Raw genomic sequence first — 57,671 nt, 5'->3', positions numbered from 1 at the left:
AGCTAGCTGACGCATCCAACACTGCATCCGCTTCAGCCTTCATCTCTCGTACAAGTGACATGGCTATCTCTTGAAATAAAATTTCTTTATTTGCAAAGAATGTATAAATCGTTCCCTTACCAACATTAGCAATTTTCGCAACTTGCTCCATCGTTGTCGCCTTGTAACCAAACAATGTAAAGGATTTTGCAGCTGCTTCAAGAATTTCCTGCCTACGATCCATTAGTAACATCCTTTCCGTTATATTATGTACATGCTTTGTACACGAAAATGATAATGACCAGAAAACCATTTCGGTCATCTGGTCATTATCATATTCCTATTTTAAAAATAATGCAAGCATTTAATGATGATTTTTTTCATTTTTTTCTTGATCACCATTCTCAGTACCTTCTGATGTATCATTACTGTCATTCATCATGTTATTATTCATGCTGTCATCCGTTTTTTTATCTTCTGGTAAAACTTGCGTCATATCAGGTGTTCCGGCTGTAATTTGTTGCTTTGGCATATTATGAATACCATTAGCAGTTGTATGAGCATACATATAGTATACGCCATCATGGTCAAATGTAGTTGTCGCTTTATAAACGCCATCTTTCTCTAATTTACCATTAATCATTTGTCCCTCATCACGTTTACCAGATTCCCACACCTCAAATTCAACAACGGCATCATCAATGTTTTTGCCACCTTGGTCAACGTGTGCAGCAAGTTCAATCGTTTTATTAATGGCTACTTCTTTTGGGGTTAAAATTTCAACCTCTAACATTTGAGGCATTTCCGGTTCTTTCAACGTTACAGGTTCCTTTTTTTCGCCGCATCCCACTAATAATGCAGGTACTGCGATTAATGCCAATAACCATTTCTTCATTGTTTATTCCTCCATTAACGGCAGTGTGATTTTCACTATTGTGCCTTTTTTAACTTTACTGGCAATTTCAATTTTGCCATGTAATTGCTTTAATAATTGCTCGACAATTGACAACCCGAGTCCACTACCGCCATCTGCTCGACTTCGCGCTTTGTTTACACGATAAAAGCGCTCAGTTACATGCGATAAATCCTCTTGTGGAATCCCAATGCCATAATCCTTAATGGTTATTTGTGCACGACCATTATTTTCAATAGCTGTGATTTCAACCTTTGACTGCTCGTACGAGTAATTAATAGCATTTTCAATAATATTAATAAAGATTTGTTTCAGCTTTATTTCATCGGCTTTGATGATTAATGCATCATCAGCATCTAAATGCAATGTAATATTCTTCTTCACAGCCTGATGAGTTAATATTTTTTGAACTTCACGAAGTGTTTCGGCAAGAGGGATTGGATATAGCATAATTTCTGTTTGTTCATTTTCCATACGCGCAAGCTGAAGTAGCTCATTTGTTAAACGTTCCATACGATTCGCCTCACGTACAATTAGCTGAATGGTTTCTTCCTTTTGGGCTTCTGGAATAATGCCATTTTGCATCGCTTCACTATACCCTTTCACATAGCTAATCGGTGTCCGTAACTCATGTGAAACTGTTGCTAAAAAGGTTTTTTGAGCCTCATCCTCTTGCTGTATCGATTCCGCCATTTTATTAAAGGTGCTCGATAATCTCCCAATTTCATCTTTTGAATGAACTGGCACACGTGTCTCATAATTACCGTAGGACATTTGCTCCACAGCTCTCTGCAAATTGCTTAATGGTTGCATAATATGACGAATACCTTTATAAATTAAAAAACTAATGGCCAATAAAAATATCAAAGCGCTGACAAATAAAAAAATGACTTCATTATTTGCTAATTCACTAATCTTTGCTAAAGGGAAATAAATATAAATAATTCCTTCAAGCCTATTTTGATCAACTAGCGGAAGTACTACAGAAATAAGCTGTCTATCAAACCGAGGCTCATACCCTATTTTTTGCACATATTCGCCTGCTAATAATTGCTGTCGTTCCTCAGGACCAATTAATGTTTCAAAATCAATATCAAACGGCACACAGGCACTTAGTTCCCGTGGATTTCTTACTGCAAAAATATTTAAATTCGAATAATCATTATAATGTTCAATATCCGCAATAAATTCATCTGTTACCTTACCATTGGAATACATAGTTTGTAGCTTTGTCCCTACTTCTATCATCGTCGCTTCTGTGTCTTCTACATAAAGTCGTTCATATAAATAATCAGTCAGGACATACATAAAGACAACCGTAATGATTAAAAATGCAAAGATTAATAGCCAAATGCGTGTTGAAATCTTTTTCATTCGCCAGGATCAAAGCGATAGCCTACTCCCCAGACAGTTTGAATATGCCCTGCCGCTTCCTTTCCAAGCTTTAAACGTAAAGTTTTGATATGGGTGTCAACCGTTCTAGTTCCCCCAACATAATCAATATCCCAAATGCGTTCCAGTAATTGCTCCCTTGTATAAGCATTTCCAGGATTTTTCATAAATAGATGCAATAGTTCAAATTCCTTTAAAGTAAGCGGAATACTCTTTCCGTTTACTGATACCTTGCGCGCAATTTCGTCTATCTTAATAGATCCAATCAACATATACTTTTGTTGTAAATCTTCAATGTTAGAACCACTTCTTCTCAATACAGCATGAATTCGCGCAACAAGTTCATCGTTTGTAAACGGTTTTACGATATAATCATCTCCGCCAAGAGTAAGACCTTTAACTTTATCCTCATTTGCATCACGGGCTGTAAGGAAAATTATAGGTACATTCGACATCGCCCGAATACTTTGACAAACAACAAAGCCATTTTCATGTGGCATCATTACATCAAGTAAAACTAAATCGATTTTTTCACGCACAATAATATCGTATGCTTCAGTACCACTTGCGGCAGTAAAAGTTTCAAATTTTGAATTATTGAGCATCATTTCTATTAAATTACGCATATCTTGTTCATCATCAACAATTAATACAGTTGTCACAACTTTTCCTCCCTCACTAACAGTTGAAATGCGCCTTTCCCTACATCAACTGTTTTTTCCACCTGACCTTCTTTTATGAAATACAATGTATGGTCATCATAGCCTGCGACAACAATATATTCTTTAAACTGATTAACAACAAATGGATTAGCTCCTACCTCTTGTTGCCATTTCACCTTTCCATTAAAGTCAGCAACATATAATTCATTACGGCCATGACTAACAACAAGGACAGCATCCTCAGTCTTGGTTAATCCAACAGGCATTAAAGGCATTTCGATCTGCCCATGCTCCTTTCCTGTTGTAAGATCATATTTTTTAACAGAGCTATTCGGCTTACTTCCTTCTCCATGACCGCCTATCCATAGCTCGTTAGTTTCTTCAAGAATTGCTATGCCATGCGATGATTTTTGAATTGGCCACTCTTGCTCAACCTCTAGATTATCTATGTTCAATACCGATAATTTGGTGTCTTTATAATTAATCACATATAACTTATCTTTATAGGCTGCCATTGACATAGGATAATTACCGAGTTGCTGTGTTGCAAGGTCATTCCCCTTCACATCAAAGCTTGTCACTGTATTAGTTTTACTATTCGCAATAAAAAATTGTTTTCTATTTTCAGCATAATACGCATTAGTTGTACCGATTTCCACCTTTTTGGAGTATAGCTTTTTACCAGTGGATAACGTATATACGTCAAATTCATTTAATTGATGACCATACAATAACACACGATCCTCTCCGAGCAATATTGCCCCAGAGTAAGCTTTATCAAATAACCATGTTACCATCACATTACCTTGCTCATCTATAAAATCAAGCGATGGCTCTTGTATATTTAAGGACGCAATAAAATTTCGATCACGTTCAATAGGCTCAAACGATTTCTCCGTACATCCTGCGAGCCAAGCAATTTGTACTACAAGAAAAATGAAGAATGCCCATTTTTTCAACATCATCACCTCTGTTTCTTAACTATACTTCACAATTGTGAAATCCGCGTGAAACTTGAAAGGTAAATTTATGACAAACAAAACAAGCAAATTTCAAGATTATTTTGGTGTAATGTTACATCAACGAGCATTTCACTAACCAAAAATTATAGTAACACATATACTACATTGATTATGGCAAGGAGGAATCGATCCTATGGTATCCATTAGCTTATGTATGATTGTGAAAAATGAGGAAGATGTCATTGGTAGATGTCTAGCATCTGTAAAAGACTTAGTCGATGAAATTAATATTGTAGATACTGGCTCCACCGACAATACAAAGTTAATCACTAAACAATTTACAGATCGAATTTTTGATTTTGAATGGATTAATCATTTTGCAGCTGCACGGAATTTTTCTTTTCAACAAGCAACAAAGGAGTACATTTTATGGCTAGATGCAGACGATGTATTTTTGCAAGAGGATCAGGAAAAATTTAAAGCATTAAAAGAATCCTTAAGCTCTGATATAGATGCTGTTTCGATGAACTATAATTTGAGCTTTGATAATGAGGGAAATGTAAGCTCTCTGTTAAGGAGATATCGGTTAGTACGAAAGGATAAACAATTCCAATGGATAGGTGCTGTCCATGAATACTTAGAGGTAGGTGGGAAACTTTTGGATAGTGATGTCTCCGTCAGCCATTTACCACTCAGTCATGATCATACTCGAAATATTAATATCTATAAGCAACTCGTTGAATCAGGAGAATCACTCACTCCACGCGATACATTTTATTACGGGAATGAATTACTAGATCATGGACATTTTGAGGACGCAATATTTTACTATGAAACATTTTTAACCTCTAAATTGGGTTGGGTGGAAGATAATATTCGAGCCTGCTTCAAATTAGCAGATTGTTATTCCAATATAAATGATAAAGAAAATACTTTGAGCTCCATATTAAGAAGCTTTGAATATGCTATTCCTCGTCCAGAAGCATGTTGTAGACTTGGCTTTCATTTCATGGAACAATTCAAAAATTATGAAGCAGTATTTTGGTATAATCAAGCACTAGTCATTAAGCAAAATCCAAACACACCGTTCCAAAATAAAACATTTACCACTTGGTTGCCCCATTTACAACTTTGTGTCCTCTATGATCGGTTACAACAATTCGAACTAGCAAACACACATAATGAATTAGCCAGATCCTTCTTGCCAAATGATGAAAAAATTCTACACAACAAAAAGTATTTCGATCGTATTTTAAATAAAGGAAATGAAAAATTATAATTTTCTTCATTCCCCACTGAGTATTGTAGTGGAACACAAGCTAAGTACTCCTCATCCTGTGGAAACGCTTGTGTGACCAACATCGTGTGGCCACAATCTGGCTTTTACGGGCAGTTAATCTTCCACCTAACTGCCTTACTTTCGCTGAAAATTGAGGTAGGTCTTGTACCCAATGCTTCGCTTTTGGTACAGATTAATTACTGCTCGTAATTGCAAGATAAAAATGTAAAATGTATTTGATTCGCAAAAGACAATAAAAAAAGTAGTACAAACATTCATTCCTAGTCTGTACTACTCTTACTGCTAATTTTAGTTTTTTATAAATGACCAAACATGTCCCCTAATAATTCATCGGCAACTTTTTTACCTTGCTCGACACATTCAGGTATGGATATTCCTTCGAAAGAACTTCCCGAAAGCTTCACAGTTGGAAAATGTTCCTGCAATTCATGTTTTACACGTTCCACCTTTGCCTCATGTCCAACCGTATACTGTGGCATAGCATTTTTCCAACGCGTAACAACTGTCATTACGGGTACCCCATCTATACCAATTGTTTTCGTTAAATCCTGTAATACGGTCTTTTCAATTTCAGTGTCGGATAACGCAACAATCGCCTCGTCGCCAACGCGTCCAATATAACTGCGTAACAATACATAATCATCTGGCGTTGTGCCTGGCCATTTTCGATCAATCCAAGTACAAGAAGTTATTGAAAAATCACTATTTCGAGAGACATAAAATGATAATGCATCTAAATCACCCAGCTGGTCTTTTTTAAAGGCCATTGTTACAGTCGCAATAGTTGCTGCCTTCATCGTACTCAACTCAGTTAATAGCTGATATTTGCTGAACATTTTGGCTGCCACATTAAATGGTGTGGCAATAATGACAGCATCTGCTGTTATTTGTGAGAAATTATTTAACACAATTTGTACAGTACTATCCTTGCCATGCAAAATTTCTTCGACTTTAACACCCTTTATAACTGTCCCAGGAATTAGTGATTCTTCAAGTTTTTCAATAAGGGTTTCAAGACCGTTATTAAATGTTTGAAAAATCCCCTTATCTTTCGCAATGAGATTGCTACTCAAAAAATTTGTGCCAGACTTTTTCATACCGACAAGTAGGCTGCGATATTTTTGTTCTAATTCGTAGAGCTGTGGGAATGTCGAGCGCATACTAAGCTGCTCAATATCACCCGCAAATGTCCCTGCAAGTAATGGCTCTACTAAATTTTCAACAATTTCAGCACCAAATCTTCTTCTAAAAAACGCCCCTAATGGTTGATCATCATCCTGTGCAGAGCGGGAAATGAAAAAATCCCCCGCAGCACGGATTTTTCCGCTAAGTGAAAACAAACCTGATGTAATAAATGACGAGATATGCGGTGTTGCCCCAGACAAAAGATTACTTGGGATTGGATATAATTGACTACCTACAGCAACATAAGTCGGCCCAGCATTGCTTGTCATCAATTCCTGTTCAATTCCTAAATCCTTTGCCAAATGATATACATAGTTCTCACGATCAAAAAAAGATTCTGGCCCGCGCTCGATAATAAAGCCATCTTTTCTTAGTGTTTGGATTTTTCCGCCAAGACGTAATGACGACTCGACAAGTACGATATCTAACGGCAATTCTTTTGCGCTTGCTTCTTTTTGCATATAGAATGCAGCTGTGAGGCCAGTAATGCCACCGCCTACAACAACTACCTTTCGTCTTTTTTGAGTCACCAACATCATCACTTTCTTTTCGCTTAGCTTAATTTTTTATGAATGGCATCAACCATCGCATCAATAAATAATGGATGTGTATTTGGCATTGCTGGACGATAGTATTTTGCACCAAGTTCATCACAAACAACTTTACATTCAAAATCGTTGTCATATAAAACTTCTAAATGTTCTGTCACAAAACCAACTGGCGTGTAAACGAATGAGCGGAAGCCCTTTTGCTCGTAAAGTTCACGAGTTAAATCTTGAACATCTGGACCAATCCAAGGCTCTGGTGTTTGGCCTGCTGATTGCCAGCCTACTTCTACATTTTTTACGCCAGTTGCTTCTTGGATTAAACGAGCTGTCTCGATTAATTGATCTTCATATGGATCGCCCAACTCTTTTATTTTCTCTGGAAGTGAATGTGCAGACACGATTAAACATGCTTTTTCACGCTCATCTGCAGACATTGCATTAAACGTTTCATTCACTTTGATGTTCCAATACTCGATGAATTTTTGTTCATCATACCAAGATTCTACAGAAGTAATTGTTAAACGATCCCCAGCCGCTTCTACTGCTCGACCATTATAAGATTTAATAGAAAACGTTGAAAAATGTGGTGCTAATACAATAGAAACAGCTTCTTTAATGCCTTCTGCTACCATTCCTTCAACAGCATCTTCAATAAATGGGTGAATATGCTTTAATCCAATAAACAATTTGTATTCTACATCATCTTGAACTTCATTTAATCGTGCACATAAAGCTTCTGCCTGTGCTTTTGTAGCAGCAGCAAGTGGCGATAAACCACCAATTGCTTCATAACGACTGCGTAAATCTTCTAAGTGCTCTGCTGATGGTTTGCGACCGTGACGAATATGTGTATAGTAAGGTTCAATATCTTCTTCTTTATAGGGTGTTCCGTATGCCATTACTAATAAGCCTTTAACTTCTTTCATTAACCTTTTCACCTCTAAATAATAGTTAAATTATATCTTTCTCAGTACATAATGTGACAAAAAGAAGCTGTCCAATTCATCCAGTTGGACAGCTCCCTTTCTATGATGATAACGCAGTATCATTCACAGAAAAGGATATAAGATTTCTGCTAAGTTTAAAAACGTGCTTGGATTTGTTGTGCACTGTAGTCATGAATAAGAGCCGTTAAACGTTTCAATACTTCTGGGTCTACCTCTGGGAATACACCATGACCTAAGTTAAAGATATGTCCTGGCATTTCTAAGCCTTGATCGATAATATCCTTTGTACGTTTTTCAATAACCGACCAATCAGCAAGTAATAACGATGGATCTAAATTACCTTGTACTGGTTTAGTAATACCATTCGCACGTGCTTCTTTAATTGGTAAACGCCAATCTAAGCCAACAACATCAATCGGTAAATCATTCCACTCTTTTGCTAAATGACTTGCACCGACACCGAACTGAATAAGTGGCACATTTTCTTTTTTCAGCTCTGCAAAAATACGTGTCATAATTGGTTTAATGAACACACGATAGTCTTCAACATTTAAAGCACCAACCCAAGAATCAAATATTTGGATAGCTTTTGCTCCCGCTTCGACTTGGGCAGAGACATCAGAAATAATCATGTCAGCTAATTTATCCATTAATGCGAACCAAGCTTGAGGCTCTGATACCATAAATGATTTTGTTTTATTATAGTTTCTCGAAGGGCCACCTTCAATCATGTAGCTTGCAAGAGTGAATGGCGCGCCTGCAAAGCAGATTAAAGGGACATTCAGTTGTTCCTCTGTTAACATTTTTATCGTTTCTAAAACGTATGGTGTATGCTCTTTTGCATTGAATTCACCTAGTTTTTCTATATCAGCGACTGATCGGATAGGATTTGAAATTACAGGACCTACGCCTGCTTTGATTTTCACATCTATCCCAATACCAGGAAGAGGTGTTACTATATCTTTATATAAAATTGCTGCATCAACATTATAATTTTCTACTGGTAATCGCGTTACATATGCACAAAGTTCAGGTTGATGTGTAATTTCCTCTAAGGAATACTTTTCTTTAATTGCACGATATTCTGGCTGAGAGCGTCCTGCTTGTCGCATATACCATACTGGTGTATGTTCTGTTCTTTCTCCTCGTGCAGCACGTAGAAGTGTATCATTAAAAGTTGTCATGAATAATTCCTTCCCCTCGATAAAATTCATATCGTAAAATTCTGTTATTTCTTCTTTTATTATTGATATCCGTTTTCAATAGTAAACGCTTCCTCTGTTATTGTATAGTTTTACTCAAGAAATGTCATAAAATTGTTCTTTCTATGAGTGTTTCTTTTTTGACAAAGCTTAAGACTTACACTTAAATGGAGATAATCACGCTAAATCATCCATAAGGAGGGCAATTTTTTGTATATTTATTTAACTTCTGGCACAGGAGATTTTTTGGAACAGCTAAAAAATAAGTATTCAAACGAGGAGATGATTTTAATTCACGGAGAAGGAAACTCTGTGCTCATTCATGAAACAGAAGGGAAAACTGTATTTGCCACACCACGTAAGTTTGAGGTACTGGATTCAGTTCATGATTTAGAAGAACGTGGCTTCTTTGTCTTTAACAATATTCCTGTCACAGATGAAGGCCGACCTGTTTTTGAACATCGCTTTTTAAATCGAGCTCGTGCTATAGAAGATGAGCCAGGCTTTGTAGCATTTCGACTACTTCGCCCACTAAATAGTGAAACATACATTGTCATGACACAATGGAACGGTCCACATTCTTTCGAAGCGTGGAAAAGCTCAAAAGCCTTTAAATCTGCACATGTCGAACGAGAAGAACCAACAGGAGCACGTCAGCAAAACATATTCTCTGCCGCTTCCTATGTAACGACCTATAGCGTTGCCCCAAAAGAAGACAACGAAGCTTAGTTGAGGTGTGCAGGGATTCACTGCTTTCTGCTGGGATTCTTCGCGGGGCTCGGGTATTCGCTGCGCCGCGCGGGTATTTGCTGCGCTTTCCGCGGGGATTCTCCTCGGGCGCGCAGGTATTCGCTGTGCTTCCGCGGGGATTCTCCTCGGGCGCGCGAGTATTTGCTGCGCTTTCGCGGGGATTCTCCTCGGGCGCGCGGGTATTCGCTGCGCTTTCGCGGGGATTCTCCTCGGGCGCGCGAGTATTTGCTGAGCTTCCGCGGGTATTCTCCTCGGGCGCGCGGGTATTTGCTGCGCTTCCGCGGGTATTCTCTTCGGGTGCGCGGGTATTTGCTGCGCTTCCGCGGGTATATCGGGTCGCAAGGAGATTTATTACTCATCCCAAGAATATTCTTTTATGAGAAGTGCTGACCTGCTGTTTATCCAGTTAGTGAAACTATTATTAAGAAAATCTAGGATAATCTGTTTAAGGAGTATTTACGATGAATCAACCATTACTTGAAAAAATCGATGCTCATTTTGACGAAATGGTGGCTATCCGCCGCCATCTACATATGCATCCAGAGCTAAGCTTCCAAGAGCAAGAAACTGCAAACTATATTACTCAGTTTTATAAAAGGCTTGGTGTACCAGTCGAAGCAAACATTAGTGGCTACGGCCTTATTGCGCGTATTAAAGGAAGCAAACCTGGCAAAACGATTGCCTTACGAGCGGATTTTGACGCACTGCCAATACAAGATGAAAAAGAAGTATCATACAAATCAACTGTCCCTGGCGTAATGCATGCTTGTGGGCATGACGGACACACAGCTACTTTATTAATTGTTGGTAAGCTCTTATGGGAAATGCGCGATGAATTAGCAGGAGAATATGTGTTAATTCATCAACATGCTGAAGAGGCTGACCCGGGTGGCGCAATTGGTATGGTGCAGGCTGGAGCACTGAATAACGTCGATGCTATTTTTGGCACTCACCTATCCTCCAACCATCCAACAGGCATGATTGGTTACCGAGTAGGACCAATGATGGCTGCTGTTGATAGTTTTGAAATGAAAATTCAAGGGCAGGGTGGCCACGGCGCTCATCCGCATCAAACAAAGGACGCTATTGTTATTGGTGCTCAGCTTGTTATGAATTTACAGCAGCTTGTCGCGCGTCGAGTTGCACCAACTGAATCAGCTGTTTTGACAGTTGGCTCATTTGTAGCTTCTAATGCCGATAATATTATTGCAGATACAGCCTATTTAAATGGGACAATTCGTACATTTAATAAAGATGTACGTGAAACAATGGAGCATGAGTTCAAACGAGTTGTGGAAGGAACAGAAATTGCCCATGATTGTACAATTGAATTGGACTACCGACGTGGTTATCCAGCAATCGTCAATCATGAAAAAGAAACACTATTTATTCGTGATATTGCACAGGATATTTGTGATGTGGTTGAAATTGAAGCAACTATGGGTGGCGAAGATTTCTCTTATTACCTTGAAGAAAAACCAGGCACATTCTTCTTTACAGGAGCAGAACCAGCTGAATATGCACCTCATCATCATCCAAAATTCGATATAGACGAAAAGGGTATGCTTGTAGCGGCAAAGGTATTAATAACAGCAGCACTAGACTATCAATTAGTAGAATAAAAAATAAAATAAAGCTCATTTTTCCAATCAATCTTCATTCAGCCCACTGAATGAGATAAAAGAATTGGAGAAATGAGCTTTTACTATTTAATAGTATTACGCTTAACATTAAGATTTCGAAACTCTAGCAGTCAATTCACTTACAACTAACACGATAACCATGGTTACATAAAACATTGGCTGTATGACACCACATAGACCAACTATTATGGCTTGAGTTATCATCGCAAGTCGCACAATTTGTTTGACTGCTGTCTTGCGCGCTTCCTCTGGTAACGGATAGAGCATGTCCATACGGAATTCACCGCTTGATAATAATGCTTGCTTTAATTGAATTGTTGTAGCAAAGCTTAGTGCACCTGCAACAATCCATGTAACAACTGGGATATCTACAAAGGCTACAATAACTGCTGAAATAACTGTTAATCGAAGCCATAAATAAAAATGATCATCTGTTCGTATGAATGTACGGAACACTAAATACTTTTGAGCATTGTCCTTGTTATATGGTACAAATTTGTAAAGCCAATTAAGCCAGCCACGACGACGAATGCTGCCATGTAAATGCGGTACGTCTGTGAAATAATTAGCGAAACGGTAAAAGCTCATCATACGATTTTGTTCAAGCTTCACAAAATGTTCATATGGCACAGGCTCACCTGCACATTTTTTTCTAAATACCAAAATATACACAAAACCAATAATGGCAGCAAGTAGCGCTAAAATAAGCTGTGTATGAAGTCCCATGTAGACAGCAACAACAAAAATAACAGCTCGAATTAGCCTGTCCACCCAAATCATTTGCCCCCGTTCACTATAACGGTAGCTAAATTCACCCTGAACACTTAAATACTTCAATATAATAATAAGGAGGAACACTGCCCAAATCTCAAATGTTGTTAATTCAGTAACAGCCTTTAGTAAAGGGATACAAACGATATAAACAATTGCTACAATCCAAACCTGTGACCAAAACGTCCACGCTAACGCCTTTTTAAAATACTGGGACATTTTTGATTCTAAAGGTAATAAATACACTTGGTCAGGCTCTCTTAAGAGTGAAGTTGGACGACTAAATGCTAATAAAATCCCTACTATCACCGCAATTAATACCTCTGCTGGAAAATCAGGCTGTAAAATTTTCAGCCATTCACTATATTGATAGCCCCCTGCTCCAATAAGAAATACTAGTACAATCGCTATATGCCCCGTAAAAATGAATTGCATATATTTTTGCACTTCACCTATAAAGTGCATGAAGCGAGAGGACCATACATCACGCAAGTTCTTCATGGTCGCGCTCCTTTGTCATAGCAATATATAGGTCATCTAATGTCGCATGTGGCATCGCAAATGTCTTACGTAAATCCTCCATTGTTCCTTGTGCTCGCACACGTCCTTCATGCAATAAAATTATGCGGTCACAATGCTTTTCAGCGGTCGATAAAATGTGCGTGGACATTAATATAGAAGCGCCCTCTTTTTTCTTATCATCCATCTGATCAAGCAATGATTGAATTCCAAGTGGATCGAGCCCCACAAATGGCTCATCAATAATGTAAAGGCTTGGATTGATTAAAAAGGCACACATGATCATAACCTTTTGACGCATCCCTTTTGAAAAATGCGATGGGAACCAATTAAGTCGTTTTTCCATTCGAAACTCTTTTAATAGTAATTCCGAACGAGCCGCAAGTGTTGCCTCATCTAAACCGTAAGCCATCGCTGTTAATTCTAAATGTTCTCGTAATGTTAGCTCATCGTATAATACAGGTGTTTCAGGGATGTAGGAAAATGCTGTACGATACTTGTCTGTATTTTCCTTTAACGTCACACCATTTAAACGAATGTCTCCTTCTTTTGGAAGCATTGTTCCAATGATATGTTTAATAGTTGTACTTTTACCGGCACCATTCAAGCCGATTAAGCCAACAAGTTCCCCTTTTCCGATCGTAAATGATAAATCTTTAATAACCGGCTTCCTTGTATAACCACCTGTCACATGTTGTACCTCTAATACCGTCATGCCCTCACTCCTCTTCTTGTTTATATTTTATCAAAAATTAGCAAATGATACAGTTATGAGTATGATAGAATGTACTTACATATAAAATAAGGGGGAAATTTCGAATGAGCGATTGCCTATTTTGCAAAATCATTGATGGATCCATTCCAAGTACAAAAATTTATGAAGACGAACATGTCTATGCATTTACTGACATTTCACCTGTAGCAAAGGGGCATACCCTATTAATTCCAAAACACCATTGTAAGGATCTATTCGAAATGCCTGAGGATGTAGCTCGTAATTTATATGCAGTAGCACCAAAAATTGCGAATGCTATAAAAGCTACTTTTAATCCAATTGGACTTAATACAATTAATAATAATGGTGCTGCAGCTGGACAAACTGTTTTCCACTACCACTTACATTTTATTCCTCGCTATGATGAAAAAGAAGGTCTGGGCTTAATTTGGCAAACACAAAAATATACACCAGAGCAATTAGCTGAAATTGCGGAAAGTATTAAAGCTAATCTTTAATAAGTTTACAATTTTACCACTCAAATTGTCAGAAAAGTGTATTGCATTTTATAAATTTTTATCGTACAATCACAAATAAGTTTCGCTAACGGTCATGAGGACACGTTAGGAGACAAATAGAAAAGCTTAGTTGAGGAGAGATTAGAAATGAATACAAAGAATTTAGTTTTGATGGCACTTTTAGTTGGTGTCGGTGCTGCCCTTTATGTAGTTACACCAGGTATGGTAAACGGTATGAAGCCTGATTTTATGCTAACAATGATGTTTATTGGCATTTTACTATTCCCTACTATTAAAGAAACGTTCTTACTTTCTTTAGCAACAGGTGTACTTTCAGGATTGTTTACGACGTTTCCAGCGGGACTTGTTCCAAATATTATCGATAAAGCAGTTACTGGTTTTATTTTTTTAGCAGCCTTAATGGTACTGAAAAAATTGGCTAGCAACTTTGCAGTATCAGCTATTTTAGTGGGTTTAGGAACAATTTTATCGGGCACTGTCTTTTTAGCAGTAGCACTATTTGTGTTCAACGCAAATGTTGGCGCAACATTTGCAGTATTATTTATAGGCGTTGTATTACCTGCTGTGGCATTTAATGTCATTGCGTTTGTAATCATTTACCCTATAGTTGCAAAATTAGTGAAACGTTCTAAATTCACTACCACAATTTCAATTTAATAATAAGTGCTTACGTCTCCATTTTGAGGGATATGTACTTTTTACTAACAAAAGAAGCTAAACCGTGATTCAAAATCACTCGTTTTAGTTTCTTTTTTCTTTTGGTATATGTGCATTTCATGGTTTAATAGTAGATAACATGATCATTACAGAAATGAGGTATTCAATATGAAAGCAAAACCATTTTTAATCGGACTAACAACTGGAATTGTAGGCGGGGCAATCGCTGTACTTTTTTCAACACCTCAATCAGGACAACAATTGCGCGCTAATTTGCGGGCAAATGCTGAAATCACAAAGGACAAACTTTTAGATGTAAAACAACAAGTAGACACAGTAAAACAATCCGTTAGTTCACTAACAAATGAAGTAAAAAATAATATACCGCAAATAATAAATGATTTAAAACAAACAATTAGTACATTCACAGAAGAAATTGAACCTTCAAAAAATAATTTACAACAAGAAATAGAGGCATTACAGAATTCGATTAACGAAATCGAGAAAAACGTTGCACAATTCACAGAAAAAAAGGAAAAATCGCAAGAAATAATTAACGACTAAAGTCCTTTTTCAGTAATGAAAAAACTATATTTTTATTACTTTTAATTAATATATTATTATTTTTTAACCACTTTTCAATTTTTTCATTTTTCTAACTTTAAACTTTTTTTCTTTATTGCTATAATATTTTTAAAATGTTAAAGAAAGCAGTAGGTGATGGCTTTGTCAGAGGAATTATACACTCAAAAAGAAGCGATGCTTTATAGTCAAAGAATTGCACAATTATCAAAAGCCTTATGGAAAGCGGTTGAAAAAGATTGGCAACAATGGATCAAACCATATGATTTGAACATTAACGAGCATCATATTTTATGGATTTCGTATCATTTAAAAGGGGCTTCGATTTCCGATGTGGCAAAATTTGGTGTGATGCATGTTTCTACAGCATTTAACTTTTCTAAAAAATTAGAAGAGCGAGGGTTCCTTAAATTTTCAAAGCGGGATGATGACAAACGTAATACGTATGTTGAATTAACAGAAGCAGGTACAGATCTTATTGTTGAAATGAATAGTAATTATCATAATACGTATCATTCTGTCCTCGAGGGCTCATTAGCTTTAAAAGACTTATATGGTCGCTTCCCAGAATTTTTAGATGTTATGGCTGTTATTCGCAATATATATGGAGAGGACTTCATCGACATTTTCGAGCGCTCCTTCCAACACTTCCGTGATTCCTTTGACAAAATAGAAGAACGGCCTACAGTAAAAGGATAAAGTTAAACTAATCAGTGGGGTTTTCTTCATCCCCACTGATTTTTAGTTTTTTACCAATTGCGCTTTTCCAGCAGTAATGTAAATGCGGGAGTATATCATGCCAAAGGAGGTATCTTAGAAATATTTCTAAGATCCCCCCTTTTTCTTGCAATCTAACATAAATCAATTTACATTAAATAGGACCCTTCCTATAACGGAGTTGATAAACCATGCATTGTTGGAAAATTTTAAACCTTGAACATCACTACGGAACAACGCGTATTATTATAATGTCTGTATTTGTTTTTCTAACTGTCTTTTCTCTATCCTACGTGACATTTAATTTATTTAATGACGAACACTATACGGATTCTTTGTTGTGGTTATTTGCCATTGCTGTACTAGCACTTTATCCGATTCATAAATTCATACATTTTTTAGCACTGTATGATTTACGCCGGCATTTAAAATTACGTGTGCGTACCCAATTTTATGTTATTCCAATTCTACACATGCGTATTCGCGAACCTTTATCGAAAAATCGTTATATTTTAGCTTTACTCACGCCATTTATTGTTTTAAATACCGGTATTGTATTAGGTATAATACTATTTCCTGCATATACCCATTATGGCACATTGCTATTAGGCTATCATTGTAGTCTATGTTTAATTGATATTCTGTATGTGAAATATTTACTGAATTCACCTAAGAATTCCCAAATAGAAGAAACACCAAAGGGCTATGAAATTTTAGTACCGACTACTATTCACTAAAATGCTTGTACTTGTGTTTTATTGGCGTTTTTTGTTATGCTATTAATACTGAAAGAGGGGAGGAATAGACTTGCTATTAATGATCGTAGTTCTATTCTCGGTATTCTATTTATTTCAAATAAACCGCATGACATACGCACTGTGCATGCGACGTGAAATTCCCGAAGAAAACCAGCCAAAAATATTCCGAACTATAAATATACTTATTACAATTTTACTTGTCTCATTTTATATTGAAATTTTATATGCAGTATAGTTAAAAAAATTGCACCCGCGCCCATCCGCACGCACGAAGGTAAGTTTGACACCCATGTGACAACTCTTTCTGACCAACCTCATTGTTTGGGAAGTGACCTCAAGCGTGCGGCGCGAATGCTTTACATTGTTAAGAAAAGCTAAGGACATTACACCCTTAGCTTTTCGTCATTTTATTAATTAGTATAGGAACGCTGCACCAACGATAATTAATAAAATAAATAACACAACTAATAAAGCAAAGCCTGAGCCGTAGCCACCGCCACCGTATCCTCCGCCGCTCATAACTTCACCCCCTTTCTTTCTATATCCTATGCGCTTCAAAATTTGAAATATAGGCTATACTCAAGGGGGAACCATTTTGTTTTTAAAGCGTTTATGTTATAGTAAAAAATGGACGAAACCATGTTAGGAGAGAAAATTCAATATGAAAAAGACAGTTTTATCTTTAACATTAGCTGCTTCGGTATTAGCCCTTGGTGCTTGTAGCGGAGGAGATAGTAAAGCCATCGTTACTTCTAAAGTAGGCGACATTTCAGTTGAGCAATTTAATGAGACAGCTAAAACTTTAGCAGGCTCTGCTGTTCTTCAACAATTAGTAGCTGAGAAGGTTCTTGCTAGCAAATACGATGTAACTGATAAAGAGATTCAGGCAAGATACGATGACTATGCCTCACAATATGGGGATGGATTAAAAGACATGTTAGCACAAAGTGGCTTGAATGAAGAGTCATTTAAAAATAACTACTTACGACTAGAAGTTTTGCAAGATAAAGCTTTGAAAGACCAAGCCATTAAAGAAGAAGATGTAAAAAAACATTATGAACAAATGAAAACTGAATTAAATGGACGCCATATTTTAGTAGCAGATGAGAAAACAGCTAACGAAGTTATCGCTAAAATTAAAGGCGGAGCTTCTTTTGCAGATGTAGCAAAAGAATACTCAACTGATACTGGTTCTGCTGAAAAAGGTGGGGAGCTTGGCTGGTTCTCTGTTGGTGCAATGGTAGATGAATTTAATGATGCTGCTTATGCCCTTCCTTTAAATACTTTAAGTGAACCAGTACAATCAAGCTTCGGTTACCATGTTATCGAAATCACGGAAAAGCGTGATGTAAAAGATGTTGGTTCCTTTAAAGATGAAGAGGAAAACATCCGTACAACAATGCTAGCTAAATTAATGAATACAGGTGAAGGTCAGCAAATTCTTAAGGATATCGTTGCAAAAATGGCGAAAGATGCTGATATTAAAACGTCTGATAAAGATTTAAAACCAGCTATAGAGGCCATTACAACAACAAGTGAAGATCAGGCTAAGGCAGCTGAAGAAAAAGACCAGGATACTAAAAAATAAATCTAATATTACCAATTTAAATAGGTTACTTTGATGTCAACGTAACCTCAGTCTATCGAGAAAAGAGGCTGGGATAAAACCCATCTCTAAACTAAAAAGCCGGTGAAATTTTACTATCAGTAAAATTCCACCGGCTTTAAATTTTTTTCATAAAAAAATAAGGACCACTTCTGATAAAATTAAGTCACCACAACAAAATTATACAGAAAGAAGGATCCTTATGTTTAAAAGATTATAACATGAATCAATTGCGGTGACCATTATAAATCGCAACGGTACTTTTTCCTTTACTGACATCTAACGCAATGACATGTTTCATCTCATTCTTCTCCTTTTGACCAATCATAGAAGCCTTCACAGTACCTTATCGATTCCACTTTCTTATACACGATCTCTTAGGATCCAACATACTAAACTGATTCAAATAAGGGCATGAAGTTAGCCGGTTTTATATACGGACTCACAAATGGTCCCAGATGCTAGTTGGCTTTTCTTCACTTCTACTATAAAAAATAGTAGCACAAACCATTGCCTTGGTTTGCACTACTATTTTTAGTATATTTTGTCATTTTTTCTATCTTTTTTATGTTCAAGAAATATTAATCTCCTGTCAAAAAGAACATGCTCTTTGTGCATATTCTTATTATTAGCAACTTGCCTTGTCCAAGTAGAAAGCTTCTTCACACTCATGACAGCAAAAGTAATCACCGCCTGCATGGACAATTTTTTAAGGTCTTTTTAAGCTTTCTATCGCATTGTGTACTCTTTCTAGAAAGATGGTACTATATCCCCTATTACGCGATTGGAAAGGTCATTCAAATCAATGAAGGTGCCGAAACATCGGGACGGGATTTAGTAGGTGGTACGATTTATATATCAAATCTGCCTGAGTGGATTTTCACTTGTCAAACATTGAATTATTTTGCTTACACAGGAAAATTTTTCTTGATATATTTATAACTAATGCTATAATTTGTATTAGTTACAAATATATCTAAAATATTACAAAAATAGATTTATTTTTACATTATAAAATATTTTTTGTACACCTTATTTAGATATCTTTTAACTATCATTTAATATAAGGAGTTGTTTCATTTATGAAAAAAAGCAAATTACTAACTGGTATTCTAGCTACATCAGCACTACTATTTTCAGGAGCAGTTTTACCTTCCGCTCAAGCAAGTGAAGGTAATATTACACCTACGTCAAGCACTGTAGAAAACACAATTACACCATTTGGTTCGTTTATTTTTGAAACAACGATCGAAATTAAAGGAGCACAAACACCCGTTCCTACTTTCATCGATTACAACGGAAGTGAAGGCTGGGGGAGACTTACTCTACAATATTGGCATTATGACGCAAGCCGAAATGTGACAGTGGCATTTTACAAAGGACTTCTAACAACTAAGTAATAACTTGCCGAACTGTTATATTTAATAAAGGTCAACTCAAAAATTTATTTGAGTTGACCTTTTTATTTTAATAATGATTTATTTATAGTTATCACAGCGATAATATTGGAAATCCTTTCGAACATTTTTATGTAATTATCGTAATATAACAGCTTTATAGAAAATATTCACAACAAATTAAGTAGAGCTATTGGGAAAATTCCACTTTCCCGATAGCTCCCTTACATACTTAAATTATAGCTGGTTTATAAAACGATCGATTATCGAGTGGGAATAGTCTCTCCGTAAATTCACCTGGGGCTGTTTTACCAAGTGCTCTTGTTAGCATATTCATCTTAGCATCTATGTTATCAATGTAATGCAAGATTTCCGCTTCCTGAATCATCGGTTTTTTCGGGCTACCCCACTCTTCTTTACCATGGTGAGACAATACCATATGCTGTAATAGCATTACCTCCTCACCTTCGATTTCTAGCTCACTAGCAATCTTAGCAATTTCGTTAACCATAATAGTAATATGGCCAAGTAAGTTTCCTTCGACCGTATACATTGTTGCGACAGGCCCTGATAGCTCAACAACTTTTCCGATATCATGTAAAATAATCCCTGCATATAACAGATCTCGGTTTAGCGTAGGATATAAATCCGTAATAGCTTTCCCTAGTTTTAACATTGATACCATATGATCCAGTAAGCCTGACGCATAATCGTGGTGATTTTTTGTTGCAGCAGGATAAACTAAAATAGCATCCTGATGTTTTTTAATAGCAGCTCGCGTAATACGTGAAATACTTGGATTTTTAATATCAAAGAAAAATTGCATTAATTCTTCATATAATTGTTCTTTTGGAGTTGCTGAGGAAGGAACTAGATCATTTATAGCAATTCCCTCCTCTGGTTTTGCAACACGAATCGCTTTTATACGCAATTGATTTTTGCCACGGTAGTCATGAATTTCTCCACCTACACGGACAATTGCCTCGGCATGATACATTTTTTCGTGTTCCTCATTTGTATCCCATAGCTTAGCCTCAATATCTCCACTTTTATCTTGTAATAACAGTGACATAAATGGCTTTCCAACTGTTGTAACCCCTTTTGTCGCCTGTTTAATTAATAGAAATTGATCAACTGATTCTCCAACTTGGAGCGTCGTAATACCCTTCATGTTGACGCTACTCCCCTTTCATTTGCTAGTGCTCCTACATCGACAATTTGGTCCTTCTGCCAATATTCGAGCATCGCGTCATGGCAAGTAAAATATAGAATTTGACGTTCATACCCTACTTCTTTCATTAATTGTACCATTTTGTCTGTACGGTTTCGATCAAAATGGACAAAAGGATCGTCCATAATAAATGGGAATGGGGCAGAAGCCGTAAGTGTTTTTGCTAAAGCCATGCGTAGCGAAATATACGCTTGTTCCTTCGTTGCCTGAGATAATTCCGCCATTTGATAGCGTAAGCCAGAAACATCCTGTGCAACAAAATAGCCTTCGTCATTAATGATAAGCTTTTCGTAACGACCACTCGTTAACAAATTAAAGATGCCATTAACCTCTGTCAGAACATGAGGTAATTTTTCTTCTCTAAGACGGAACAATGTCTCATGTATCGCAGTAGCTAATGCTTTTTTTGTAGCCCATTGCCCAATAAGCTGTTGCAATGCTGATTTCTCTTGCTCAAACTGCTGAAGCAATTGACCATATTTCTCATCATTTAGAAGATGCTCCTTTTGAATCTGTAATGTAGCTCGTTGTTCTAGGCATTGATCTACTTCTAACTGCATTGCCCCCTGTTCTTCTTCTAAAGAAAGTAGTTTTTCACTAAGCTGCTCTTCGTTTATCAAAGACTCTTTATCGGACACATTCAGTGAAGCTAGCTGACTGTTAATTGCTTGAAGCTCTGTCTTTAGTTTTTGCTGTTGCTCAAATTGATGATGTGCCTCATAATAAGCCTGCTCTTTTTGAACATCAGCAACGCTAAATAGCTGAGCAATTTCTGATTCATAGCTTTCTATATGAGACTGCACTCCTTGGATATTGGTTTTAAGGACAGGCAATTGTTCTTTTAGTTGTTGAGACGTCTGCTGCTCCTGCTGTATAGTAAGGAACGCAGTGCGCAGGTGCATAAAGATTTCCTGTTCACTATATTCTGCCTTTAATACCCTCTGTATCTGTTCATATAATCCATGTTTTTCAGCTTGTATCGTTTGTAGAAGGTTAAATGCATTCTTCTGTTTTGCTGCTAGTTCTTGAACTCCCCGAATGCGCATAAACAGCTCTGGTAATAATGTTCTTGGTACATTCCCCTCTAAACGATAGCGGCTTAAAAATTGCTGAAGCGACTGAGTGGCCTCTTCACTCACTAACTCAGTCTGCTGAATTTTATATTCAAGTTGCACATATTGACGTTCTTTTTCTTGCTGCTGCTCATTTATATGTGACACACGATCCTCAAGCCTTTGTTTTTTTAGTAGTATGGCCTGAGCGATATTTTCCTCTTGTTCTAACTCTCTTATTAATTGACTTTGCTGTTTACTTGGGGCTTCATGTGTCTGTCTACCAAATTTCAAATATAAAATAATAAATAGCGTCATAATGGCTCCAAAGACGATTACAGCCATATTTTTTTCAAAAACACCGTAAATAAACGCAAGGATACATATGGCTAATACAATAAATATAAAAACACTTGGTTGCTGCTGTTTCGAGCGCTTTGACCTTACATTTCGCAATTGTTCAAGCTTGCGTTTACAATGGGGCCACTGTGCTAAAATATGTTCTTCCTCAGTAGATAATGCCTCTTGTTGAAGCTGCTGTTTTTGTTGAGCGACTGTATCAAGTTCTGCATGTATCTGCTCAAGTGAACGCAAATGAAACTTTAGCTCTTCTTCTGTCTCTTGTAACAAGCTTAACTGGCGTTGAAAGTGTTCTTCTTGCTGCAATGACACAGTTTCCTCAAGCAAAATATCTTGCGCTGCTTTTTCTTGTACGCCTAATAAGCGAAACTGTGCTTCTATTTCTTGTTCAAGTAAATACTGATCATCCATTAAGTTCTGTTCTTTCACAACTAATTGATTCCACGTTGCTTCTTTATTCATAAGCCGAGCCATATCATGAATATCTTGCTCGTCCACTGTTAACTGCAATTTATTTTGTAGCGTTTGATACTGTTCCATCAACTGCTCCAGTTGTAGTGTTTCATGCAAAAGCCGATCCTTTAATTGCTCATAACGTCTTATTCCCTCTGGTGGAAATTGCACGTGTTCATAGTTCTTTAATGTATGCTTAAGAGCGTTTTGCTGTTTCATAATTGGCATCGCCTGCTTGAGTATTGTTAGCTGCTGCCAATTTTGCTGCTGTGCTTTTTGCTGACTATATAGTTCTTCTAACCTTTGTTCGAGCTGTTGTAATTGCAATAACTTGTCCTCAAAGGTCTGAATATTACCTTGTTCTTGTTTAATTGTGCGCTCCAGCTTTTTCAAATGCTCCAATTTTTGATTAATAAATGGAACCTTTCCTGATTTTTTAAAAAGCTCGCTTGCATCTTTGTCCAATTTCTTTTCAATCACCGATAACTGTTGAATTCCTGTTGTCCCAGAGGCAAGTAATAACTGTGTCAGCTCTTCCTCAGACATTTTTTCAATGCCCTGTAGCTCGTGTAATGAAAAGGAAAAAACGGACTCAAAGGATGCCCTGGAGTAACCATATAATAGTTTTGCTAAAAGCTCCTCATGCCCCGTTGTACCGTCTTCCAAATAAACTGTAACATCTCCAGTTGCCTTTCCTTTCACACGCTCTATGGTGCATTGTCCGTACGTTGGATGCCAAATCGTAAGCTGACCACCAAATTTAGTCGAAACTTTTGGTTCATATTTTCTTTGTGTCTGCTGCCTTGTGGGAAAACCGAAGAGCATTTGTAGAATAAACTGTTGAATGGTTGTTTTTCCTGCTTCATTCATACCATAAAAAATGGTCACACCTTCATGTAAGGAGATTGTGATGTTTTCATGCTTGCCAAAGCCATAAATTTGGATTTTTTGTATCGTTAGCATGTTTTTCACGCCCTTTGAATTTCTTCCGCTAATAATTCCTGTGCGTTGTGCAGTAAATTCTTAATGTCTTGTTCAGTTAAAGGCTCGATCAATCTCGCACCTCCAGCATGTTGATACAGGTCCTTTAAAATATCCTTCCACTCAGAAACATCCCACTGCTCCATTAAATGCACCACAGATTCAGTAGCGGCAGTATGTTCATATAATGCTGACGAATTATGCAACACAAGCTTTTGTACCCAGCACATCGGTTCAATTCCGTCCTCTGCCTCTCGAATTGTTTCTAGCCATGCATCTACTGAGGCATGCTCAAATAAAGACTGTGCTTGTTCATCTAGATTTTTTAGGTGTAGCTCAACAACAGATGCCCCATATTCTAGACGATTGCGTGTTAATGCTTCTTCACATTTTTTTAGTAGTTCATTTGCATGAAAAACATTCGTACAATCCACCTCTACTGTGTTATAAACAACAGCGGATGTTGCTATAAATTCTAATTCAGTGGAAGTATGCGATAAAGTAACGTCATAAAAGCCTTTTACTCCCTGCTCTTTGCGATGTCGACTTTGAATATTGCCTGGATAAACAATTGGTGGATTTTGGTGTAAAAGCTGACGTTTATGGATATGGCCCAAAGCCCAGTAATGATAGTTTTTTTCAAGAAGCTGTTCTTTTACGAAAGGAGCATAAACAGCGTGTGTAGTATCGCTAGCCTCACTACCATGGAGCATACCAATATGAATGGCATGCTGGTCCTGTGCAGCAGGATAACTATCAATCATTGATTCCTTTATATGACGTTCGCTATAGCTGAAACCATAAATATTGACTTGCTGACCACGTATTTTTAACTGAACAACACTAGTCTCAGCTGGTAATTCATAGACGTTGCTTGGTAAAGCAAAACGAGTCCAAGAACCATTTAAGTGATCGTGATTCCCATAGCTTAAAATCACAGGGATATTATGTTGAAAGAGTTTTTCCATTGCATCCTGAAATCGCCGTTGTGCCTGTAAACTACGATTTTCACCATCATATATATCACCGACAATTAGTAAAAAATCTGGTTTCTCTTGAATGGCTTTGTGAATAATTTTATCAAAAGCCTCAAAAGTACTTGCTCGAATCTTTTTAAAATTATGTTCAGGTAAACCAAATAAGCCTTTAAATGGACTATCTAAATGTAAATCCGCCATATGGAAAAAACGAATTGCTGACATCCAATCACCTCAAGTTATAAATAATTTGCACCTTGGCGTCACAATGTCCAGATTCTTGCTGGTACATTCTTTTGTCACTCACAAAGCTGTAACATAATTCAGCACATCGGAGTTGCCACTAAATCATTTTACTAATCACTTTTTGTCGAATCACGCCAATACCGAATATTTGTTCTATTTTATCATACTTCTCATTAGATGAGAAATTTATTCATAGAATATTCCCCCTTAGTATTGACTTAAACTTTCCACAATTTTCGAAATTTATCAAAATATTCGCTAGTTTTACCGTGAAGTTTACAAATCTTCTATGTATAATAGAGATATATTTAAGTAAAGGGTGGGGTTTGTATGGAGAATTATCGTTTTACAGCTTTTGAAAAAACTGGGGAAACACTATTTGACGAAACATGGACATTTGAAAACGATGAGGCTGCAAAAATCAACGGTCAACAACAAATCACGGAAAAGGGTGTTGCCGACAAAACTCATCGCCTCGTTAACGCTTCAGGTAAATTAATCTTATTCCATGTTTAATAGTGGCTAGTAAAAGGCACGTAGTACATTTTACTACGCGCCTTTACTCTTTTTATAATTTATTTACCGGCAAAGACAGGTGTTCTTTTTTCAACAAATGCATGAATTCCTTCTAAATGATCAGTCGTTTTACGCATTGCCGATTGTCCCTCTGCTTCCATTGCCAAAATACTCTCTAATTGCGGTAAATTTTGAGCATGAAGAATTTTTTTAGTCGTAATCATTGATGCAATTGGAGAGGCTAGCATTTTCCCAACTAACTGGTCTGCTACCGCAAAAACAGTCCCGTCTGCTGCAACGTAATCAATTAACCCTGCATCATGTGCTTCGGCTGCAGATAATACCTTACCTTCCCAAATCATTTGCTTAGCTTTGACAGTACCCACACGTTCTTTCATAAAGAAATGTCCGCCACCATCAGGGATAAGGCCTATACCAATGAAATTCATGGCAAGCTTACTATTTTCACATGCAACTATGATATCAGCCCCTAAGGCAAGACTAAAGCCTAAGCCTGCAGATGCACCATGAACCGCCGCTATAACAATCATTGGTAGTTGGTAATATGCCTTAACAATGCGTGTTAAATAAACCATTGCCTCATTTATATTAAGTGGTTTATTTGGATCTAGCATCGCCTTAATATCACCACCCGCTGAAAAGACTTTTCCTTCTCCACGAATGACAAGTACCTGAATATCTTGTTCCTGCTGTAGTGCCTCAAAACATTCTGCCAATTCACGCATCATGACATCATCCATAGCATTCATTGCCTGTGGTCGATTCAATGTTAATGTAGCACGACGTTCAATTTTTTCTAATGTAATCGTTGAAAATTCCATCCTAACACCCCCAAATATGAATAGTCATTCACTATGTACTATTCGTGTTTTTTTAGAAAACTCCTTCTATCCTACGCAAAATGGCACTTGATATGCTATATTTAAGGACGAATATTGATGTAAAGGTGGTTACGTATTATGACACAGAAAAACTTCCGTGTATTACTTTATTATAAATATATTGCTATTGATGACCCTGTAGCATTTGCAGAGGAGCATTTAGCATTTTGTAAAGAAATTGGACTACTGGGTCGCATTTTAGTTGGATATGAGGGGATAAACGGAACCGTTTCGGGTACAGTCGAGCAAACAGAGGCTTACATGAATCATATGAAAGCGAACCCACATTTTAGTGATATTATGTGGAAAATTGATGAGGCTGAAGGGCATGCTTTTAAAAAAATGCATGTGCGTCCTCGCCGTGAAATTGTACACTTAGGCTTAGAAGATGATATTAATCCATTAGAAATAACAGGTGATTATTTATCCCCTAAGGAATTTATGGAACGTATGCAGGAGGATAATACGGTAGTTATTGATGCACGTAATGATTATGAATATGACCTTGGGCATTTCCGTGGGGCCGTGCGTCCAGATATTGAAAACTTCCGTGAGCTACCAGCTTGGATGGACGCTCATAAGGAAGAGTTTACTGGTAAGAAAATTTTAACGTACTGCACAGGTGGTATTCGCTGTGAAAAATTCTCTGGCTGGTTAAAACGTGAGGGCTATGGCGAAAGCGTTGGACAATTACACGGCGGTATCGCTACCTATGCTAAAGATCCGGAAGTAAAGGGCCAGCTTTGGGATGGTCAAATGTTTATCTTTGACCGCCGTCGTAGTGTACCGATTAATCAGGTGGAGCATGTTGTTGTCGGAAAGGACTTCTTCACTGGTGAACCATCTGAGCGCTATACAAACTGTGCAAATCCTGAATGCCATAAATTAATGCTTTGTGAGGAAAAGCATGAGGCATTTTATATGCGCAGCTGTTCAGACGATTGCCGTCGTGCAAAACGTAACTTCTTCGTTGAAGAAAATGGTTGGACAAAAGAGCAGGTAGAGGAACAAATCACTAAAATTGCTCAGGTTCAAGCATCTGCACTTTAATTTTCCACCTCACAATGAACATACACTATTAACTTCTATTGTGGATCAGTGAACCACCAAAAAGCATCTTCCAATTGAGAGATGCTTTTTTTAATATTATCCTTTTGATGCGTTGTCATCATTCTTAAAATTTGTTTCCCTTTTTCAAACGTCTACTCTCAGTCTATGATCATCAGTAATTGTAACCTTTACCAGAGTTCAGTGCTTTCACTTCTTACCATGGCATTTTTCCCTTGTACCAGAGCGGTCTTACTCCTTACCCGAGCGATTTTCCCTGTATCAGAGCGATTTCACTCCTTACCTGAGCGATTTTTCCTTGTATCAGAGCGGTTTCACTCCTTACCTGAGCAATTTTCCCTTGTACCAGAGCAGTTTCACTCCTTACCCGAGCAATTCTCCCCTGTACCAGAGCAGTTTCTCCTCTCAAAGAAGCTTTCTAAATTTTAATATTACCTTTTTGCTAAAAAACGCCCTACCTGTCGCCCACTAAATAAACAACCGCCAACAAATGTCCCCTCTAAAGCTCGGTATCCATGCACGCCGCCACCACCAAAGCCACTAACTTCGCCTGCTGCGTATAGACCTGGTACAGGCTTACCATCCATTCCTAGCACTGCACCATCTAAATTCGTCTGCAGGCCTCCTAGTGTTTTACGTGTTAAAATATTTAATCGAACCGCGATCAACGGCCAATTTTGTGTATCTAATATTTTGTGGGGTTTCGCAACACGCACAATTTTATCACCAATATAATTCCTTGCGCCATGAATTGCATTCACCTGCAAATCCTTTGTAAACTTATTATCCATTTCACGATCTCTTGCTAAAATTTGCTCTTTTATTTTCATGAAATCAAGAAGTTCGTTTCCAGCCAATTTGTTCATACCATTCACTAACTCCTTTAAATCATGCGCAATCACAAAATCCTCCCCATGATTTTTAAATGCTTGAATAGGGGCAGGTGGACCTGGTAAAACACGTTTCAGAACATCACTAATGCTTCTATTTGTTAAATCAGGGTTTTGTTCTGAGCCTGATAGGGCAAATTCCTTTTCAATAATCTTTTCAGTTAAAATAAACCACGAATAATCATAGCCCGTTTTTTGAATAGCTTCCAGTGTACTTAATGTATCAAAACCTGGGAAATTCGGTGCTCCAAATCGATTGCCCTCTGCATCAAACCATAATGAGGAAGGGCCAGGTAAAATTCGAATACCGTGATTTGGCCAAATTGGGTCCCAATTTTTCAAGCCCTCTGTATAGTGCCACATGCGATCTCGATTGACGATACGCCCCCCGGCATGTTCAGTAATTTCTAGCATTCTGCCATCTACATAGGCAGGCACACCGCAGACCATATTTTTTGGTGGTGTTCCGAGTCGTTCCGGCCAATTCTTCCTTACTAAATCAAAATTTGCGCCTATTCCACCACTAGCCACAATAACTGCTTCGGCTTCATAGGAAAATTCGCCAATGCCGATTCTTGAGCTTTTCTCACCGCGACTTGCATAGCTTTCAGCCAAAATTGTCCCACTAATTCCAACAATTTTTCCTTCTTGTTGTATAAATTCATCCACGCGATGTCTCGGTTTAAAATCTATCAGCCCGTCCTTTATAGCTTTTTTTACTTTATCAGCGAAAGGCTTTACAATGCCAGGTCCTGTTCCCCATACAATATGGAACCTAGGTACCGAATTCCCGTGTCCCCCTGCTAATGAGCCTCCACGTTCTGCCCAACCAACTATAGGAAAAAATTTAATACCTATTGACCTTAGCCATTCATATTTTTCGCCAGCCGCGAAATCAACATAAGCTCTCGCCCATTTATATGCCCACGAATCTTCATCTTCCAAGCGATCAAAGCCAGCCGCCCCTTGCCAATCCTGCCAGGCGAGCTCTTTACTATCTTTAATACCAAGCCTTCTTTGCTCAGGTGAATTTACTAAAAATAGACCACCAAAAGACCAAAATGCCTGCCCCCCCATTGAGTTTTCGGGTTCTTGGTCTACTAAAAGAATTCTTTTCTTTGCATCAATTAACTCACAGGCTGCGACTAAACCTGCCAGTCCAGCACCAACAATTGCTACATCATACATCTTTCTACACCCCCAAAAATCAATCTTACTTTACTTACATTCTTCTCTAATTGCGTGTTTACCTTCTACACTTCGCAATTTTGACGAAAATGTGACGAGAAAAAATTGTTCGCATTCCCCCTTAAAACAAAGAGAGTATTACTCAAAAAATCTATCTTATTCCAATTAATTCCCATATAATTTTCGACCGCTACTTTTCATTAAACGCCTATGTTATCTGACTTAGCACATTTCGTTAGCGCTTTCATTGTCCTTCCCAAGAATACGAACAATAAACAGGAGGAATTCCATGAATATTCGTAAATGGTTATTTTTCAGACTTTAGAAGTCAATATTTTTAATATTTTTTAGAATTATTGTTGACAAAGGTGAACAATAGGGATTATGATGTTAACAAATTTAATTACACAAAAATATAACGACGGAGACACACTAGTCGCAAGAAAATCCCAAGAGAGCTGATGGTCGGTGTAAATCAGTGATTTCTACGATAATAGTTCCACTCCTGAATAGATAAGCCGAACAATCCAAAGTAAGCTTATCCGTCACATGCACGTTACGCATATAGCTAAGACTGCAAGATATCTTTCAAGCAGTAATTAAGGGTGGTACCGCGAACCAATGTTTATTCAGCCTTTCGCCCCTTACAACACAATATCTGTGCTTGTAAGGCGGTGGAAGGCTTTTTTATCTTCATTCACATGGAAATAGAAAGGAGATTGTTTGCATGCTGTAAGATGTTTGAATTTTACAAATTCCAGACTGTCGTACTATAGAGGCCACTAACAACTTTAATTAAAAAGGAGCTAATTACAAATGACTACTGCAACAAAAACAATTAACGTATTTATCGCTGATCCACTAAGTGAAGATGGTATTTTCCCACTTCGACAAGAACAAGATTTAGACCTAAATATCATTGTAGATACTGGTCTTGCACCAGAAGAATTAATCGCAAAAATCGCGGATGTAGATGTATTACTAGTTCGTTCTCAAACAACTGTAACTCGCGAAGTAATCGAAGCAGCTAAAAACTTAAAACTTATTGGACGTGCTGGTGTAGGGGTCGACAACATTGATTTAGCAGCTGCAACTGAACATGGTATTATCGTTGTCAATGCACCAGACGGTAACACTAACTCTGCTGCTGAGCATACAATTGCCATGATGACTTCACTTGCTCGTCATATCCCACAAGCATTTAACACTTTAAAAAATGGTAAATGGGATCGTAAATCATATGTTGGGGTTGAGCTAAAAAATAAAACTTTAGGTGTTGTAGGCTTCGGTCGTATCGGTGTTGAAGTGGCTTATCGTGCAAAAGGTCAACGCATGAACGTTATGGCATACGATCCATTCCTAACTGATGAACGCGCTAAAGAGTTAGGGGTAACAAAATCGACAGTTGAAGAAATTTGTGCAAATGCAGATTTCATTACAGTACACACACCACTTCTTCCTGAAACACGTAACCTTATTAACAAAGAAAAATTCGCTATGATGAAAGACGGTGTACGTATTATTAACTGTGCACGTGGCGGCATTATCAATGAGGATGATTTATATGATGCCATCGTAGAAGGTAAAGTAGCTGGTGCTGCTCTTGACGTATTCGTATCTGAGCCTGCAACAGATCACAAGCTACTGACTTTACCACAAGTGATCGCAACACCTCACTTAGGTGCATCTACAATTGAAGCACAAGAGTCTGTAGCTGTTGACGTATCAAATGACATTATTAAATTTTATAAAACAGGTACTGTAACAAACCCAGTAAATATGCCATCTATTCCAAAAGAGCTACTTGCACAGGTTGAACCTTTCTTCGAATTAGCTGAAAAGCTTGGTTCATTCTTATCTCAAGTGACTACTGAACCTGTGAAAGAAATTAATTTATCTTATGCTGGTGAAGTGGCAAACTATGATGTACGTCCATTAACTTCAAATGCTTTAAAAGGACTATTATCTAAAAATCACGGTAATCATGTGAATGACGTAAATGCTCGCTACTTATCTGAACGCATAGGCATGAAAATTAATGAGCATAAAACAACAACTGCTAAAGGCTTCACTAGCTTAATTACAATTGAAATTAAAACAGCAAATGAAATACACACTGTAGCTGGTACATTATTAAACGGTCTAGGTGCACGTATTGTTAAAGTAGAAGATTATGTTGTAGACGTTATTCCACAAGGTCACCTTCTTTACATTAAAAATACTGATAAACCAGGTGCAATCGGCCGCGTAGCAACGAAGCTAGCAGAAAAAGATATCAACATCGCAACTATGCAGGTTGGTCGTGCACAAGTTGGCGGAACAGCTGTCATGATGTTAACAATCGACAATGTGGTAACAGAAGAAGATTTAACATTCGTAGCACAGCTTGAAAATATTGATGAAGTAAAAGCGATTAGCCTATAAAATATTGATTTATTAGCAGGGAGTATTTGTACTCTCTGCTTTTTATTTTTTTGTAAAATGATACTTTTTTGAAAATCGTTCGTCTTAGAAAGAAAGGAGGTGCACATTTTGACGTTTGAAGAGCTATTTTACTTACATAATCAAAGCATTTTTAAATACTTATATTACTTACTCAATGATGAAAAATTAGCGGAGGATTTCACGCAGGAGACATTTGTTCGATTTTTCAATTATCAGCAATCAATTAAAGAAGGGGCAGAGCTTGCCTGGCTTAGAAGCACTGCTCGTAATCTAGCCTACGATCATTACCGTCGAAAAAGGCTTATACAATTTGTACCGTTTTTAAACGATCATGAGGAACTTGAGCCGAACTTACCACACCAATGGCTCATCCAGCAGGAAGATGCAAAGATGCTTTATCTTGCCATTAGTAAACTTAAGCTTACTTATCGTGATGTCATTATTTTACGTAAAATCGAGGAACTATCCATTCAGGAGACATGTGATGTACTAGGTTGGAATGAAGGAAAGGTAAAAAACACTTTAAAACGTGCACTTGTAGCATTAAAAAAGCAGCTTGGAGGTGAATTCAATGAAGAACTATGAAAAAACCTGGCGTCATTTACGTGATCTAAAGTTAACAAAGCAGCAGCAGGACAAAATACTGCATAACATTACTACACCTACTCCAATAGAAAAACGAGCACTCAAAAAGGCATGGAAAATGCCTGCAGTGTCCTTGCTATTTATCACAGTTCTTTCTATTTTAATTTTGTCCTTTATCCAAAGGCCAGTTAGCTCTCCGCTCACAGCAGATACAAACAAAACAATTGCTAAAGTCTATGTACATACCAATGAAAACAATGAAACCTTTATAGCAAAAGCATCGTGCCTTTATGTACCTCAGCAATGCTATATTAATAAGCAATTTTTATTCCAGTTACAAAAACAAATGAAGCATGCACCTACAGTTTCAGTAACAGCTCAACAGTGGGAAGCAAATGGTTACTTTAAACCTCAAGATTTGTTGGTTGTCTATTCAGACGGTACTCAGGAAAAATGGAAGATACTAAACAATGACACCTTCTTTAATGTCCAAACTGAGCATGCCATTCAACCCGAAAAAGCGTTTGATTCACTAAAGTATTATTACTATGACGATAAACGTTCAATCAAAATGATTCTAGGAAATATCTTTATATTACTTACGCAATTCATACTTTGGCTAGCTAAAAAAAGAATGCCTCATACCGAACGACGCTTTTTTGCTGCTACAGTTGAACATGCCATCGCAAACGCTATTATGCTAGTATTGTTTGCAGGTATTTTATTTGCTATCTATTTACTGATGCATTCCATACACGCTACGATTATATACAGCTTATTTACGCTATACTCTATTATGCAAATATACTATCGTAAAAAAGCAGGTGAACCTCGAGGTTACCTAATAGCTAGCGCTGTGGTTCAACTATGTATTGCAATTGCCTTAACATGGCTATATCTTGCATTTAATGCACACTTTTAAGCGAAAGTTTCGATAAAGTTCGAGTTTGTTTCGATATTTTTCTAAAAAGTTTCGATAAAACCTCAATTTGTTTCGATAAAGTGCAATTTTAATCAGTGGAGGGCCTCTTCGTCCCCCACTGATTATTTTCACTTTAACGCAATACAAATATTTTTTGCTTCTGTGAAAAATTCCAAGCTATGGTGACCACCTTCTCGTCCTACGCCACTCTTTTTAAAGCCTCCAAACGGCGCACGTAAATCACGCACAAACCAGCAATTTACCCAAATCGTCCCTGCACGTACATCATGTGAAATACGATGTGCACGCTGTAGATTATCAGTCCAGACAACTGCATTTAAACCGTACTCTGTTCCATTCGCTATCGCAAGCGCCTCTTCCTCTGTATCAAACGGGATAATTGTCACGATAGGGCCAAATATTTCCTCTTGGCAAATACGTGCTTGTGGATTTTCTTGTAAATAGATAGTCGGTTGCAAATAATAGCCCGTACTTAAATACGATGGTAACTCAGGACGTTCACCGCCATAAATAAGCGTAGAATTTTCATATTCAGCGATACTTAAATAGCTTGTTACCTTGTTATAATGTGTTTCACTTACAACTGGCCCCATATTCGTTTTTGAATCTTGAGGATCACCAACAACTAATGCTGCAGCCGCTTCTTTAAAACGTGTTAGGAATTCATCCAAGATTGTACGTTGCACTAAAATCCGCGACCCTGCTAGACAAACTTGACCGGAATTCATAAACGCAGCTTGAATCGATACTGGGATGGCTTTGTCTAAGTTTGCATCTTCAAAAATAATATTTGCGGCCTTACCACCTAATTCAAAGGAAACTTTTTTCAATGAATCAGCACCGTTTTTCATGATGGCTTTCCCTGTCGTTGTTTCTCCAGTGAAGGAAATTAAATCGACTTCAGGATGAGTCGTCATAAATTCTCCTGCTGATTGTACACCAAAGCCATGGACAACGTTAACCACGCCGTCTGGAATGCCCGCCTGTTGTGCAATCTCACCAAGTAACGATACGGTTAATGGTGTAATTTCCGCTGGCTTTATGACCGCTGTATTCCCTGAAGCTAAACATGGACCAAGCTTCCACGTTGTTAGCATAAACGGTAAATTCCAAGGGGTAATTAACGCAGCAACTCCAACTGGTTCATAGCGCGTATAATTTAAATAAGCATCGTCCATCGGATATACTTCGCCGCCTTGCTGTTCCATAAAATCAGCAAAAAACTTTAAATTTTCTGCGGCACGAGGAATTTCACGTTCTAATGCTACTTGATAGGGCTTACCTACATCCAATGCCTCTAAGCGTGCTAATTCCTCTTTTCGTTCAAGAATAATCTCTGCCATCCGACGAATTTTCGCTAAACGTTCAGATAAAGGCATTGTACGCCATGGCCCTTCTTCAAAGGCTTGTCGTGCTGCTTCACACGCCCGATCCACATCCTCAAAGCTTGCTTCATGGACTTTTGCAATAATTTCCTGGGTCGCAGGATTTTTCACCTCAAACAATATTTGAGAAGAAGATTCTACGTATTCTCCATTTATAAATAGCTTGACTTCTTTCAATTTCGTTTCTGTATTCCCCATGCTAGACCACTCCTTATTCTTCATTTTGTCGACGTTGGATGGACTTCCCTGCAATTCCCCAATGAGAACTTGGAATCTCATTTAAGCACACACGAACCGTCTCAAGTGGTGCATCTAATACAGATGAAACAGTTTTACTCACTTCTTCAATTAACTGTTCCTTTTGCTCTGCTGTACGTCCTTCAATAAACGTTACTTGAATATATGGCATGTCACCCTCCTCCTTTTCTATTGGTCTACTCGAACTGTTAACGACTCTATTCCATCAAAGCTTACAGTAAAGCAGTCCCCTGCATGCATTGTTGCAGAGCCTGTTAATGCGCCACTTAGCACAACATCTCCTGCCAGAATGTGTTGTCCACGAGCGATTAGTTTATTTGCCATCCAAGCAATGGCACGCGCTGGATGCCCCATAATGGAGCCAGCTGTACTCGTTGCAAAAATTTCATTATTTTGTTTAAAGATACAGCCCATGTTCACAAGATCTACTTCATCTACCGCATATTTATGCGAACTCACTATGTAACGTGAGGAAGAAGAGTTATCAGCAATCACATCTGGTAACGTGAAATTGAAATTCAAATAACGACTATCGATAATTTCCATCGCAGGTACTATATAATCTGTTGCTTCTAATACTTGTGCAACAGTTATAACTGGACCGAGTAAATCCTGCTTAAATACGAAGGCAATCTCTGGCTCAATTTTTGGATGAATTAGAGACTTTAATGATATTGGCAGTTGTGCGTTTAATTCCATATTAGCTAACAGCACACCGTAAGAGGGCTCATGCACACCCATCATTTGCTGTTTAGCTTTACTTGTTAAGCCAAGCTTTCGTCCAGAAATGGTCGTTTGCTCATGCTGACACTTAAGTTCTATTAGTTTGTCTTGAATATCATAGGCAGTCTCCACCGTCAACTCTGGATATTGATCGACAAACTTTGTGACCTCATACACATTTTTCTCTGCTTTATACAACTCATATGCTATTTGGTCCAGTGTAGCGGTTTTCAACATCGATCATTCCTCCGTTTCTAATTTACTATCTGTTTAAGATTGGATATTTCACGAGCAATTTCTGCGATTAAATCCTCTTGCCCACCTACCACTTTCCTTTTGCCAAGCTCCACTAAAACTTCACGTTCATCTACGTTATATTTTTTTGCCGCTTCCTGCGTAAATAATAAAAAGCTAGAGTAGACACCAGCGTAGCCCATCATTAGACTAGAGCCTGTTATTTCTTGCGGCCGTGGCATAATTGGCGCAACTACTTCATTCGCAACATCTATTACACTATATAAATCAATGCCTGTTTCATAACCTAAACGATCAAGAACCGCAACCATTACTTCAGTTTGTGTATTACCACTACCAGCACCTAAACAGCGTAAACTACCGTCCACATACGTAGCACCTGCTTCAACAGCAGCTAGAGTATTTGCTAGAGCAAGGGATAAATTATTATGGGCATGGAAACCTATTTCGCAAGAAACATGCTCCTTCAATGCTGCTACTCGTTCCTTAACCTCATGAGGTAGCATGGCACCTGCTGAGTCAGTTACATAAATTATTTCAGCACCATAACTTTCAAATAACTTCGCTTGCTCTACTATTACAGATGTTGGAGCCATATGCGCCATCATTAAAAATCCAACTGTTTTCAAGCCTAACTCTCGACTTAAGTAAATATGTTGAGCAGCAACATTGGCTTCGGTTACATGTGTTGCAACACGCGCCATTTTAGCTCCAGCCTTCACTGCATTTTTTAAATCTTCCTTAATACCTATACCAGGTAATATCAAAACTGAAATAGCTGAGTCACCACATTCTTCTCTCGCTGCTTCGATCAACTTCAGTTCATCTACTTTTGAAAAACCATATTGTAAAGAAGAGCCCCCTAATCCATCTCCGTGTGATACTTCAAAATATTTCACTTTTGCTTTCCTTAAACCACGAGCTACATCTCTCACTTGCTGCTCTGTAAATGCATGGCGCATTGAATGACTACCATCACGCAATGTCACATCCAAAACTGTTAAATTTTTCATTTCACTCGCCTCCGCTTAGTTCGCCTTCACTGTTTCATGATGCTGTTTAGCGATTTCATTGCCCACTTGTACTGCTGCAGCCGTCATAATATCGAGATTCCCTGAATAGGTTGGGAAAAAGTCCCCTGCTCCTTCCACTTCTAAAAAGATTGATATTTGTTTACCATTAAAAATAGGAGCACTTGTCATGCGGTATCCTGGTACATATTGCTGAACAGCTTGCACTATTTCTTCTATGGCCTTGATAATTGCTTGCTCTTTATTATCATCATTCACTAGCACATGCACAGTATCACGCATGATAATTGGCGGATCAGCTGGATTTAAGATAATAATGGCTTTTCCCTTTTTCGCCCCGCCCACGTCCTCTATTGCTTTTGCTGTTGTCCGTGTAAATTCATCAATATTAGCACGTGTACCCGGTCCTGCACTTTTACTTGCTACCGTAGCAACGATTTCAGCATATTCCACATCTGCAACTTGGTTAATGGCATAGACAATTGGAATCGTCGCCTGCCCACCGCATGTCACCATATTGACATTATCAGCTGTAACAAATTCCCCTAAGTTTGCACAAGGTACAACAAATGGGCCAATAGCAGCTGGCGTTAAATCAATCATCTTTTTACCAAGCGCAAGTATCCTCTCACTGTGTAAAGGATGGGCCTTTGCAGTTGTAGCATCAAACACAATATCAAAGAGTTCTGGACATATAACTAAGCCCTCAATTCCATTAGTGATTGTATGATAGCCTCGTGCCTTTGCACGTTGAATCCCTTCAGAGGCAGGATCAATGCCTACCATGACACTCATTGTTAAGTAATTACTGCGTTCAATTTTGTACATTAAATCTGTACCAATATTACCGGAGCCTAAAATTGCAACTTTCAATTTTGCCATCTTCATTTCTCCTCCTCTAGCCTAAACGTAGCGGACACAGCACCTAGATGAGCAAACTCAGCCGTAAACGTATCTCCATCCTCAATGGTAACTGCCGCTGTTAATGCTCCTGCCAATACAAATTCGCCTGCTTGCAAACCGATATGATATTTACTTAGCTTATTGGCTAACCATGCAACAGCACGTAATGGATTACCCATTACAGCAGCAGCGGCGGCACTATCAAACAACTCACCATTACGATAAACGTTCATACCAATATGCGGTAAGTCCACATCTTTCAATTTTGTAGGCTTCCCACCAATGATCACCAAGGCAGAGGAGCCATTATCTGCGACGGTATCTTCAAAGCGAATTTTCCAATCAGCTATACGACTATCAATCACTTCAAGTGCTGGAACAATATAATCTGTCGCCTCAATAACATCCTCCACTGTAATATTGGGTCCATATAAGTCTTTCTTTAAAACAAACGCAATCTCAAATTCTAACTTTGCTTGAATGAAATGATTGAGTGAGATTATTGCGCCATCGATTTCCACCATATTCGATAAAATATGGCCATAGTCTGGCTCCGTAACATTAAATTGCTGCTGCATCGCCTTACTTGTTAAGCCAATTTTTTTACCAACAATTTTCTTACCTTCTTGTTGTTTTGTGGCAATCTGAAGTAATTGAATAGCATAGGCGTCATCTACAGTTATTTCTGGAAATGTTGATGTTAGTGGCTCGATAGGGTGCTTCGTTTCCTCAGCTTCCTGTAATTTCACTGCATATAGTTGTCTATCCATTGCCTACCTCCTAGACTTGCATAGTTGTTTCTATTGATAGTGCACCGTACTGGCCATTAAAGAATAGCAATGGCTCCCCGTCTTCTATATGGATGTTTTTCACTCTGCCGATAAATAACGTATGATCGCCTTCCATATATGTGCTTGCTACCTCACAACTAACTTGTGCAATAGCACCTTCAATCGTAGGTGCACCTTGTAAATCACCGAATTTTACATCACGCTTTTCTTTGATTTGTCCCGCAAATAGCATCGATAATTCTTGCTGCTGTGCCGATAAAATATTAATCGTAAATGTCCCACTTTGCTGAATATGCTTCAGCATAGAGGCTTTTTCTCCAATAGAGATGACAACTAATTTTGGATCAAGTGAAACAGACATGAATGCATTTGCAGTCATGCCATGTATATCGCCTTTTACATTTGTTGTAATCACCGTAACGCCTGTTGCAAATTTCCCCATCGCACTTCTAAATAGACGATCCTCCATTACATAACCTCCTTGAGATATAGAGCTGTCTCAAATACTTTAATATAGTATTTAAGACAGCCCTTCGGATTTTTCACTTATTAATTCATTGCTGTTGTATATAGTTATTTCACTGGAACCTTTACTGCTCGATTCGGTGTACCATATAAGAAATACTCATTCGGTAGTGGAGAGCCATACCAAATAATCGCTTCGTCTAACTCATTTTCACGCCATGTTATCGGCTTCCAGTCAGGATCAAAAATTAGGTAACCTGAGTCACCAAATAATTCCACTCGGTTGCCACCAGGCTCCATTACGTACATGAAGTACGCTTGACTCACACCATGTTTACCTGGCCCTGCTTCTATTTGAATACCGTTTTCTGCAAAAATATCTGCCGTATCCATGAGGTGCTGTGGATAGCCATACCAAAATGCAATATGATGGAAGCGTCCACTATTACCAGTTTGGTCGTTCATTAACGCTACCTCATGTACAAGTGGGCTTACACTCATCCATGCACCGATTTCTTCATTATTGTTCAAGACAATTTGTTCACGTAATTTGAAGCCTAAATGCTCAGACATAAACTCGCGATTTTTCGCTACATCTCCACACATTAAGTTGATATGATCCAAACGACGTGCTGGGATACCCGTTAATGGACGTTTTTGAGGACGACTTTTTAATAATGTTTTTTGATCTTCAGCTGGTTGAAAATAATCCACTTCCCATAAAATCTCTTGATTGTGTCCATCTGGAGTGACGAATTGGTAGGCACGACCATGACCTAAATCACCATCAATCCAGCCTTTACCGTAACCGCTTTTTTCTAAAGATGCGACACGACGTTCTAGCGCTTCTGGTGAACTTGCTCGCCAAGCAGAATGTCCGAGACCAGCTTCTTTTCCTTCAGTTAGTTTTAATGTGTGATGATAAAAATCCTCATAACCTCTTAAATAAACCGATTGCCCCTCGCGTGCTGTAATTTGTAATCCCATATAATCTGTGAAAAACTTTAAAGATTCCTCTGGCTTTGGTGTGTAAAGCTCCACATGCGCTAGTTGTGCTACATCAAAATTTGACATCAAACATTCCCCCTAAATTATTATCATTTTTTATTTGTAAAATAATTCACATCATCTGGATTAACCCAAGTTGGGTCTGTCCATCCCGTTAAGTCGTAATCTGCCATACATTGCTCAGCAAACGCTATGAACTCATCTGTTTTACCGCTACCTTGTGCACCAAACAATGTTTGTAATCGAATATCTTCGTGATTACCAGCGTAATTACGCTCATATAATTCACTACGACCACCAAATTCAGTACCAATTGCATCCCAAAGTAATTTAATTGTTTTTATTTTTTCAAGTGCCTCAATACCATTCGAACCTCTGTAGAGTTTATCTAATGTAGGACGGAATTCCTCGTTTAAAAAATCTCTTGCACTAGATGGCTGTACAATTAAGTTCCCTGCAACGAGTTGTTGGATAATACCTTTGATCTTCGGCCAGCCTTCCTGCAAGAATACGCGATATGCTAATCCACCACTTAAATTCGGAATAACAATGCCATTATCTTTTTTCTCAGGATTCAGAGCCATCGCATCACTTAATGACCAGAACATATGCCGCCAAGCTATAATTTCTCCAATATGCACCTGCACGCCACGGAATTGGTCAGTACCTGCTGTCTTTAATGCTTTCAACAATACACCAATAATAAAATCTAATTTTACAGCTAAACGTGTGACACCTTGGAAGGTGAAGCGATTAATGAAACCGCTTTCTACAAAAAATGAAGTTGTCTTTTGCATATCTTCATAAATTAATATATTTTCCCAAGGAATAAGCGCTTGCTCGAATACAAGTACTGCATCATTTTCATCGAAACGGCTACTTAGAGGATAATCAAATGGACTTCCCATAATGGCCGACGTCATTTCATAGGAAGCACGACTAATAAGTTTCACACCAGGTGCATCCATTGGTGCGATAAAGACAACAGCAAATTTTTTATCTTTAATCGGTAGACCATACGTACCGACAAAATTGTAATTCGTAATAGCAGAACCCGTAGCCACCATTTTCGAACCACTAACTATTAATCCTTCGTCCGTTTCACGTTCCACTTGAATAAAAACATCCCCAACCTCATGGACATCTTTATGTCGGTCTACAGGAGGATTCACAATTGCATGATTGAAGAACCAATTGCGCTCTTGTGCCTCTTTATACCAACGCTTTGCATTTTCCTGATAAGGTGAATAGTATTCAGGGTTCCCGCCAAGTGTTGCAAGGAATGAAGCTTTATAGTCTGGTGTCCGCCCCATTTGCCCATATGTTAGGCGTGCCCAAGCAACAATAGCATCTCGTCCTTGGATTAAATCATCCGCGCTACGTGCTGCACGGAAATACTTGTGTGTATAACCGCCACTACCTGTATCTGTTTCACAAGTTAAAATATCTTTGTATTGCGGGTCATGCATGGCATCATATAAACGTGAAATCGATCGCGCTGAATTCCGAAAAGCTGGATGGGTCGTGACATCCTTTACACGTTCACCATGTAACCAAATTTCACGACTATCCTTTAAACTTTCTAAATATTCCTGCCCTGTCAATGGCTTCGTACTTTGTTTTACAACCATTCCCTTCCCTCCTACAATTATTTTTTCTTGTTTGACATGTCTTTATAAATGTAATACTTTTTGAATTTTTAGATAATTTATAAAATGTATAGTATTCTCTATTTTTTCTTTAAATTTTGAAAGGAATTCGCGCACAAAATAGAAAAAAGCCAGCAAACTCGCTGACTTTTCTACTTTTTATCATTTAACGCTTTAATTACATAATAGATTTTCAAGGCTAACTGACAACGGAAACGTCCATCTCCTGTACGTAAATCTTCTTGCAATAAAGATTCGATTTTGTCCATTCGGTAACGGAAGCCAGGAATTGATAGATTCAGAGCCTTTGCTGTTTTATTTACATTTCCACTATGATTTAAAAAAACCTCTAACGTATGGACAAGCGTTGCATGATTTTGCTCATCATATTCCAATAACTGACCAAGCACCTCTCCATAAAACTGTAAAAGCTCCCTTGGGTTTGTCGTTTTTAAAAATAGCATAATATGTTGAAAATTTTCGTAAATAGCTGATTGTGTTCGTCCTGATGCTGTACTTTGAAGAAATCTACAAATTAATCTTGCCTCGTTATAACTATTCCCTATTTCTTCTAGCCTTAAGGCGTTCTTCCCTACACCAATTTGGAATATAGATTGTGTGAATTGCTCTTTTAATCGTTTCGATAATTTGCTAACAAAATCCGACATATATTCGATATTTCTCTCACAATCCTCTAAAATCAGTAGCACTTCCTGATTTTTAATAAAGCACTCAACATTTAAATACTCTGTCACTAAGAAGCTATGCAAGGTTTCCGATTCCTCTTGCTCGGATGTTATAACAATGACACGATTATTTTTACTCGGATCAAAATAAAAAATATTACGAGCTTTTTTGATGAGCGCCTCTGTGGAAGATTGCCTACTCATGATTTCATCTAAAAAATCAGACTTTCTTTTCCATTGTGATTCGGCAATTTGCATTTGTGTATATAAATAAACTGAAAAGACCGTCACAGCACGTTCAATGATCATTTCTTGCTCACGCGTTAAATCTTTATGACTGAGAATTACCAAGCTTCCCAGTTGTTTTTTCATGGTCAGAATCTCATATTCATGTCGAAACTCTTTTTTCTTACGACTTCCTTCTATATAATTTCGCTCATCATCGCTATGCATAAAATAATAACCAATTGGCTTCATTAAATATCTACGTTCAATTGTTACACTACATTGCAACGCATCGCTTAATAGATGTAAGAGTTGATTTAACGTATATCCTTCAAGCATTGCATGAGTCATTTGTTTGTGGATGGTATCAGAATGAATGATCGAATTATTGAGCGTTTTTAGCTCATTATACGTAGCATCTAATTCGTCAGCTAAGGAAGTTTCTTGGAAATATCGTAATAAATCCAATTGCTCTGGTGTGGCATGCTCCTTTGTTCGAACGACAAATTTACAATAATCATCGCATTTACCACGACACTTTTCTTCAAATACAACAATCTCCTTTGGATAGGTTTTTGCTAAAAAACCTGCTACATAACCGATCAATGTCCAGCATACACTTTCATCACTAAAACCAAAATGGCGGACATGCTCCTCCGCCTCGTAAGAATGAAACCATTTACCTTCCATTTCAAATTTATCGTTACTTATTTCCAACACATCAACTTGTACACTTACAACGCCCTCTAATGTGTGGATTGCCGCGCCCGCCCTTATTAGCTCTTTCAAATCTTTCCAATTGTACATCTTTTCAATAGAGCCACCAGCACTATAGCCACAGGCCCAACCATAGCGTAATAAAAAGCCTTTTGCCCGCTCTATATTCAATGTTTGAATAATATCACGCCTAAAAAACCCAAGTGCCTCAGCTGATTTTAAAATCATCCGATTCCCATTGAACTTTATGATGCCTGATCGTGGATTAATATCAATAGCATTTTCGAACACTAAACGGTTTGCTTTCATTATATACACCCCTATTAACATGATGTCCTATATAGTACATTTCTCCAGATCTTAATCACTAGATTCAGTGTATTTACTTTTATTAACTAGTATAAATTATTTTTTCTGATAATTCTTTTTATTCAAGCGACAAATATCTCGATAAATCGCCATATTGTTTCGATAAAAGCTAAATTTATTTCGATAAATCACAAAATTGTCTCGATAAAGGTCATATTTGTTTCGATAAATACAAAAAAATGTACTGATTCCCCGGGGAGTCAGTACATTTTTGCTTATAGCTTATTTAGAAGTTCTAATAGTGCCGTTAAAGAGTCTACCTCATACGTTGGTGTGACATCGCCATTTGGTACATTATTTTCACGATTTATCCAAACATTACGCATTCCAACTCGAGATGAACCCAAGATATCCGTATTTAAGTTATCTCCAACCATAATCGCATCAGCAGCTGTAATACCTGCCTTCTCCATTACATGCTCGAAAATAGCGGCGTCCGGTTTCCCTTTACCAAAGTCCCCAGAGATAATAATATGGTCAAAATATGGTGCAATTTCTGGTGTAATTTCTAGCTTTAAATTTTGCAGACTTGGTGCTCCATTTGTTAGTAATACAAGTTGATACTTTCCTTTCAGCTCGTCTAACACGGCAAAAGTATCTTCATACAAGAATGGAGATACTTTACGTTCTGCTACAAAACGCTCTCCTAACTCAGCTCCTAGCTGTGCATCATCAATTCCAAGAGCTGCTAAGCCTTTTGTCCAAGCTTCTGTACGATATCCTGGTACAATCTCTTTCATTTTTTGGAAAGAATCAGTTGGATCATCGAATGTCCCCCAAAGTCCTTCGAATGGGTTAATACCGATTAACACTGTATAATCGTATGTTTCATAGCCTTCGTAAAGCGCACGTGCTTCTTTACGGACCGCTTCCTCTAGCTCAGTAGGATTAACATTATGTATTGTCGCTACATATTGACATGTTTTTTCAAATGCTGTTTTAACAGATTTTTTGTCCCATAATAGCGTATCATCTAAATCAAAAATAATTGTGTTGATTGACATTGTGTCAGCTCCTAGCTTCCTATTAATACAATTATTTTAGCATATATTCAAAATATTTAGCATAGCATTTTTAGTAAATTCCTTCTACATAAATAAGCTGTGAGCAAGTTTACTCACAGCTTTCTTAATATCATTGATTTTTCCTACGCAATCTATCCATTAAGCTTTGTATTTCTTCCTTTTTCTGCTCTGTTTCTTCTTTTAAAATTTCAATATGATAGATGCCGTCGATTTCTTCCATTAACACACGATCGCCTACCTGTACGGGCTTATTCATGGAGGACTGTAAAATGATCATTTGCTCCTCTTCCTCTGGGTATTTTAAGAAAACTGCATATCCATCTTCAATACGGTCTAAGGTGTATTTAGTCGAGCTCACTGACAATATCCCCTTTCGCATTAAGTAATTGTGCCGCATCCCCATCATTCAACCAAATTTGTTGCTTTGTCCACTTTAAATAATTTTGACCCTCTCGTGCATTTGTGCCACTTGTAACATAGACTGTTTTCCCCGGCTGCAAGGTCACATTTGGAAAATTAAAAATTTGATACCCTTCAATTGAAATAAGCTGCCAATCCTTTAAGGATACTGCTTCATTACCATTATTTTTAATGCCTACAATTTCTTCTATTAAATCCTTACTAACAATCTCAACGCTCGCACTAGTTTGTGGTGTTTGTGGCGCTTCAGCAATTGCTTCTGACCATTCTTTCGAATTCACATTATAGTTTACCCCATCTGTAGATACGATAACAGTTCCCGCTTCCGCAGTTGTGTAAATTTTACTGCCAATTGCTTGCAAGCGCTCTACCACTTCAGCATGAGGATGTCCATATTTATTATCCTCTCCATAGCTTAAAATTGTCATCTCTGGGTGCACTGCTTTAATAAACTCCTCAGAGCTACTTGTATTAGAGCCATGATGCCCTGCCTTTAAGACTGTTGACTTGACATCAAACTGCATCATTTCTTTTTCTAACGCTACTCCCGCGTCCCCTGTTAATAAAAATGACACATTACCATAGGCAATTTTTAAAACAATAGAAGCATCATTATTATCTGTTGCATGTTCATTTGCGTTTAACACTTCCACTTGAAGATCATCATCAAACACAATATTGTCGCCTGTTTTCGGTACATTATAAGGGATATTCTTTGCATCAATAAGTGTCAACATTTCTTCAAAGGTCTGTGATGTATGTACTTTCCCTGAATCATAAAATTGTCCAATATCTATTGAGTTTAACACAGGGATTAAACCACCTATATGGTCTGCATCAGGATGTGTTGCGACTACTATATCGAGCTTATTCACACCAAGCTCTTGTAAATACGAAACAACCTGCTTTCCAGATCCCTTACTACCACCATCAACAAGCATCGTCTTGCCGTTCGGTGATTCAATAAAAATCGAATCTCCTTGCCCTACATCAATAAAATGCACTTGCATTTCATGTCCAGCAGTTACTGATATTTTCTCTGTTTTTAATGTTTCCGTACATCCTGCTAATAAAAAAATACAAAAGAGTACTACTATTAATTTTTTCATCTACTAACTCCTTTCCTCTTTTTCTATTATACAAAAAGAGAGCTACCCATGGGCAGCTCTCCGATTTCTATTATATCCGTAATAACAATCCAATCCCATAAAGTATTTATCCTAAAAGTGATAAACAATATCTACTCATTTATACGTAATCCTCAAAGATTTTTTTGGTCTTCAGACGAATCAAATGATAAGGTTCTTGCAGTGCTTGCTGAACAGTTATATTGTCATCTACTAAAGACTCAACAATAGTAAAATAATCGAGCAATGCTAGTTTATCGTTTTCACTGATAGCCCCAGATAATAAGATGACCTGTGCATTTGCTAATTTTGCAGCCTTCGCCACCCCTAATGGTGCCTTCCCATGTAATGTTTGACGATCCGATTTGCCTTCACCTGTTATAATAAATTTTGCACCTTCTAAATGCTTTTTTAGCTGTACGGCATCGATCACAATATCAATCCCTGCATGAAAAGTGCCATTAAAAAAAGCAATTAATGCGCCTCCCATTCCCCCAGCAGCGCCTGCCCCTTTGTAATCGTGAAGTCGAATGTTAAACTGTTTTTCAACAATGTCTGCAAAGCGCTTTAAATAACCATCAAAATAAGCAATTTGATGCCCTTTAATGCCTTTTTGTGGGCCAAAAATTGCAGTTGCTCCCCGCTCTCCAATTAATGGATTATCAACATCACATGCGACAATAAATTGCGCTTCAGCTAATCGCGAATCTAGCTGACTAACATCAATTGATGCCAAATCTAATAATGCTGACACTCCATTAGCAATTAATGTGCCATCTTCTTTTCTAAATTGCAGTCCAAGTGCTTTTAACATACCAATACCAGCATCATTTGTAGCACTACCACCAATTCCGATAATAAATTTCCTAAAGCCTCGATCTAGAGCAGCTTTGATTAACTGACCAGTCCCATACGTTGATGCAAGCTCGGGATTTTTTTCACTGCCCTGCAACAGCATAATACCGGATGCCTGAGCCATTTCAATAACACACGTTACATGATCACCAAGCACACCAAATCTCGCTTCTATTTCTCTCCCCAATGGGTCAAGCACATTTTCCGAAATATATTGACCATCTGTTGTGGTAATAAGAGATTCTAGAGTGCCCTCTCCACCGTCTGCTACCGGTAGAACGACTGTTTCGATTGCCTGATCAACCTCCAAGATTCCCGCTTGCATTGCATGAGCCACCTCGATAGCTGACAAAGTTCCCTTATATGAATCTGGACTAATAACGACTTTCATTTTACACCTCCATTTTTAATTCCCTTTACAAATCATTATAATTCAACAATAACCTTTCCTGATATTTTATTCGGAACAGTTTTATCGAGATAAAAAAGAGGCTGGGACAAAAAGAAAAAATGTTAGACCAAGATACAATCGGTCTAACATTTTTTTGATTTATGAAGGAATATTTAACTCAGAGAGGCGGAAAAGTTATTATCCATTTTCGCTATTTTTCAAAATAATCGGGTTCTGTCCCAGCCTCCTTCATTTTCTTTATGCATTATATAATTCGTCTAAAAACTCAATTTTCTTACCGATTGCATCCTCAAAAGTCATGATATAGGCTGCAGGATCCTTTGGGTTATGGAATTGCGTAATTTTCCCTGTTTCGGGATGAACAAATTTAGAAGAGGCTCCACAGCCAATCCCTAAAATTGTCTGCACTTCTTCCATGATGACAATATTATAGATGCTTTCCTCACCAGCTTTACTATAACCGACATTTTCTAAATTCCCTAAAATATTTTTTTGACGATATAAATAGTACGGTACATAATCATTTTCCTTCGTCCATACTTGTGCCATGTTCATCATTTGTGCAACAGTATCACGATCCGCTACCTTATATTTATCCTTGTTACGTGTCATTTCTGATGCACGCTTAAATGACAGGGTGTGTACCGTGAGTGATTCAGGCTGCATTTTTGCAGATTCCTCTAGAGAATGCTGGAATTCTTCAATGCCTTCATTCGGTAAACCAATAATTAAGTCCATATTAATATTGTTCATGCCTGATTCATGTGCTAACCAGAACTTATCGATTGTTTCCTGTACCGTATGATGACGACCAATGGCTTTAAGTGTTTCATCTGTATAAGATTGCGGATTAACACTTATTCGATCGATGCCCCATTTTTTTAATACTTCTAGTTTTTCTGGCGTAATGGTATCAGGTCTACCCGCTTCAACTGTTACTTCACGAATTTTTTCAGAATGTGGGAAGGACTCATACATCGTCTGATACAAGGCATCCATTTCATCTGCTTCAATCGATGTCGGTGTACCACCACCCCAATAAATAGAAGTGATTTTCATATTATTTTCCTTCAGCCATTTTCCCATTTCACGTAATTCAATATGCAGTCCGTCTAAAAATGTAGCAACACGCCCCTGCTTTCGATTGCTCCCAATCGCATAGGCCGGGAAAGTACAATAGGCGCATTTAGTTGGGCAGAAAGGAATACCGATGTAGATACTTATTTCCTTTCCGATGTCATCTATATCAGGGATCGTTACTAACTGGCGATCAACTATTTCTTTTAGTAACGCCACCTTTTCAGTTGATAGGCGGAAATCACGAATAAGGATATCAGCAATTTCTTCCTCGCTTTTGCCAGCTTTTCGGAATTTATGATAGAGCTTGGTTGGACGTACACCCGTTAAAATTCCCCATTGCTGATACATTCCTGTATGTTGCTCCAATACATCTAAAAATACATGAGACAAGGCACGTTTAATACGAATATTTAGCTCACGACCTTCTGCCTCAGATTCGTATTGAATACGGTATTCATTCGTATAACGCTTACCCTCTACCTGAAGTACCGCTTTTGTAGACACTGAGAAATCATCGCCAACATGGTGATCAAACGATACTGACATATCAGCTTCTTCAGTCTCTACTTTTAGCTTTGAATCCTCAAAAAATAAATTCGCAATATGATTTAATACGCGAATCCAATCCTCAGGATATTTCTGATCTATGTGAATTATTTTCATTTTCTTCGCTCTCTTCTTTCAAAATTACAGCATCAATAGTGTAACAAATTTTTATAAGCTTAAGCAAAGCTACAATTATAACTTTTAAATAACAGAATATTCTGTTCAATTGTAGACAAATCATTTTTTTCTATTTATAATTTTTGGTAAAGGTGGTGTTGATAGTGGTTCTTATGAAAAATAACTATTTTTCCTCCGTTCCAAGCTTTATTCAACAACTAGAAGTTACATTTCATAATTTCGATATAGAGCGTTGCGATGAAAAAACTTTTTACATTACCGTTTTATTAAAATATCGCATGCATAAAGTACTTTGTGATTTTATTTATATTATCGATCAAGAAGAAATTTACGGTGCTATCTCTATCAACAAGCACTATGAACATGCACGAAATTTTATTCAGCAACATTTTCGGCACGTATTAATGTACTCTGATGAATTAAAATTGGCTAAAGATTTTATGGATACAATTTTTTTCAAGCGAAATATCCAACTATTTGCCAAGAAGTATCCAAAATTTGTGGCGTCTAAAAATATATCTTAAAAAAGAGTAAGCTAGAAATCTTCTAGCTTACTCTTTTAACATATTATTTTAAGTATTCCTCAACAAATTCAACTGGGACATATGTTTTATTTGCTTCTAACATTGCAGGTGCTACAGGAAGTGAGCGTAATGCTTTGTTAAAACCAAACATTTTTTCTCCACGAGTAATGGTGTAAGATAAATTGCCTTTTGATACAATGGTCCCTTTACCTGCCGACTCAACTTTATAGCCAAGTTTTTCAGCAATCAAGCGTAATGGAACCATTTTTGTTCCATCTACCTCATAAAAATCAGCCGCGATTATTGCTTCAATTTCTGTTGCAACGGTATTTTCTATTGTAGCTTCAGACTCGCCATCAAGAATGATCACCTTTGAAGGTGTTGTTTGTGCTGGGATACTTTTTGTTGAAGCTGTATAGAAAACAACTAAGTGCTTCTCCGCTAAATCTTTAGCTGTAACTTTATCTCCCCTAACGTTTAGAAGTTCAGTTTTTTCATTTATGTTTAATTTTAAAATATCATAAGTATTTGTTAAATTTTCAAAGAAGTAATCTACTTCAAAAAATCCAGCTTCCTCTGTTTCAACAATGACAACATCAGGATTGAATTGTGGCGGATAAATTAATTTTTGTGGCTTGTTTGCAAATGTATAAGCTACTATCTTATCCCCCTTTTTAAGTTCCACTTTTGAAGATATTCCAACTGACATATTGGATGCATTATGGCAGGATCATAAGCTAAATGCGATGGACAACCCTTATGGAACGTGTCACGCTCGGCTGAACGGAAACTGCCCTCATATGGAAGCACCTCCTTGTCTAACATGTGGTGATAATCAAACACCATGTAAGGATTTAGCGGTAGGTTTTTCAGAGTTAGATAGGGAAAAGTATGAACTTCATATTAAAACAACCACAAAGGCGATTGAAATAGCAAAACAACGAGGACGAGAAGATATTGTGGAGAAAAACCAAAAGAATCTACAACGTTACCAAAGCATTTTAAATACTCTTCAAGAAGGAAATATTATTTTTGGTAGACAAGATCGAATGAAAAGAAAGTTGGGGGTTAAAAATGTCTGAATATGACCGCTCTACCCACTTAAAAGCGATTCACGCGAACCGAAAGGCTAACACCTCTCAGAAGGTAGATGAAGCCATTATAAGGCTTATAAAGGCTAATGGAAAATTAAACTTTAACAGTGTATCCAGTGAAGCTAATGTATCAAAAGCAACACTCTATAACAATAAGGACTTCCGTACCAGGATTGAAACATTACGAGAACAGCAATCACAAGTACCTACACCCAAACAAGTAAAAAGAGAAATGAATGAAAGCAATAAGGATGCCCTTATTGCCTCTCTAAAAAGGAAGAACAAAAAATTGGAGGAAGAAAACAAGCTGCTTAGAGAACAGCTGAAAGTAGCTTATGCAGAAGTTTACAAAAAGTTACGAAGGAGTAAGTTGTTCTTGTAGTTTTATAAAAAAGATTGATCATTTATAACAAAGTTCGATTATTTAAAATAAAGATTGATTAAAGATCCTGTGTCGATATGCCAGGATCTTTTCTTATTCCACAATCGGGCCAGATTGTGGAATAACACTCAGTAAGAAAAATATGGGTATTTATGTTAAAATTTTAACTAACATTTGATAAACGAGGTATTCTATTTACGAATGTTGAGGTGAAAATATGGAGAATAATTCAAATCAATCTAATGTTGGATATACAACTTTCAAGCCCACAGGAGTACGACACGAATTTCCTAAAGTTGATTTAGTGAATCAACAAGTAACCTGTGCGGTTTTATACAAAGAAGAATCATATATGACTGTCATTGTTGATCTTAAACATGATAAAGTACAAGTCCAAGGAGACGTTAATGAATTAGGCGATTTAAGTATGGATAAAGACTCTTATATTGATATGTTCAAGCATTGGGCAAAGGTTTTTATTGATAATGACATTTCTATTCCAAGTGAATATTTTGATGAAATAATTAAAAATCAATCTTAAATTAAGAGGCTTTAGTTTTATAAGCAAAAGAGGAAATACTATCTTGATGTTCAACAATTGGGCGTTTTTCTGAAATTAGGAAAGCGTCTTTCTTCATGGAAAGGGCCATTTAATAGAGGAAGAATCTGGAGATAAATTGATTACTTCTGGAAATGATATTGTGCCTAAATTATAGAAGTAGTTAAAGAATGATGAGGTATATTCTTTTGAATATGCCGATTTTTATTTTGATGAAAATTAAATATAGTATGTTGATCCTGAATCAATTGGAGATTGGTAATCGAGAAAATAACATAATTGCCCATTGTAAAATATTTAAAATTTTTGTAACGTAATTAAATTCTAGGAGTTATATAAGTGAGAGGGGTGAAAAGAGATCGACTTTGAAGAAATCTATCGCGAATACTTTAAAGAAGTTTATTTGTTTATCAAATCATTAAGCTACGATGAGAGTATAGCTGAAGAAATTACGCAAGAGGTATTTTTTAAAGCGTTAAAATCAATTGAAAAATTTGATGGTTCTAAAGATATTCGAGCGTGGCTTTATACAATTGCAAAAAATACATATTTCTCGCACTACAAAAAAAAGAAACGACAAATAGATTCAGATGTAGTAGAAGAATCAAATATGGGAGTGCAAATTGTAAAGCATTTGATGAACGAGGAAGATGCCTTTACTGTTCATCAGTTTCTTCACTCTATGAATGAGCCGTATAAGGAGGTCTTTTCACTACGTACTTTTGGTGAATTACCATTTGAGAAAATAGGGCATCTTTTTGGAAAAAGTGCAGGATGGGCAAGAGTGACCTATTACAGAGCGAGGAAAAAAATTATTGAGTATATGGAGGAGATGGGTCATGAAAGAGGTTAAATGCACAATCATTCAAGATGTTTTACCTCTCTATATTGATGAAGTAGTTAGTCAAGATACAAAAGAAATGGTAGATGAGCATTTACAGCATTGTAATAAATGTCAAAAGGAGTACGAATCCATGAAACGAGATCTTTATATTCCAGTAGACAATAAAGTCTCTCTTTTTAAGAGCGTTGGTAAAAAATGGCGTAAGAAAAAAGTAATCATTTCACTTGCCTCCATTTTTGCTACAGCTATCATTTTATTAGGAGCGTATCTATGTATTTTTTATTATGAAAGGGTTATTCCGTACTCGAAAAATCTATTTAAAATTGAAATGCCAAATGATAACCAATTGGTTTCTCATTATTACGGTAAAAGTTATGCTACTTTTCACGGGACCTACCCTAGTCCAATGGTAATTGACGGTGAGAAAAAGAATGTGAGTTTTATCTTTTATACAGAAACAATTGCTGATTCGCCTTCAAGAAGCCTAATTAATAACGAGAAGAATCTCAATGAACAGGATTATATCTGGAAGTTTGATGAAAGTGAAAAAATTGATGCTGTGTATTATGTGGACTATGATGTAGAAAAAATCGTTGCTGGAAAGGACTCTTGGGATTCAGTTTTAGAACGTGCTGTATTAATTTGGGAGAAATAATTTGTTTTATAATTGAAATCATATTTAGTTATTCCATTTATAGGGCGCATTTCTGAAAATGCGTCCTTTCTTTATGTTTGTTGCCAGATTGTTAAATAGCGTATTAACACCATGGGTTCGTGATGCCAAGTACCTCTACATTAATGAGAAAGTTGAGAAAATAAAAGAATGAAGAATTCAAATTACCAGGATATGTATAACAATTACCCCTCAAGAGGATTGAAATAGATTATAGAAAAAAACTACCTTTATTGTCGAATATGCCGATTTTCAATCAAACATTTCAATATAAAGGTAGGATATAAGCGGAATTAGGTCTACTTAATATTTCACTTTAGTAACAATAGGGGTTTCAATTCTACTATTCATTTTTTTGAATAGCAAGATGGCAAGAAATAAAGCGATACTTACAGTGCCAAAACCTACCCAATTCAAATTCAGGACAGAGGTACGACCAATGACAAATCCGCCTAATGCAGACCCTAGCGCAAAACCAAATTGAATAAAGGAAGTATTTACGCTTAGGGCAATGTCTGGATTTCGAGGTACAAGAGTGACAAGAAATAGCTGCTGGGCAGGGGAAATACTCCAAGTTGCTAACATAAAAATCATTAAAACCAAGATCAATACAAAGAGATTGATACCAGATAGTGCGAATAAGAGGAGCGTTGTTGCTTGTAACAGCAATCCAAAACAAATTGTGAATCTCGACCCCTTTGCATCAGCCAATTGCCCGCCCACTCTTGATCCAAGGAAGCTACATATTCCAGCCAGAAATAGAATGCCACTAATTTCGGTTATAGAAAGAGTGGAAGTGGCTTGCAAGAAAGGCGTAATATAAGTAAATAGTGTAGCGTATCCACCGACATAAAATAAAGTAATAGCCAGGGCAGTTAGAATTTTTGAATCTTTTAAAATAGAGAGCTGCGACCTGAGGGTAACTGCTTCTTCTTCCTTGATTACCGGAACTTTTTTATAGATGATAAGCAATGGAAGAATGGTTAATAAACCGATCAAAATAAATAAAACTCTCCATCCAAACATTTCGCTAAAAAATGTGCCGATTGGAACACCTAGCACGAGCGAACTGCTTAGGCCCATCAAAATAATGCCGATAGCACGGCCTCTTCTTTCTTTTTCGACTAGTCTAGTAGCTACTGCCATGGCTACCACTGTAGCGATTCCTCCGCTAACCCCTTGAATAATTCGTATCCATAGTGCGGATTCATATGAAGGGCTTAAAAACATTAGTCCGTTGCTGACAATGAACACACTAACGGTAGCCATGAGCAACTTTTTGCGATCCATATTTATCGTTAGAGCAATTAGAATTGGAGCGACAATGGCTGCTGCAAGGGCAAATAAAGTCACTAATAATCCAGCCTCTGAAATAGTTACTCCAAAGTCCACAGCGATCATTTCAATAACCCCTGTAATAATGTATTCAACTGTTCCGATTAGAAAAACAACAAGTGATAAGACATAGATGATTAGATTATTTTTCAACTCAATTCACTCCTCCTTCAGCTATTTATTTATAATAGGTATTTGTATTTCCATTAATTGGACATCTTGTGTTGTAGATAACGGTAAATATATTTCTCTACCGGGTTCGTTTTCCTTGATCTTATAGTTATTTTTCACAATCCATTTAGCTAAATCAACACAGGCTGTACAAGCAAAATTAGAATCCGAACGAAAGGCCATTGTGGCCATCATCGGCTCAGGAGGGAGAGTCCGTAGTTGAAATACATCTGGAAACAACGGAAGCTCCCTGGTTAAAAAATAGCCGACTTCAAATTCGAACTCCTCCTCTTTTTCCTCTACTTCTTTCCATAAAACGACCTGAGGACTTTGAGCCAAATGGCGCGTTTCCTTTGTTAATAATTGATTAAATGTACGAAATAGGTCAGGAATGTCTTCTTCTCTCCCGCGTGCTTTCAAAGAAAGGAACTGCTGAGCACCTTCTGCCCTGATCCTGATTTCTTGATCTGATTCCACCTGTCCCTCTCGTTCTAGAAGTTGCATACGCTCTTCAATCCGAGCGAGCTTGGCTTGTTCCGTATCGATAACAAGTTGGATTTCACTTTTTTTCAGCTTAAACATCCCTTGAATATCTTTCAACGAAATATCTTCGTGGAGCAAACATATAATTTGTGGCAAGGTGAACCCTAATTCCTTATAGATAAAGATTCGGTTGAGCTCAAGTAGCTGGTCCGCTGAATAGTATCGGTAGCCAGTATCATGGTCCACCTTTCTCGGCTTTAATATGCCAATCTGATCATAATAGCGCAATGTTTTTAACGATACTTTGCTTAGCCTAGAAAATTCACTGATTTTAAACAAAATATCACCTCCAATCTAATAACATATTGTAAGTATACAGTTTCCCGTACAGGGGAAAGTCAAGTGTGTAAAGTTTTCATTCAAGTAGAAACATTTTAAACAACTTTAAAGAGCCCTACTACAATAAAATGTAGTAAGGCTCTGCTCTATTAAAACATAATAATTAAACAACTTTTTATCATTAAACATAAGCAAATTTAGTATCTGGATTTTTATTGGGTTCTTATTAGCCAATTTTGCGAAAAAGTCCAGTTTTCCAAAAGAACATTCCACCATTAGTAGCTCACCGTTGTGGATGAATGTAATTTGAGTAGCTAAGTCATCTTTATCATCAAAGTTTGGAAACATTTAAACCTATTATTATTGACTATTTTGTTTGTTTATCTATTTATAACAACATTGTAAGTAATCAATAAAACTAAATGTTAAAGATCTTAAGTAAAGGTTATTCCACAATCGGGCGCGATTGTTGAGCAAGAAGAAAAAGGTGATACATATTATATATGACTAATATGTATCACCCTTTATATTTTACGACCTTTACAATTTAAGTCTTGATAACTTATATGGTGGTTTACATTATGGATTTAGATTTTTAATTGTTTACTCCTTGACGATTTCCTTTAAACCTGTGATGTCGATGCCGTTTAATGCTTGAGTTGCTAGTCGATCTGCTTCTGAATTTTCTTTCCGTGCTACGAGCTTATATTCTGGTTGAATTCCTAGCTCCTCTAACTTGGCATCAATCTTATCTGCCCAGCTGGATAAATCCTTTTCAAGTGCAGGCCATTCTCCACTCAATTGATTAATCACTACCTGTGAATCACCTGTGAAACAAATTGGCAAATGGTGAACGTTCAATAATTCGAGCTCAACTATTCCTAAGTAGAGTGCCGCATATTCTGCCTCATTATTTGATTTGAGCTCAGAAGAAAAGGCATTTCTTCTTAATCGATAGGGCTTACCATTTTGCTCATAGTAAATAGCACAACCTAGTCCAGATTGCCTTGTTGCACGATCAAAGCCACCATCAAAGTAGACGGTAATATTGTGTGGCTCAGTATCAATTTCTTTCAAATAAGCCTTAAGCTCTTTTAGTGACCAATTGGTATCCTGCCGATCGATACACTGCAATGATTTTACTCTGCCTGTCCGTTCCATATCTTCTGCTAGTAGTAATGCTTGAGCTGCTGGCATTTCTTCTGAACGCAATACAGTTTCTGCACCCTTGAGCGCTTTATAGGTCCATTCAATGATTACATGCATAGTATTTACCTCCAATGATATTGAGCAATAAAGTGATACCTAATCAGTGGATTTTCTTCATCCCCACTGATTATTAGTCTTCACCAATCGGGCTTTTACGGGCAGTTTTTCTCCCCACCTAACTTCTTTGCTTACGCTGAATTTTGAGTCTTGTACCTGACTCTTCGCTTCGATACAGATAAATTACTGCCCGTTAATGCGGGATAAAGTGAAACTTACTCAGTGGGGATTTTCTTCATCCCCACTGATTATTAGTCTTCACCAATCGGGCTTTTACGGGCAGTTTTTCTCCCCACCTAACTTCTTTGCTTACGCTGAATTTTGAGTCTTGTACCTGACTCTTCGCTTCGAT

Annotated in this window: 56 protein-coding genes, 1 pseudogene and 1 other annotated feature (1 of these 58 only partly in view); of the genes and pseudogenes, 22 read left to right on the top strand and 35 right to left on the bottom strand. The window is 37.4% G+C overall.

What is annotated here, in order from left to right:
• The 5 genes from ACIQXF_RS16635 to ACIQXF_RS16615 all read right to left on the bottom strand — a co-directional run.
• Nucleotides 1–223: the 5' portion of a TetR/AcrR family transcriptional regulator gene (locus ACIQXF_RS16635; RefSeq protein ID WP_402784798.1), read on the bottom strand. 350 nt of this gene lie to the left of the window's left edge; only the first 223 of its 573 coding nucleotides appear in the window; its start codon is at nt 221–223; the stop codon falls past the left edge of the window.
• Between the two features lie 120 nt (nt 224–343).
• Nucleotides 344–874 (bottom strand): FixH family protein, encoded by a 531-nt coding sequence (locus ACIQXF_RS16630; RefSeq protein WP_402784795.1) that lies wholly within the window; start codon nt 872–874, stop codon nt 344–346.
• Nucleotides 875–877: 3 nt separating this feature from the next.
• Entirely contained in the window at nt 878–2,266 is a 1,389-nt protein-coding gene (locus tag ACIQXF_RS16625; protein WP_402784792.1) for a sensor histidine kinase, read from the bottom strand.
• Nucleotides 2,263–2,946 carry a response regulator transcription factor gene (locus ACIQXF_RS16620; RefSeq protein WP_402784789.1) on the bottom strand — a complete coding sequence of 228 codons (684 nt, stop codon included), beginning with the start codon at nt 2,944–2,946 and terminating at the stop codon, nt 2,263–2,265. The genes ACIQXF_RS16625 and ACIQXF_RS16620 overlap by 4 nt, the downstream gene beginning before the upstream one ends.
• Complete coding sequence (locus ACIQXF_RS16615; protein WP_402784786.1) at nt 2,943–3,911, bottom strand: YncE family protein; 969 nt, start codon at nt 3,909–3,911, stop codon at nt 2,943–2,945. The genes ACIQXF_RS16620 and ACIQXF_RS16615 overlap by 4 nt, the downstream gene beginning before the upstream one ends.
• A gap of 190 nt (nt 3,912–4,101) precedes the next feature.
• On the opposite strand from ACIQXF_RS16615, the gene ACIQXF_RS16610 reads away from it, so the two are divergent.
• A complete protein-coding gene (locus ACIQXF_RS16610; RefSeq protein ID WP_402784783.1) occupies nt 4,102–5,187 on the top strand; it encodes a glycosyltransferase in 1,086 nt (361 codons plus the stop codon).
• Nucleotides 5,188–5,504: 317 nt separating this feature from the next.
• On the opposite strand, the gene hemY is transcribed toward ACIQXF_RS16610, so the two are convergent.
• The 3 genes from hemY to hemE form a co-directional block, all read right to left on the bottom strand.
• Nucleotides 5,505–6,932, bottom strand: a complete 1,428-nt coding sequence (gene hemY / locus ACIQXF_RS16605) for a protoporphyrinogen oxidase (RefSeq protein WP_402784780.1) — start codon at nt 6,930–6,932, stop codon at nt 5,505–5,507.
• A gap of 14 nt (nt 6,933–6,946) precedes the next feature.
• A complete protein-coding gene (gene hemH / locus ACIQXF_RS16600) occupies nt 6,947–7,867 on the bottom strand; it encodes a ferrochelatase (RefSeq protein WP_402784777.1) in 921 nt (306 codons plus the stop codon).
• 155 nt (nt 7,868–8,022) lie between these two features.
• Nucleotides 8,023–9,072 carry a uroporphyrinogen decarboxylase gene (gene hemE / locus ACIQXF_RS16595; protein WP_402784774.1) on the bottom strand — a complete coding sequence of 350 codons (1,050 nt, stop codon included), beginning with the start codon at nt 9,070–9,072 and terminating at the stop codon, nt 8,023–8,025.
• A gap of 228 nt (nt 9,073–9,300) precedes the next feature.
• Between hemE and ACIQXF_RS16590 the strand changes: the two genes are divergently transcribed.
• A complete protein-coding gene (locus tag ACIQXF_RS16590) occupies nt 9,301–9,819 on the top strand; it encodes an antibiotic biosynthesis monooxygenase family protein (RefSeq protein ID WP_402784771.1) in 519 nt (172 codons plus the stop codon).
• 482 nt (nt 9,820–10,301) lie between these two features.
• A complete protein-coding gene (locus tag ACIQXF_RS16585; RefSeq protein WP_402784768.1) occupies nt 10,302–11,462 on the top strand; it encodes a M20 metallopeptidase family protein in 1,161 nt (386 codons plus the stop codon).
• Between the two features lie 108 nt (nt 11,463–11,570).
• On the opposite strand, the gene ACIQXF_RS16580 is transcribed toward ACIQXF_RS16585, so the two are convergent.
• The gene (locus ACIQXF_RS16580) at nt 11,571–12,755 is read right to left on the bottom strand and encodes an ABC transporter permease (protein ID WP_402784765.1); all 1,185 of its coding nucleotides are present in this window, start codon (nt 12,753–12,755) and stop codon (nt 11,571–11,573) included.
• Nucleotides 12,739–13,488 (bottom strand): ABC transporter ATP-binding protein, encoded by a 750-nt coding sequence (locus tag ACIQXF_RS16575; RefSeq protein ID WP_402784762.1) that lies wholly within the window; start codon nt 13,486–13,488, stop codon nt 12,739–12,741. The genes ACIQXF_RS16580 and ACIQXF_RS16575 overlap by 17 nt, the downstream gene beginning before the upstream one ends.
• A 104-nt stretch (nt 13,489–13,592) precedes the next feature.
• Here ACIQXF_RS16575 and ACIQXF_RS16570 point away from each other — a divergent pair, with 104 nt between their 5' ends.
• The 6 genes from ACIQXF_RS16570 (at nt 13,593) to ACIQXF_RS23065 (ending at nt 16,976) form a co-directional block, all read left to right on the top strand.
• Nucleotides 13,593–14,006: an HIT family protein gene (locus ACIQXF_RS16570; RefSeq protein ID WP_402784759.1), complete on the top strand. Its 414-nt coding sequence runs from the start codon at nt 13,593–13,595 to the stop codon at nt 14,004–14,006.
• Between the two features lie 147 nt (nt 14,007–14,153).
• A complete protein-coding gene (locus ACIQXF_RS16565) occupies nt 14,154–14,684 on the top strand; it encodes a tryptophan transporter (RefSeq protein WP_402784756.1) in 531 nt (176 codons plus the stop codon).
• Nucleotides 14,685–14,852: 168 nt separating this feature from the next.
• A complete protein-coding gene (locus ACIQXF_RS16560; RefSeq protein WP_402784753.1) occupies nt 14,853–15,248 on the top strand; it encodes a YtxH domain-containing protein in 396 nt (131 codons plus the stop codon).
• A 156-nt stretch (nt 15,249–15,404) separates the two neighbouring features.
• On the top strand, nt 15,405–15,965 hold the full coding sequence (locus ACIQXF_RS16555; RefSeq protein ID WP_402784813.1) for an HTH-type transcriptional regulator Hpr: 561 nt from the start codon (nt 15,405–15,407) through the stop codon (nt 15,963–15,965).
• A 209-nt stretch (nt 15,966–16,174) separates the two neighbouring features.
• On the top strand, nt 16,175–16,720 hold the full coding sequence (locus ACIQXF_RS16550; RefSeq protein WP_402784750.1) for a DUF3267 domain-containing protein: 546 nt from the start codon (nt 16,175–16,177) through the stop codon (nt 16,718–16,720).
• A 70-nt stretch (nt 16,721–16,790) separates the two neighbouring features.
• Nucleotides 16,791–16,976 carry a hypothetical protein gene (locus tag ACIQXF_RS23065; protein ID WP_008173337.1) on the top strand — a complete coding sequence of 62 codons (186 nt, stop codon included), beginning with the start codon at nt 16,791–16,793 and terminating at the stop codon, nt 16,974–16,976.
• A gap of 179 nt (nt 16,977–17,155) precedes the next feature.
• Here ACIQXF_RS23065 and ACIQXF_RS16545 read toward each other — a convergent pair whose 3' ends face one another.
• Complete coding sequence (locus ACIQXF_RS16545) at nt 17,156–17,260, bottom strand: YjcZ family sporulation protein (RefSeq protein WP_402784747.1); 105 nt, start codon at nt 17,258–17,260, stop codon at nt 17,156–17,158.
• 142 nt (nt 17,261–17,402) lie between these two features.
• On the opposite strand from ACIQXF_RS16545, the gene ACIQXF_RS16540 reads away from it, so the two are divergent.
• Together ACIQXF_RS16540 and ACIQXF_RS16535 are read left to right on the top strand one after the other, a co-directional pair.
• Nucleotides 17,403–18,329: a peptidylprolyl isomerase gene (locus tag ACIQXF_RS16540; RefSeq protein ID WP_402784744.1), complete on the top strand. Its 927-nt coding sequence runs from the start codon at nt 17,403–17,405 to the stop codon at nt 18,327–18,329.
• Nucleotides 18,330–19,429: 1,100 nt separating this feature from the next.
• A complete protein-coding gene (locus ACIQXF_RS16535) occupies nt 19,430–19,747 on the top strand; it encodes a hypothetical protein (RefSeq protein WP_402784741.1) in 318 nt (105 codons plus the stop codon).
• Nucleotides 19,748–19,976: 229 nt separating this feature from the next.
• Here ACIQXF_RS16535 and yhaM read toward each other — a convergent pair whose 3' ends face one another.
• The 3 genes from yhaM to ACIQXF_RS16520 are packed head-to-tail and all read right to left on the bottom strand — an operon-like array spanning nt 19,977 to nt 25,023.
• On the bottom strand, nt 19,977–20,915 hold the full coding sequence (yhaM, locus tag ACIQXF_RS16530; protein WP_402784738.1) for a 3'-5' exoribonuclease YhaM: 939 nt from the start codon (nt 20,913–20,915) through the stop codon (nt 19,977–19,979).
• Nucleotides 20,912–23,803, bottom strand: coding sequence for an ATP-binding protein (locus ACIQXF_RS16525; protein WP_402784735.1), 2,892 nt, complete (start codon nt 23,801–23,803; stop codon nt 20,912–20,914). Before ACIQXF_RS16525 ends, yhaM begins: the two co-directional genes overlap by 4 nt.
• 5 nt (nt 23,804–23,808) lie before the next feature.
• The gene (locus tag ACIQXF_RS16520; protein WP_402784732.1) at nt 23,809–25,023 is read right to left on the bottom strand and encodes a metallophosphoesterase family protein; all 1,215 of its coding nucleotides are present in this window, start codon (nt 25,021–25,023) and stop codon (nt 23,809–23,811) included.
• 351 nt (nt 25,024–25,374) lie between these two features.
• Here ACIQXF_RS16520 and ACIQXF_RS16515 point away from each other — a divergent pair, with 351 nt between their 5' ends.
• Entirely contained in the window at nt 25,375–25,560 is a 186-nt protein-coding gene (locus ACIQXF_RS16515) for a YhzD family protein (RefSeq protein ID WP_402784729.1), read from the top strand.
• A 59-nt stretch (nt 25,561–25,619) separates the two neighbouring features.
• Here the strand turns inward: ACIQXF_RS16515 and ACIQXF_RS16510 are convergent, their stop codons facing one another.
• Nucleotides 25,620–26,402 carry an enoyl-CoA hydratase gene (locus ACIQXF_RS16510; protein ID WP_402784726.1) on the bottom strand — a complete coding sequence of 261 codons (783 nt, stop codon included), beginning with the start codon at nt 26,400–26,402 and terminating at the stop codon, nt 25,620–25,622.
• 138 nt (nt 26,403–26,540) lie between these two features.
• Here ACIQXF_RS16510 and trhO point away from each other — a divergent pair, with 138 nt between their 5' ends.
• Nucleotides 26,541–27,512: an oxygen-dependent tRNA uridine(34) hydroxylase TrhO gene (gene trhO / locus ACIQXF_RS16505; RefSeq protein ID WP_402784723.1), complete on the top strand. Its 972-nt coding sequence runs from the start codon at nt 26,541–26,543 to the stop codon at nt 27,510–27,512.
• A gap of 449 nt (nt 27,513–27,961) precedes the next feature.
• On the opposite strand, the gene ACIQXF_RS16500 is transcribed toward trhO, so the two are convergent.
• Nucleotides 27,962–29,608: an FAD-binding dehydrogenase gene (locus ACIQXF_RS16500; protein ID WP_402784720.1), complete on the bottom strand. Its 1,647-nt coding sequence runs from the start codon at nt 29,606–29,608 to the stop codon at nt 27,962–27,964.
• A gap of 409 nt (nt 29,609–30,017) precedes the next feature.
• Nucleotides 30,018–30,256: a binding site (T-box leader), on the top strand.
• Between the two features lie 168 nt (nt 30,257–30,424).
• Between ACIQXF_RS16500 and serA the strand changes: the two genes are divergently transcribed.
• From serA to ACIQXF_RS16485, 3 genes are all read left to right on the top strand, one after another.
• Nucleotides 30,425–32,032, top strand: a complete 1,608-nt coding sequence (serA, locus tag ACIQXF_RS16495; protein WP_402784715.1) for a phosphoglycerate dehydrogenase — start codon at nt 30,425–30,427, stop codon at nt 32,030–32,032.
• A 108-nt stretch (nt 32,033–32,140) separates the two neighbouring features.
• A complete protein-coding gene (locus tag ACIQXF_RS16490; protein WP_402784712.1) occupies nt 32,141–32,638 on the top strand; it encodes an RNA polymerase sigma factor in 498 nt (165 codons plus the stop codon).
• The gene (locus ACIQXF_RS16485) at nt 32,625–33,560 is read left to right on the top strand and encodes a hypothetical protein (RefSeq protein WP_402784709.1); all 936 of its coding nucleotides are present in this window, start codon (nt 32,625–32,627) and stop codon (nt 33,558–33,560) included. The genes ACIQXF_RS16490 and ACIQXF_RS16485 overlap by 14 nt, the downstream gene beginning before the upstream one ends.
• 128 nt (nt 33,561–33,688) lie before the next feature.
• On the opposite strand, the gene ACIQXF_RS16480 is transcribed toward ACIQXF_RS16485, so the two are convergent.
• From ACIQXF_RS16480 to ACIQXF_RS16410, 15 genes are all read right to left on the bottom strand, one after another.
• Nucleotides 33,689–35,164: an aldehyde dehydrogenase gene (locus tag ACIQXF_RS16480; protein ID WP_402784706.1), complete on the bottom strand. Its 1,476-nt coding sequence runs from the start codon at nt 35,162–35,164 to the stop codon at nt 33,689–33,691.
• Nucleotides 35,165–35,177: 13 nt separating this feature from the next.
• A complete protein-coding gene (locus ACIQXF_RS16475) occupies nt 35,178–35,375 on the bottom strand; it encodes a 4-oxalocrotonate tautomerase (RefSeq protein ID WP_402784704.1) in 198 nt (65 codons plus the stop codon).
• Nucleotides 35,376–35,392: 17 nt separating this feature from the next.
• Nucleotides 35,393–36,184 (bottom strand): 2-keto-4-pentenoate hydratase, encoded by a 792-nt coding sequence (locus ACIQXF_RS16470; RefSeq protein WP_402784701.1) that lies wholly within the window; start codon nt 36,182–36,184, stop codon nt 35,393–35,395.
• Between the two features lie 17 nt (nt 36,185–36,201).
• Nucleotides 36,202–37,215 carry a 4-hydroxy-2-oxovalerate aldolase gene (gene dmpG, locus ACIQXF_RS16465; RefSeq protein ID WP_402784698.1) on the bottom strand — a complete coding sequence of 338 codons (1,014 nt, stop codon included), beginning with the start codon at nt 37,213–37,215 and terminating at the stop codon, nt 36,202–36,204.
• 15 nt (nt 37,216–37,230) lie between these two features.
• Nucleotides 37,231–38,115 (bottom strand): acetaldehyde dehydrogenase (acetylating), encoded by an 885-nt coding sequence (locus tag ACIQXF_RS16460; RefSeq protein WP_402784695.1) that lies wholly within the window; start codon nt 38,113–38,115, stop codon nt 37,231–37,233.
• A 2-nt stretch (nt 38,116–38,117) separates the two neighbouring features.
• A complete protein-coding gene (locus ACIQXF_RS16455; RefSeq protein ID WP_402784693.1) occupies nt 38,118–38,906 on the bottom strand; it encodes a 2-keto-4-pentenoate hydratase in 789 nt (262 codons plus the stop codon).
• A 10-nt stretch (nt 38,907–38,916) separates the two neighbouring features.
• Nucleotides 38,917–39,396, bottom strand: coding sequence for a flavin reductase family protein (locus ACIQXF_RS16450; protein WP_402784691.1), 480 nt, complete (start codon nt 39,394–39,396; stop codon nt 38,917–38,919).
• A gap of 104 nt (nt 39,397–39,500) precedes the next feature.
• Nucleotides 39,501–40,466 (bottom strand): catechol 2,3-dioxygenase, encoded by a 966-nt coding sequence (locus tag ACIQXF_RS16445; protein WP_402784688.1) that lies wholly within the window; start codon nt 40,464–40,466, stop codon nt 39,501–39,503.
• 23 nt (nt 40,467–40,489) lie between these two features.
• Nucleotides 40,490–42,031 (bottom strand): 4-hydroxyphenylacetate 3-hydroxylase N-terminal domain-containing protein, encoded by a 1,542-nt coding sequence (locus ACIQXF_RS16440; RefSeq protein WP_402784686.1) that lies wholly within the window; start codon nt 42,029–42,031, stop codon nt 40,490–40,492.
• Between the two features lie 170 nt (nt 42,032–42,201).
• The gene (locus tag ACIQXF_RS16435; protein WP_402784683.1) at nt 42,202–43,986 is read right to left on the bottom strand and encodes a XylR N-terminal domain-containing protein; all 1,785 of its coding nucleotides are present in this window, start codon (nt 43,984–43,986) and stop codon (nt 42,202–42,204) included.
• A gap of 275 nt (nt 43,987–44,261) precedes the next feature.
• Nucleotides 44,262–45,050 carry an HAD family hydrolase gene (locus ACIQXF_RS16430; protein WP_402784680.1) on the bottom strand — a complete coding sequence of 263 codons (789 nt, stop codon included), beginning with the start codon at nt 45,048–45,050 and terminating at the stop codon, nt 44,262–44,264.
• Between the two features lie 130 nt (nt 45,051–45,180).
• Nucleotides 45,181–45,429 carry a DUF3006 family protein gene (locus ACIQXF_RS16425; RefSeq protein ID WP_402784677.1) on the bottom strand — a complete coding sequence of 83 codons (249 nt, stop codon included), beginning with the start codon at nt 45,427–45,429 and terminating at the stop codon, nt 45,181–45,183.
• Complete coding sequence (locus tag ACIQXF_RS16420) at nt 45,416–46,600, bottom strand: MBL fold metallo-hydrolase (RefSeq protein WP_402784674.1); 1,185 nt, start codon at nt 46,598–46,600, stop codon at nt 45,416–45,418. The genes ACIQXF_RS16425 and ACIQXF_RS16420 overlap by 14 nt, the downstream gene beginning before the upstream one ends.
• Nucleotides 46,601–46,739: 139 nt before the next feature.
• The gene (locus ACIQXF_RS16415; protein ID WP_402784671.1) at nt 46,740–47,864 is read right to left on the bottom strand and encodes a glycerate kinase; all 1,125 of its coding nucleotides are present in this window, start codon (nt 47,862–47,864) and stop codon (nt 46,740–46,742) included.
• Nucleotides 47,865–48,122: 258 nt separating this feature from the next.
• Nucleotides 48,123–49,628 (bottom strand): coproporphyrinogen III oxidase, encoded by a 1,506-nt coding sequence (locus ACIQXF_RS16410; protein ID WP_402784668.1) that lies wholly within the window; start codon nt 49,626–49,628, stop codon nt 48,123–48,125.
• Between the two features lie 173 nt (nt 49,629–49,801).
• Between ACIQXF_RS16410 and ACIQXF_RS16405 the strand changes: the two genes are divergently transcribed.
• Nucleotides 49,802–50,173, top strand: a complete 372-nt coding sequence (locus ACIQXF_RS16405) for a hypothetical protein (RefSeq protein WP_402784810.1) — start codon at nt 49,802–49,804, stop codon at nt 50,171–50,173.
• Nucleotides 50,174–50,216: 43 nt separating this feature from the next.
• Here ACIQXF_RS16405 and ACIQXF_RS16400 read toward each other — a convergent pair whose 3' ends face one another.
• The gene (locus tag ACIQXF_RS16400; protein ID WP_402784665.1) at nt 50,217–50,858 is read right to left on the bottom strand and encodes a stalk domain-containing protein; all 642 of its coding nucleotides are present in this window, start codon (nt 50,856–50,858) and stop codon (nt 50,217–50,219) included.
• 4 nt (nt 50,859–50,862) lie between these two features.
• Here ACIQXF_RS16400 and ACIQXF_RS16395 point away from each other — a divergent pair.
• From ACIQXF_RS16395 to ACIQXF_RS16375, 5 genes and pseudogenes are all read left to right on the top strand, one after another.
• Nucleotides 50,863–51,255, top strand: a pseudogene (locus tag ACIQXF_RS16395) (tyrosine-type recombinase/integrase); the annotation flags it as partial.
• The gene (locus ACIQXF_RS16390) at nt 51,248–51,649 is read left to right on the top strand and encodes a DUF6262 family protein (RefSeq protein WP_402784662.1); all 402 of its coding nucleotides are present in this window, start codon (nt 51,248–51,250) and stop codon (nt 51,647–51,649) included. The pseudogene ACIQXF_RS16395 and the gene ACIQXF_RS16390, both read left to right, overlap by 8 nt.
• A 217-nt stretch (nt 51,650–51,866) precedes the next feature.
• The gene (locus ACIQXF_RS16385; RefSeq protein WP_402784659.1) at nt 51,867–52,190 is read left to right on the top strand and encodes a hypothetical protein; all 324 of its coding nucleotides are present in this window, start codon (nt 51,867–51,869) and stop codon (nt 52,188–52,190) included.
• Between the two features lie 376 nt (nt 52,191–52,566).
• Nucleotides 52,567–53,061 carry an RNA polymerase sigma factor gene (locus ACIQXF_RS16380; protein ID WP_402784807.1) on the top strand — a complete coding sequence of 165 codons (495 nt, stop codon included), beginning with the start codon at nt 52,567–52,569 and terminating at the stop codon, nt 53,059–53,061.
• Nucleotides 53,048–53,707: a zf-HC2 domain-containing protein gene (locus ACIQXF_RS16375; protein ID WP_402784656.1), complete on the top strand. Its 660-nt coding sequence runs from the start codon at nt 53,048–53,050 to the stop codon at nt 53,705–53,707. Before ACIQXF_RS16380 ends, ACIQXF_RS16375 begins: the two co-directional genes overlap by 14 nt.
• A 321-nt stretch (nt 53,708–54,028) precedes the next feature.
• Here the strand turns inward: ACIQXF_RS16375 and ACIQXF_RS16370 are convergent, their stop codons facing one another.
• From ACIQXF_RS16370 to ACIQXF_RS16360, 3 genes are all read right to left on the bottom strand, one after another.
• A complete protein-coding gene (locus ACIQXF_RS16370; RefSeq protein ID WP_402784653.1) occupies nt 54,029–55,213 on the bottom strand; it encodes an MFS transporter in 1,185 nt (394 codons plus the stop codon).
• A 21-nt stretch (nt 55,214–55,234) separates the two neighbouring features.
• Complete coding sequence (locus ACIQXF_RS16365; RefSeq protein ID WP_402784650.1) at nt 55,235–56,053, bottom strand: MerR family transcriptional regulator; 819 nt, start codon at nt 56,051–56,053, stop codon at nt 55,235–55,237.
• A 603-nt stretch (nt 56,054–56,656) separates the two neighbouring features.
• Nucleotides 56,657–57,319 (bottom strand): ribonuclease H family protein, encoded by a 663-nt coding sequence (locus ACIQXF_RS16360; protein WP_402784647.1) that lies wholly within the window; start codon nt 57,317–57,319, stop codon nt 56,657–56,659.
• Nucleotides 57,320–57,671: the final 352 nt, after the last annotated feature.

It is taken from the genome of Lysinibacillus sp. NPDC097231, assembly GCF_044761885.1.
Taxonomy (GTDB): domain Bacteria; phylum Bacillota; class Bacilli; order Bacillales_A; family Planococcaceae; genus Lysinibacillus.
Note: the sequence above shows the minus strand (reverse complement) of the source record. Positions and strands in the feature narration are given on the sequence as shown.

Excerpts from the sequence above, each read along its gene's own strand:
- ACIQXF_RS16630 (WP_402784795.1), bottom strand. The coding sequence starts at position 874 with ATGAAGAAATGGTTATTGGCATTAATCGCAGTACCTGCATTATTAGTG.
- ACIQXF_RS16625 (WP_402784792.1), bottom strand. The coding sequence starts at position 2,266 with ATGAAAAAGATTTCAACACGCATTTGGCTATTAATCTTTGCATTTTTA.
- ACIQXF_RS16615 (WP_402784786.1), bottom strand. The coding sequence starts at position 3,911 with ATGATGTTGAAAAAATGGGCATTCTTCATTTTTCTTGTAGTACAAATT.
- ACIQXF_RS16610 (WP_402784783.1), top strand. The coding sequence starts at position 4,102 with ATGGTATCCATTAGCTTATGTATGATTGTGAAAAATGAGGAAGATGTC.
- hemY (WP_402784780.1), bottom strand. The coding sequence starts at position 6,932 with ATGATGTTGGTGACTCAAAAAAGACGAAAGGTAGTTGTTGTAGGCGGT.
- hemH (WP_402784777.1), bottom strand. The coding sequence starts at position 7,867 with ATGAAAGAAGTTAAAGGCTTATTAGTAATGGCATACGGAACACCCTAT.
- hemE (WP_402784774.1), bottom strand. The coding sequence starts at position 9,072 with ATGACAACTTTTAATGATACACTTCTACGTGCTGCACGAGGAGAAAGA.
- ACIQXF_RS16585 (WP_402784768.1), top strand. The coding sequence starts at position 10,302 with ATGAATCAACCATTACTTGAAAAAATCGATGCTCATTTTGACGAAATG.
- ACIQXF_RS16580 (WP_402784765.1), bottom strand. The coding sequence starts at position 12,755 with ATGAAGAACTTGCGTGATGTATGGTCCTCTCGCTTCATGCACTTTATA.
- ACIQXF_RS16575 (WP_402784762.1), bottom strand. The coding sequence starts at position 13,488 with ATGACGGTATTAGAGGTACAACATGTGACAGGTGGTTATACAAGGAAG.
- ACIQXF_RS16570 (WP_402784759.1), top strand. The coding sequence starts at position 13,593 with ATGAGCGATTGCCTATTTTGCAAAATCATTGATGGATCCATTCCAAGT.
- ACIQXF_RS16565 (WP_402784756.1), top strand. The coding sequence starts at position 14,154 with ATGAATACAAAGAATTTAGTTTTGATGGCACTTTTAGTTGGTGTCGGT.
- ACIQXF_RS16560 (WP_402784753.1), top strand. The coding sequence starts at position 14,853 with ATGAAAGCAAAACCATTTTTAATCGGACTAACAACTGGAATTGTAGGC.
- ACIQXF_RS16555 (WP_402784813.1), top strand. The coding sequence starts at position 15,405 with ATGGCTTTGTCAGAGGAATTATACACTCAAAAAGAAGCGATGCTTTAT.
- ACIQXF_RS16550 (WP_402784750.1), top strand. The coding sequence starts at position 16,175 with ATGCATTGTTGGAAAATTTTAAACCTTGAACATCACTACGGAACAACG.
- ACIQXF_RS16545 (WP_402784747.1), bottom strand. The coding sequence starts at position 17,260 with ATGAGCGGCGGAGGATACGGTGGCGGTGGCTACGGCTCAGGCTTTGCT.
- ACIQXF_RS16540 (WP_402784744.1), top strand. The coding sequence starts at position 17,403 with ATGAAAAAGACAGTTTTATCTTTAACATTAGCTGCTTCGGTATTAGCC.
- ACIQXF_RS16535 (WP_402784741.1), top strand. The coding sequence starts at position 19,430 with ATGAAAAAAAGCAAATTACTAACTGGTATTCTAGCTACATCAGCACTA.
- yhaM (WP_402784738.1), bottom strand. The coding sequence starts at position 20,915 with ATGAAGGGTATTACGACGCTCCAAGTTGGAGAATCAGTTGATCAATTT.
- ACIQXF_RS16525 (WP_402784735.1), bottom strand. The coding sequence starts at position 23,803 with ATGCTAACGATACAAAAAATCCAAATTTATGGCTTTGGCAAGCATGAA.
- ACIQXF_RS16520 (WP_402784732.1), bottom strand. The coding sequence starts at position 25,023 with ATGTCAGCAATTCGTTTTTTCCATATGGCGGATTTACATTTAGATAGT.
- ACIQXF_RS16515 (WP_402784729.1), top strand. The coding sequence starts at position 25,375 with ATGGAGAATTATCGTTTTACAGCTTTTGAAAAAACTGGGGAAACACTA.
- ACIQXF_RS16510 (WP_402784726.1), bottom strand. The coding sequence starts at position 26,402 with ATGGAATTTTCAACGATTACATTAGAAAAAATTGAACGTCGTGCTACA.
- trhO (WP_402784723.1), top strand. The coding sequence starts at position 26,541 with ATGACACAGAAAAACTTCCGTGTATTACTTTATTATAAATATATTGCT.
- ACIQXF_RS16500 (WP_402784720.1), bottom strand. The coding sequence starts at position 29,608 with ATGTATGATGTAGCAATTGTTGGTGCTGGACTGGCAGGTTTAGTCGCA.
- serA (WP_402784715.1), top strand. The coding sequence starts at position 30,425 with ATGACTACTGCAACAAAAACAATTAACGTATTTATCGCTGATCCACTA.
- ACIQXF_RS16485 (WP_402784709.1), top strand. The coding sequence starts at position 32,625 with ATGAAGAACTATGAAAAAACCTGGCGTCATTTACGTGATCTAAAGTTA.
- ACIQXF_RS16480 (WP_402784706.1), bottom strand. The coding sequence starts at position 35,164 with ATGGGGAATACAGAAACGAAATTGAAAGAAGTCAAGCTATTTATAAAT.
- ACIQXF_RS16475 (WP_402784704.1), bottom strand. The coding sequence starts at position 35,375 with ATGCCATATATTCAAGTAACGTTTATTGAAGGACGTACAGCAGAGCAA.
- ACIQXF_RS16470 (WP_402784701.1), bottom strand. The coding sequence starts at position 36,184 with ATGTTGAAAACCGCTACACTGGACCAAATAGCATATGAGTTGTATAAA.
- dmpG (WP_402784698.1), bottom strand. The coding sequence starts at position 37,215 with ATGAAAAATTTAACAGTTTTGGATGTGACATTGCGTGATGGTAGTCAT.
- ACIQXF_RS16460 (WP_402784695.1), bottom strand. The coding sequence starts at position 38,115 with ATGGCAAAATTGAAAGTTGCAATTTTAGGCTCCGGTAATATTGGTACA.
- ACIQXF_RS16455 (WP_402784693.1), bottom strand. The coding sequence starts at position 38,906 with ATGGATAGACAACTATATGCAGTGAAATTACAGGAAGCTGAGGAAACG.
- ACIQXF_RS16450 (WP_402784691.1), bottom strand. The coding sequence starts at position 39,396 with ATGGAGGATCGTCTATTTAGAAGTGCGATGGGGAAATTTGCAACAGGC.
- ACIQXF_RS16445 (WP_402784688.1), bottom strand. The coding sequence starts at position 40,466 with ATGTCAAATTTTGATGTAGCACAACTAGCGCATGTGGAGCTTTACACA.
- ACIQXF_RS16440 (WP_402784686.1), bottom strand. The coding sequence starts at position 42,031 with ATGGTTGTAAAACAAAGTACGAAGCCATTGACAGGGCAGGAATATTTA.
- ACIQXF_RS16435 (WP_402784683.1), bottom strand. The coding sequence starts at position 43,986 with ATGAAAGCAAACCGTTTAGTGTTCGAAAATGCTATTGATATTAATCCA.
- ACIQXF_RS16430 (WP_402784680.1), bottom strand. The coding sequence starts at position 45,050 with ATGTCAATCAACACAATTATTTTTGATTTAGATGATACGCTATTATGG.
- ACIQXF_RS16420 (WP_402784674.1), bottom strand. The coding sequence starts at position 46,600 with ATGAAAAAATTAATAGTAGTACTCTTTTGTATTTTTTTATTAGCAGGA.
- ACIQXF_RS16415 (WP_402784671.1), bottom strand. The coding sequence starts at position 47,864 with ATGAAAGTCGTTATTAGTCCAGATTCATATAAGGGAACTTTGTCAGCT.
- ACIQXF_RS16410 (WP_402784668.1), bottom strand. The coding sequence starts at position 49,628 with ATGAAAATAATTCACATAGATCAGAAATATCCTGAGGATTGGATTCGC.
- ACIQXF_RS16405 (WP_402784810.1), top strand. The coding sequence starts at position 49,802 with ATGAAAAATAACTATTTTTCCTCCGTTCCAAGCTTTATTCAACAACTA.
- ACIQXF_RS16390 (WP_402784662.1), top strand. The coding sequence starts at position 51,248 with ATGTCTGAATATGACCGCTCTACCCACTTAAAAGCGATTCACGCGAAC.
- ACIQXF_RS16385 (WP_402784659.1), top strand. The coding sequence starts at position 51,867 with ATGGAGAATAATTCAAATCAATCTAATGTTGGATATACAACTTTCAAG.
- ACIQXF_RS16375 (WP_402784656.1), top strand. The coding sequence starts at position 53,048 with ATGAAAGAGGTTAAATGCACAATCATTCAAGATGTTTTACCTCTCTAT.
- ACIQXF_RS16360 (WP_402784647.1), bottom strand. The coding sequence starts at position 57,319 with ATGCATGTAATCATTGAATGGACCTATAAAGCGCTCAAGGGTGCAGAA.